This window comes from Giesbergeria sp. (assembly GCF_028686475.1).
Classification (GTDB): Bacteria; Pseudomonadota; Gammaproteobacteria; order Burkholderiales; family Burkholderiaceae_C; genus Simplicispira.
Map to the genome: position 1 here is coordinate 1 of NZ_JAQUCA010000001.1, position 57,147 is coordinate 57,147.

Genomic DNA, 57,147 nt, shown 5'->3' on the forward strand with positions numbered 1-57,147 from the left:
GCCTGTGGAGAGGAAGGCACTGGCTTGGGTCGTAAGACCCGAGTGAAACCAGCCTCTGTGAAGCAGGAAGCAATCGGTAGATTTAATCAGAAATGATTAGATTTGCGTAGGTATTGCAGAACGGTAGAACTCGGCCTTCTTTTGCGCGATGCGGCTGCCCAGCGCTTGGGCGCGCAGGCGCGCGGCCACCACGTCGGGGCGGCGGCCCAGCAGGTCGGCAGAAATATCGGCGGGCAGGCCAAAGGCCCGGTCCAGCTTTAAGGTGGGCGCAGCCAACGACAGCGCGCGGTCTGGCCCTGCGCCCAGCAACACGGCCAGGCGGTTGCGTTGCAGCGCGATTTGCTCGTCCAGCGCCTCCATTAATTAAACTGGTCGGTTTAGTTTAGCTTTGGTTTTGGGCCAAATCAAGCTAAACTGAACCCATTGGTTCAAAAATAAAGGAGTTGACATGCGCGCAAAAACCGAGACAAGACGCCAAGCCATCTTGGATGCCGCCGCTGTGGTTTTTCAGGAAATGGGGTTTGAGCGCACCACGATGGCCGCTATCTGCGCGCGCTTGGGGTACTCCAAGGCCACGCTGTACAACTACTTTGCCTCGAAAGAGGAGCTGTTTTCGGTGATGGTGTTCGAGGCCACCGAAGCCGAATTTCAGGCCACGCTGGCAGCGCTGGATGCCACGCTGCCCGACATCACCGCAGCGCTGCAACAGTTTGGCCAGCGGCTGCTGGCGCTGCTGTATTCGCCCCCAGTGCAGGCCGTGCGCCGCCTGACCGTGGCCGAGGCCGGGCGCTCTGCGCTGGGCCGCCAGTGCTACGAACTCGGCCCAGTCCGCAGCGAGGCCGCCACCGCTGTGTTTTTGCAGCGCGCGATGGACGCAGGCCAATTGCGCCAAGCCAATGCCCGCGTGGCCGCACTGCACCTGCGCGGCCTATTGGAAGCCGAATGGCTAGACCGCTTTTTGTGCCAAATGCTCGAGAGCGTCAGCCCGGCAGAAATTGAGGCCAGCGTGCGCCGCGCTGTGGCGGCGTTCATGGCGGCCTATGGGCCGCTGGAGAATCAGGCTGGCAAAAAGCCTTCGACCGACAAATAGCGCTCGCCGGTATCGTAGCTAAAGCCCAACACTTTGGCCCCAGCGGGCAGCTCGGGCAGTTTTTGGGCAATCGCTGCCAAGGTAGCCCCAGACGAGATACCCACCAGCAGCCCCTCTTCGCGGGCAGCGCGGCGTGCGTATTCGCGCGCGGGTTCAGCATCGACTTGGATCACGCCATCGAGCAAACTGGTGTCTAAATTCTTCGGCACAAAACCAGCGCCAATCCCTTGAATCGGGTGGGGCGCGGGTGCGCCACCGCTGATGACCGGCGAGGCGCTAGGCTCCACCGCAAACACCTTGATCTGTGGAAACTGCGCCTTGAGTACCTTGGCCACGCCCGTCAAGTGGCCGCCCGTGCCTACGCCGGTAATTAGTGCATCCAGACCATCGGGGAAATCGGCCAAAATTTCTTGTGCCGTGGTGCGGACGTGTACCTCCACATTGGCCGGGTTCTCGAACTGCTGCGGCACCCAAGCGCCGGGGATTTGCGCCTTCAGCTCTTCAGCGCGGGCAATAGCCCCCTTCATGCCTTTTTCGCGTGGGGTCAGGTCAAACTGGGCACCATAGGCCAGCATCAGGCGGCGGCGCTCGATGCTCATGCTATCGGGCATCACCAAAATGAGTTTGTACCCTTTAACAGCGGCCACCAAGGCCAAGCCAATGCCGGTATTGCCGCTGGTAGGCTCGATGATGGTGCCACCCGGTTGCAGTGCGCCCGATTGTTCCGCCTCTTCGACCATCGCCAGCGCGATGCGGTCTTTGATGGAACCACCGGGGTTGCCGCGCTCGGACTTGACCCAAACGTTAGCCCCCGCGCCAAACAAGCGGTTGATGCGGATATGGGGGGTGTTGCCAATGGTCTGCAAAACGTTGTCGAATTTCACGGTACTGGTCTCCGGTATAAAAACGGCACATTTTGGCCCAGTCTATTGGTACCTATGCAGATAAGGATATGCCAATATCGGTAGCAGCAGCCACCAACACCGTACCCACCAACGCACCATGCTGGCGCAGCAGGCGTTTACGCAGGCTGAGTACCGCTTTGTCTTTGCTGAGCAGCAGGGCGTGGTGGGCGGCGGCCAAATCAATAAACTTTTGGTCGTCGGTGTCTTTGCAGATGGCCAAAGCCCGCGCGGGCACCTCCACCCATTGCACCTGTTGGCCATAGGCTTGCAGCACCTGTGCAGGCGTGAGGCCATAAAAGGCGACGCGCTGGGCAATTTGCGGATAGGCCAACACGCGCTCTAGCTCGTCGTGCATGGCTTGGGTGGCCAAGCAGCGCAGGCTCCCCTGTTGCAGGCACTGGCGCACCAAAGCAATGGCCGGGTCATTGAACACCAGCAAGTCCAGCACGATGTTGGTGTCCAACACCAGCGCGCGCGGCAGTGCGGGTGCCGCTCCATCCTCGGCCAAAGGCCAGCGCAGTTCAACCCGCATGGTCACTGGCTCCGGGGGTAGTTGCTGGGGTGCGACGTGGCTTGGTCGAGCCTTGCACCAAATCAAAGCGGAACAGACGGCATTCAATCGGGCCATTCCACATCGGCACGCGGCGCGATTCTTTCAGGCGCATTTTGCCGGGCAGTTTCAAATCTGGGGTCAGCATCCAAGCCTGCCAGCCGGTGTAGTGCTTCTTCCAGTGCGCGGCCAGTTGCAAGAAGAACTCGCCACCGTCTTCGGTCTGGGCCACTTCGCGCCCCACGGCGGCACCGCTGGCGCGTTCAGCTGCCCGGTCGTGGGCATTGCGCCCGGCACTACCGGCAGCGGCAATGCGTTCGCCATAGGGCGGATTGAGCAGCATGATGCCCGGCGACTCGCAAGGGGGCATACGCTGCAAGGCATCGCCACCACGCAATTGCACGGTAGTACCCACACCAGCGCGCTCGGCGTTGCGCTGGGCAAAATCCACCATGCGGTGCGAGACATCGCTGCCAAAAATCGGCACTGGGCTGGCTTGTTCGGCGCTGGCGGCTTGTTGTTTCAGTGCCTGCCACACATGGGCTTGGAAGGGCAGCAGCTTTTCAAACGCAAAACGGCGGCGCATACCGGGGGCAATGCGGCAGGCGATTTGTGCGGCCTCGATCAGTACCGTACCACTGCCACAGCAGGGGTCGTACAGGGGCAAGGGCGCTTCACTATGCGGATCCCAACCGGTGGCGGCAATCATGGCGGCGGCCAGGGTTTCTTTCAAAGGGGCATCGCCTTTGTCTTCGCGCCAACCGCGTTTGAACAAGGACTCGCCCGAGGTGTCGATATACACGGTGGCTTGGTCGGTGGTCAGGTGCAGGTGGATACGCACATCCGGCCATTGGGTATTCACATCCGGACGCACCCCGGTTTTGGCCCGAAAGCGATCCGCCACCGCATCTTTGACGCGCAAGGCGGCAAAATTAAGACTGTTCAGCGGGCTGTGCTGGGCAGTCACTTCGATTTTGAAACTCTGGCGTGGTGTAAACCAAATCTCCCAGGCCACACTGCTGGCCAGCTCGTACAGCTCATTTTCGGAGCGATAGGGCTGGTGCGCCAGTTGCACCAGCACGCGCTGGGCCAAGCGGCAGTGCAAATTGAGCAGCAGCGCATCACGCCAAGAGGCACGCAGTAGCACGCCACCGCGCCCCATGAGCAAATCATGGCCGGTCAGGCCGGTAAGCTGATGCACTTCATCAGCCAAAAAGCCCTCTACGCCAGCGGCGCAGGGCAGAAAAATTTGCAGCTGATTCATCAGTTTTGTCCTAATTTCACCAGCAGTGCCGCAGGCAATGGACGCACTTTGTGGTCTTGCGGGTCGGTAAACACCAGCCCTTGCTTGCCCTTGGCTACCGCCCGGCCTTGGCAGGTATCGGTGATACGAAACACCAAATCAAAGCCGTACTTGTTAAAGTCTGCTGGGCTCATGTCAATGCGCAGGGTCTCGCCATACAGCGCTTCCGACTGGTATTGCACCACCACATCGCCCACTACCAAGGCCAGCCCTTCGGCATCGCGGTCGGTGTAGCCTAAAGCAGTAAAAAAGCGCGTGCGCGCCTCGCCCACCAGCGCCAGCAGCTGGGCATTGTCCAAATGTTGGCCGTGGTTGATGTGGCTGATGTAAATCGGTAGTTCGGTAGAAAAAGTAAACTGCGCTGGCAGTTCAAAAACAACACGGGCCATCGCCCCTCCTGTGAAACTTCTGGGAAGAAAAAAGCGGCTCGGCTTGCACCTCCTGCACCGGGACTGACAGCGGCAGAGATGCCCCAAGGATGAGAACCGGCTACAAAATTTTGCGTAACGTAGCGGTAGGAATTTTCAGGCCTTCGCGGTATTTGGCCACGGTGCGGCGCGCGCATTCAATGCCTTGCTCTTTCAGCATTTCGGCCAATTGGCTATCGGACAGCGGTTTGGCCGGATTTTCAGCCGCAATAAACTGCTTGATGAGCGCGCGCACGGCAGTGCTAGAGGCATTGCCCCCGCTGTCGGTGCCCAAACCCGAGCCAAAAAAGTATTTCAACTCGTAAGTGCCCTGCGGCGTGGCCATGTATTTGGCCGTGGTCACGCGCGAGATGGTGGACTCGTGCAGACCGAGTGCATCGGCAATATCGCGCAGCACCAGCGGGCGCATGGCCAACTCACCATGCACAAAGAAGTTTTTTTGCCGCTCTACGATGGCTTGCGAAACACGCAAAATGGTGTCAAAACGCTGTTGGATGTTCTTAATGAACCAACGCGCTTCTTGCAAGCGCTGTTGCAAGGCTTGGTGGCCTTCGTCTTGGCGACGGCCACGCAAGGCTCCGGCATAAATATCGTGGACGCGCAGGCGCGGCATGACTTCGGGGTTGAGCTGCACGCTAAATTGGTGCCCGCCTTGTCCATGCCCCATGCGGCGCACCAAAACATCGGGGATGATGGCATTGCGCTCTACTGAGACAAAAGGCCGCCCCGGACGCGGCTCTAAACGGGCAATCAAAGCCATCGCGGCACGGGTTTGCTCTTCGGTGGCGGCGCAAGTTTGCGCCAAGCGGCGCACATCGCGGCGCGCCAGCCCGTCTAAGGGTTGTTGGCACAGTTGCAGCGCCAGCGCAATCGTTTCGGGCGCTTGGCCGGATTGGGGCTGGGCGGCCAAAGCGGTCAATTGCAGCCGCAGGCATTCGGCCAAGTCGCGCGCACCCACGCCCACCGGCTCTAGGGTTTGCAACAAATGCAGCGCTACCGTGAAATGGTGCAGCAACTGCTCAATTTGCTCTGGATGCTCATCTCCGGCCAGCTCTTGGGCCAAGGCTTCGAGTGAATCTTCTAAATAGCCGTTTTCGTTCAGTGACTCAATGAGGAAATACAGCGCGGCCTTGTCCTCTGGCGCTAGGCGCAGGCCCAGCGTTTGCCGGTGCAAAAAAGCAGCTAAGGATTCGTGGCCATGCGCCAAATCGGCGGCACTGACTTCGGCCTCGTCGTCGTTGTTGCGGCCAGAGGCTGGGGCATCGCCGCCCCATTCGCTATCGTCGGGGGCCATATCGACGCTGCCATCACCCTCCCAATCCAGGGTTTCGGTGCTGCTGTCACTGCTGCTGTCACTGCTACTGGTATCGGTGGTGCTGGTATCGGTGGTGCTGCTAGAAGCCGTGCTGAGCGGCGGTGCCCACTCGGCCACTGGCTCCTCGGACGGTGCAGGGGTGTCGGCTTGGGCCAAACCGAACTCCTCGCGCGGGGCTTCGTCGGGGTTGCGCTCTAAAAAGGGGTTGTCGGCCAGCATCTGCTCGACTTCTTGGCCCAACTCCAGCGTGGACAGCTGCAACAGCCGAATCGACTGCTGCAACTGCGGCGTCAGGGTCAGGTGCTGCGATACGCGCAGAGACAGGCCGGGCTTCATCTCACATACGGAAATGTTCGCCCAGGTACACCCGGCGCACCTCGGCGTTGTTGACAATCTCCGACGGCGTGCCTTGGGCCAGCACGCGGCCATCGCTGATGATGCAGGCGTGGTCGCAAATGCCCAGCGTCTCGCGCACGTTGTGGTCGGTAATCAGCACGCCAATACCGCGCGCCTTCAAAAAACCAATGATGCGCTGGATTTCAATCACCGCAATCGGGTCAATGCCGGCAAAAGGCTCATCCAACAAAATAAAGCGCGGTTGCGTGGCCAAAGCGCGGGCAATTTCTACCCGGCGGCGCTCGCCACCCGATAGCGCCAGCGCGGGCGAGTCGCGCAGATGGTCCACGCGCAATTCTTCTAGCAAAGTGTGCAAGCGCTGCTCTACCTCGGCCTTGGACAAGGCTTGGCCGTGGCTGTCTTGTTGCAGCTCTAATACGGCGCGCACATTTTCTTGCACCGTGAGTTTGCGAAAAATAGAGGCTTCTTGCGGCAGATACGATAGCCCTAAGCGCGAGCGTTTGTGAATCGGCATCCGCACCACCGATTGGCCATCAATACGAATATCACCGCCATCGCTGGGCAGCAGGCCCACAATCATGTAAAACGAAGTGGTTTTGCCCGCACCATTGGGGCCGAGCAGCCCCACCACTTCGCCCTTTTCTACCACCAACGAGACATCTTTGACCACCTTGCGGCTGCCATAGGATTTGGCCAGATGCAGCACCTCTAAGCGGCTGCCGCTGGATGTTGCTGGCGCGGCGACGGGTGCATTCATGGCTTGGGGCTGCCCAACGCCGGACTGGCGCGCAAGGGCGTGGCAGAAGCTGCATTTGCTGCACCTGCCGCCGGTGGCGTTGGTGCTGCCGCTGCGGTCGGTTTGGGGGCCAAAATTGCCCGCACCCGGCCACCGGGGGCAGCGCTGCCATCGGGCTTGGTGGCTTGGCCATCCACGCTGAACACATCGGTCAGGTTGTTATAGACAATCACGGCACCGGAAAGCTCGTCTTGTACCCGGCTGCCTTGGTAGCGGCGCAACTCGGCGCGGCGCAGTAGGCGCACGGTGTCGGTGCGGCCGTTGTATTCGATGCGTTCGCTTTCGCCTTCGACAAATTCTTCTGGGGCACCGGGGGCAGTGTCACGTTTTTGTCGGAAAAAAGCGCGCTGGCCACTGGCCGCCGTGACAGTGCCCGATTGGTGGCCTTCGGCATCTTGGCGCACCTCTAGGCGCTCGCCACGCAATACGATAGAACCTTTGGTGAGTACCACGCGCCCGGTAAAGACGCTGGTTTGTTGCAATTCATCGTGGCGCAGGGCATCGGCCTCGATGTTCATGGGCTGTTGGCGGTCGGCTTTTTCGGCGTGCGCCAACGTGAACGGGGCGACAGCCAGACAAGCAAGGAAGGGGAGGGTGAAGAGGCGGTTCATCAAAAAGGGCATGAATCTTGCAGCGATTGTAGCCCTGCCCGCAAGCGGAGGTGGTGTCGGTTTAGGCTGGGGCAAAGTGGTCAAACGAGGCATAGTGGGCGCAAGACAAAGGCTGGCCTTGTGCATCCAACAAACGCACACCCGGTTCCACTTCAATCGTGCCAATGCGCGTGACTGGCGTGGCGCTGGCTTGGGCGGCGGCTTGCACCGCTTGGCGCTGGGTGGGTGCAGCGGTAAACAGCAGTTCGTAATCATCCCCCCCGGCCAAGGTGCATTGGCGCACCAGTTCCTCGGCCAAAGGCTGACCGCTGGCATTGGCACTGGCTTGTGCGGCCAGCAGAGCGCTGGTGCGGGCGCTATCCATACAAGCACCAACCCCCGAGGCACGCAGCAAATGGCCCAAATCGCCCAACAGGCCATCGCTGATGTCCAAAGCTGCCGTGGCGATGCCGCGCAAGGCTTGCCCCAAAGCGACGCGCGGGGTCGGGGCCTCTAACCGTTGCTGTGCCGGTGCCAGCAGCGCAGCAGGCAGGGCGATATGGCCCCACAGGTGTTCTAGCGCCAAACGGGCATCGCCCACCTGGCCACTCACATAAATATCATCGCCCACGCCAGCACCCCGGCGCAAGAGTGCCTGACCAGCAGGCACTTCGCCCAACACGGTAATGCAGATAGTGAGCGGCCCTTGGGTGGTGTCGCCACCAATCAGCTCGCAGCCGTGGGCATCGGCCAGCGCCAGCAAGCCACCCGAGAAGCCTTGCAGCCACGCTGCATCCACAGCGGGCAGCGCCAGCGCCAGCGTAAAGGCCAGCGGCTTGGCACCACAGGCGGCCAAGTCGCTCAAGTTGACGGCCAGCGCTTTGTGCCCCAAGCGGGTGGGGTCGGTGCCCGCAAAAAAATGCCGCCCTTCTACCAGCATATCGCTGGAAATGGCCAGTTGCATCCCGGCACTCGGTTGCAGCAAAGCGCAATCGTCGCCCACGCCCAACACCGCCCGGCGCGTGGGGCGGGTGAAGTAGCGCGCAATCACATCAAATTCACCCATCGTGCTTCTCAAAACGCTGTGCAAAAAAAACCTAGAAAATCTGCTGTCTCAAGCCAAAGCCGAAGGCGGATACATTAGGGCCATTATCAGCCCGCAGACAAGTTGGGCAAGGAGATTTTTGATGGGTTTACTCGATTCGGTACTCGGTGCGGTGCTCAATGGCGCGGCACAAAACGGCAGCGCTGGCAGCCCGTTGGGCGGCGGCGGTCTGGGCAATTTGATAAGTATGGCCGCTAACAATCCGCAGTTGGTGCAAATAGTGCTGGAGCTGCTCGACCCGCAAAAAAGCCCCGTAGGCGGTCTGCCGGGGTTGTTGGAGCGGTTTCAGCAAGCCGGATTGGGCAATTTAGTGGCTTCGTGGTTGGGCAGTGGCCCCAATGCGGCCCTATCGGGCGATCAACTGGGCCAGGTGTTGGGCGAGGGGCCATTGGCCCAGATAGCGGCACAGCTGGGTTTAGGCCAAAGCGATACCGCCAACCAGCTATCGCAACTGCTGCCCGGCTTGATTGACCAGCTCACGCCCAATGGCCAACTGCCAGCCAGCGTGCAAAGTGCGGCGCCAGAACTACTGGCGGTGCTGGGCAATTTGCTCAAGCCGCGCGGCTGATAACGGTTACAAAAACTCCAATCCGTGGGCGGCCAAGGCCACCAAGTGGATGTGGTCTTGATTTGCGGGCATGGTGGCCACTGCCGTTAAAAGTGCGGCTTGGGTGTAAGCGCCACTGTCCATCAGCCCTGTCCATTGACCGATGATGGCATTGTCCAGCGGGGCATCGGTCACATTGCGGTACAGCCACTCGGCCAAGGCCCGATTGGAAGCGCCCCCGGCAAAGTCGCGCATGATTCCGGCATCCACCAGCACCGATGCGGCATCCGCCAAACTGTGCCCGGCATCCAAGTAATCCAGCAACACGCCCAGCAGAGGACGGTTGTCCAGCCATTCTGGCCCCAGCGCAGCCCCCACCAGCAGGGCGGCTTGGCCTCCGGCTTGGCGGACATCCATGTCCAAAGCCAGGTTCACATCCGCAAAACTGAGCCGCTCCACCGAGACCAAGGTGTCGATACCATCCAAGGCCAGCTGGTCGGTCAGCGTCCAGCGGTTATTGCTGCCGGTCAGGCTGTATTCACTGAGTGCACCGGCATACCAAGCCCAATCCACGCCAGCACCGCCATCGATCAGGTCATTGCCCGCACCACCTTCGATCCAATCGTTGCCCTCTAAGCCATAGATTTGCGAGCTGGCCGCCTCATCAATCAACACATCAGCCTGTGCCGTGCCTTGCAGCACGCCATAACCGCCTATGGTGGCACGCAAGGTGTAACTGCCGATGCCTGCATCGTAGTCCAGCGCCCCCAAGTAATAAGTGCCATTGCTCTGGGCGGTGAAGGTGATTTGGGCATTGCGATTGCCACCACTTTCATCGTCAACACTGAGTTTGGTTAAATCTGGCCCATACAGCAGCAGATAAGGATCGTTCAGGCCCGTGCTGCCCGAGCGCGACAGCGCAAAGGTGTAAGTCGTACCGGCTTGGAGTGCTACCTTGAATAAATCGGCATCATCCACGGTCTCGATGGTGCCTGCACTGGACTCCCCATTCACCAGCACCACACCCGTGGTGCTGGCAGACCAAGGGTAATCGTCGGGTCGGAGGTGGGCGCTAAGCCGATAAGCGCCGGTGCCGGTGTCGTAGTCCACCGCCCCCAAATAATAGGTACCGCTGGTGCTGGCCGAGAAGGTAATTTTGGCATTGCCATCGCCGCCACTTTCGTCGTCAAAGTCCAACTCGGTCAGGTCAGGCCCGTACAGGAGCAGGTAAGGATCGCTCAAACCAGCATTGTCCGAGCGCGACAACGCAAAGGTGTAGGTACGCCCCGCCGTGAGGGTGACTTTGAACAAATCGGCATCCCCCACGGTGTTGATTTGGCCCACGGTAGCGCTACCACCGACCACCACTTGGCCGGTGGTGGCGGCAGACCAAGGGTAATCGTCTGGTGCTGTGACGGCGCTGAGCTGGTAAGCCCCCGTGCCAGTGTGGTAATCCCACGCGGCCAGATAGTACAGGCCGCTGTTGCTGGCGGTATAGGTAATGGCAGCGTTGCCATCCCCAGCGCTGTCATCGTCATAGGTAATCAGCTCCACCCCGGCGCTGTAAAGTTGCAAATAGGGGTCCGTCAGCCCACCAGCGGTGCGCGCCAGTGTGAAGGTGTAACTGGTACCTGCGGTCAGATAGACCTTGAACAAATCGGCATCGTCTTGGTAGTTGATATTGCCTGTGGTAGCGGCTCCATTGGCTGTCACCAACCCAACGGTATTGGTCGAGTTGCTGTAATCGTCATTCAGCACCGGGGTGGCGGTGCTGAAGTTCCAGCTGCTACTGCCGACCACACCGGCAAAGGCATTGCCCGCCAAGTCTTTCAGCGCCCCCGGTGCTATTTGCACGTAGTAACTGCCACCAGCGGCCAAATCAGCCGCTGGGTTGATGGTCACGCGGTTTCCCGACACCGAGACTTGCGTGGCATCACTAACCGCTATCACCCGTGCCACACTGCCGTTGGCGTTGTAAATTACCACCTCACCGCTGCCCACCTGTACGGCTTCTGAAAAGGTCAACACCAAATTAGCCCCGGCGTCCACGGCGGTAGCATTGTCCGCCGGGGTTTGGCTGAGCAAGGTCGGGGCGGTACGGTCTTCGGTGTTGAGCAACTGTTCAGCCGGGCGCAGCACATCGCTAAACTGAAAATATTCGACATTTGAAAAAACGTTGGAATCGGTGGCCGCAGCAGCAATCGTGTACAGATTACGCAGCGCATCGTAGTGGAAGCTGTAACTTTCCAAGGGGCCTGCCAACACGGCAATGTCATTGCCCGGCCCACCATCAATGCTGTCATTGCCCAAACCACCAATCAACACATCGTCGCCCTCGCCCCCCAGAATAACATCATCTCCAGCACCGGCATCAATGCGGTTGGCAACAGCATTGCCGGTAATACGATCTGCACCGCTGCCGGTGACCGCGTTTTCGATGACACAATCGTAGGCGATAGCCAAGTTGTAACTCATGTCATTGCACGAGGAGTAGCTACCCTCCAGCAACGATAAATTGGAAGCACTGGCAAAGCCACCCAAGTTGATGGTATCTTGCCCAGCAGAATCAAAAATGGTCAGAATCGGGTATCGATTCAGCGTGAAATCGTACAAATTGGCCGAGGTGCCGCTGATATTGCTGGCAAAGCCATACACGGTGTCCTCGGTGCGGGTGGTGCTGGAAGCACCATAGATGCGCTGAATCACTGCCACATCATGGAGCATCGGGGTTTGGGGCGAGTAATACTCCCCGTTCGCCGCTTGCCAATCGGCCTGCATCACCTCATTCGAGCGCTGCGACGAAGAACCACGAGGCCCAAAATACGACATGACCGACAAAACGCTGGAGTCTTGAAACGACGAGGGCGCAAAGGCCCCCTCTCCGTTGTAATCGCCCATATGGTCTAGCCCGAGTGCATGGCCAATCTCATGGACCAGGGTGAAAAAACCATAGCTACCAATGTTTGGCGAAGTCAGGCTGGGTTCCGCCCCATTGAACCAGACGCTGCCTGCCGTGGGGTAATAGGCGTGCGCGTAGCCAATGTTCGAGCGCGTATAGGCAAACTCAATATTGGAGCCTGCGGTCGTGGTCTGCCGGACATTCGGGGCGATTAAATCGTCCCAAGTTTGCAGCGCTTGCGCCATCAGAAGCTGTTGGTTCGCATTGGCCGCCCTGAACAAAGCCGCCTCGCCCTGCCCATAGGTTCCGCTGGGGCTGGCCGGAAACGCATAGGTAATGACACTGCCCGGCCATTGGCGGCCTGAGTTCAGTTGGGCATAGACCTGATCCAATGTCCAATAAGGAGTAGCCATAAAAATCGCTCCGTATCTGCCCAATCTGGCAAGCTGTGTGCAACGATTCTAGCGCTGCACCACCGCTGCGGATACGCTTGCATCGTGCTGGGCAGGGGCAAAAAAATAGCGGGAGGTTCACTCCCGCTAAATTAGCGCTGCCACGGCACTACCGGCAGGCACCAGCAGTGCGCCCTCTGGATTAAAGGGCGGCCAAACGTTGCTCCAGTGCGTTCTTGGTGTCAATCAACGCTTGTGGCATGTGGTACGACAGCAGCTCAAAGTGCGCGTCGTGTGACTTGAATTCTTGCTCCCAAGCGGCCTTGTCGATGCTGGTCACGGTGTTGAACTGCTCGGCGCTGAACTCCAAGCCGGTCCAGGTGATTTCGGCATACTGGGGTGCAATCCCGAACATGGTCTCTTGGCCTTGGGCTTGACCTTCGATGCGGTCGAGCATCCACTTGAGTACGCGCATGTTGTCGCCATAGCCGGGCCAAACAAACTTGCCAGCCTCGTCCTTGCGGAACCAGTTGACGCAGAAAATCTTGGGCAGGGTGTGGCCCGATTCTTCCAGCTTGTGTTCCATATCCAGCCAGTGCTGGAAGTAGTCGCTCATGTTGTAGCCGCAGAAGGGCAGCATGGCGAACGGGTCACGGCGCACCACGCCTTGGGCGCCAAAGGCGGCGGCGGTGGTTTCCGAACCCATCGTGGCGGCCATATAGACACCTTCCATCCAAGTGCGCGCTTCGGTCACCAGCGGCACGGTGGTGGAGCGGCGGCCACCGAAGATGAAAGCGTCAATCGGCACACCAGCGGGGTCGTCCCATTGGGCATCCAAGGCGGGGTTGTTGGTGGCAGCCACGGTAAAGCGGGCGTTGGGGTGGGCCGCCTTAGCGCCGGTTTCTTTGGCAATGGCGGGTGTCCAGTCTTTGCCTTGCCAGTCGATCAGATGCTCAGGGGTCTTGCCAGCATCTTTTTCCATGCCTTCCCACCACACATCGCCATCGTCGGTCAGGGCCACGTTGGTGAAGATGACGTTCTTGTCCAAACTGGCCATGCAGTTGGGGTTGGTCAGAGTGTTGGTGCCGGGGGCCACGCCAAAGTAACCGGCTTCGGGGTTGATGGCGTACATCTTGCCGTCGGCATGGGGCTTAATCCAGGCGATGTCGTCACCAATGGTGGTGACTTTCCAGCCGTCAAAACCCGCTGGGGGCACCAGCATGGAGAAGTTAGTCTTGCCGCAGGCGCTAGGGAAGGCGGCAGCGATATGGTATTTTTTTCCTTGGGGGTTGGTCACGCCCAAAATCAGCATGTGTTCGGCCAGCCAGCCTTGGTCGCGGCCCATGTTCGAGGCGATACGCAGCGCCAAGCACTTTTTGCCCAGCAGCGCATTGCCGCCGTAGCCAGAGCCGTAAGACCAGATTTCGCGTGTTTCGGGGTAATGCACGATGTACTTGACCTTGGGGTTGCAAGGCCAAGAGGTTTCGTCTTTTTGGCCTTCGGCCAAGGGTGCGCCTACGGTGTGCATGCAAGGCACAAACTCGCCATCCACGCCCAGCACGTCATAGACGGCCTTGCCCATGCGCGTCATGAGCTTTTGGTTCACGGCCACGTAGGCGCTATCGGTCAGCTCGACACCAATGTGGGCAATGTGGCTGCCCAGTGGGCCCATGCTAAACGGCACCACGTACATGGTGCGGCCTTGCATACAACCGTCAAACAAGGGGTTGAGGGTGGCGCGCATCTCTGCGGGCTCCATCCAGTTGTTGGTCGGGCCAGCGTCTTCTTTTTTGGCCGAGCAGATGTAGGTACGGTCTTCGACACGGGCTACGTCAGACGGGTCCGACCAGGCCAAAAAGCTGCCGGGGCGCTTGGCAGGGTTGAGCTTTTTGAAGGTGCCAGCGTCCACCAGTTGTTGGCACAGGCGGTCGTATTCTTCTTGCGAGCCATCGCACCAAACGATGTTGGCGGGCTTGCACAGGGCGACCATATCGGCCACCCAAGCCAATAGGCGGGCATTTTTGACGTAACTGGGGGCGTTGATATTCAAGCCCTGCATGGTAGGTGCGTTCATCGGGGAGAGTCCTTCAATTAAAAAACGGTTTTTCAAAAAAAGCAAACCCATCAGTGCTGCGCTGTCTTTGAAAAAACGGCTTGAAAGGCACCAGCCGCCACGCTAGGCAAAGGTAAACCTAGCCCGGCGGCTGGGAGTGACGATTTTATGAAGTCGCCCGAATTTTGTCTTTGCCTTATCGGCTATATTTATGCAAAAAAAGCATCACTTTATGCAAATGGACAAGCACCCGGCCCGCCGGGGCTATGGCAACTGCCACAAGGATTGCTGGGCAGGGGCACGGTGCGGGCGGCCTCGTTGGTGGTAGCAAACACCGACAATTGCTTGGCTAACTGTTGCGAATGGCACTGCGGGCATTCGGGCGCGCTGCCTGAGCGCACCAGGGTTTCAAAGGCGTGGCCACAGTCTTGGCAGGCGTATTCGTAGATGGGCATAGATGTATTTTGCTAGTGGAGAAAAGCGCTATTTTTCCGCAATAAGGGCCGCAGCGCACAATAGCGCGATGGTTTGCCACCGCTGCACCACTTTCCCCTGCACTTTCCTATAAAGGCCCTTGCTGTGTCCGCTGCTCTTTCGGTTTTGAACCACACTTTTGGCTATCCGCAGTTTCGTGGCTCGCAACAGGCGATTGTGGAGCATGTAATTGCTGGCGGCGATGCCTTGGTGTTGATGCCCACCGGCGGCGGCAAATCATTGTGCTACCAAATACCGGCCATTGTGCGCCAGCAGCAGGGCCAAGGCGTGGCGATTGTGGTCTCGCCCTTGATTGCCCTGATGCAAGACCAAGTGGGTGCGCTGCACGAGGCCGGGGTGGAGGCCGCCTTCCTCAATTCAACACTCGATTGGCAGCAAGCCCAAGACGTAGAACAGCGCCTGCGTAGCGGTACCATCACCCTGCTGTATGCCGCCCCCGAGCGCGTGAATACGCCGCGCTTTTTAGCGCTGCTGGATGCACTGCACCAACAAGGCGGCTTGGGCCTGTTTGCGATTGACGAAGCCCATTGCGTGAGCCAATGGGGCCATGACTTCCGCCCCGAATACCGCGCCCTGAGCGTACTGCACGAGCGCTACCCCAGCGTGCCGCGCATCGCCCTGACGGCCACCGCTGATGCCCTGACGCGCGCCGACATCATCGAGCGCTTGCAGCTGGAAGAGGCGCGCTTGTTCGTGAGCAGTTTTGACCGGCCCAATATCCGCTACACCATTGCCGAAAAGGGCAAAGATGTGACCGGCCAGTTGCTGCGCTTCATCAAAGAAGAGCATCTGGGCGATGCTGGGGTGGTGTATTGCCAATCGCGCAAACGGGTCGAAGAGCTGGCCGCCGTGCTGGCCCATGCGGGCATCAACGCCCTGCCCTACCATGCCGGTTTGCCTGCTGAATTGCGTCAACAACACCAAAACCGCTTTTTGCGCGAAGATGGCATCGTCATGGTGGCCACCATCGCCTTTGGCATGGGCATTGATAAGCCCGATGTGCGCTTTGTCGGCCATGTGGATATGCCCAAAAACATCGAGGGCTATTACCAAGAAACGGGCCGTGCGGGCCGTGATGGCTTGGCGGCCCATGCGTGGATGGCCTATGGTCTGAGCGATGTAGTCAACCAACGGCGCATGATTGACGAAAGCCCGGCCGCAGAGGAGTTTAAGCAGGCGTTGCGCGGCAAATTAGAAGCCCTGCTGGCGCTGGCCGAAGCCACCGATTGCCGCCGCGTGCGCCTGCTGGCCTATTTTGACGAAGCCTCCGCGCCCTGCGGCAATTGTGATAACTGCCTGCACCCACCCGAAGTGTGGGATGCCACCGATTGCGCGCGCAAGTTGCTATCGACCATCTACCGCATCCAGCAGGCCAGCGGCCTCAATTTTGGTACCCAGCACACGCTGGATGTGTTGCGTGGCAAAAGCACCGAAAAAATCGTGCAACACGGCCACGACAAGCTCTCTACCTTTGGCATGGGGCCAGAATTTACCGAACTGCAATTGCGCGCCGTGCTGCGCCAGTTGCTGGCCACCGGCGCGGTAGGCTTGCACAAAGTGCAATTGGACAACGGCCACAGCTTTGATACCCTGTGCCTGACCGATGCCTCGCGCGCCGTGCTGCGCGGCGAGCGACAGGTGCGTCTGCGTGCCTCGGTGGTGGCCCCGACCAGCGGACGCGAACGCACACAGCGCCAGCGCCGTCCAGCCGCCAGCCTGCCCCCAGTGGCCGAGGGCCTAGACCAAGCCGCTTTGGCGCGTTTTATCAACCTCAAGGCGTGGCGCGCGGAAGTGGCACGTGAGCATGGCTTACCCGCCTATGTCATTTTTCATGATGCCACGCTGGCCGCGATTGCCCAGCAGCAGCCGCGCACGCTGGCCGATTTACAAGGCATCAGCGGCATGGGGGCTAAAAAGTTGCAAGCCTATGGGGGCGAGGTATTGCGGGTGTGTGGGGGGTAGGCAGCGCCAGCAGGTTGCCTTGCTGTGCAGCGCAATCACGGTGGCACCGGTGCATTTTTCCAATGAAAAACCCCGCCAACTGGTTTCAGCTGGCGGGGTTTGTTCGGGTGTGTGGTGGTGATAGGTGGATTTGAACCACCGACATCAGCATTATGAATGCTGCGCTCTAACCAACTGAGCTATATCACCGAACGACCAAGATTATAGCGCAAAAATTATTGGTGTGTGAAGACGGCCTTGCGCTTGTTGACAAAAGCGTCCATGCCTTCTTTTTGGTCAGAAGTGGCAAACAAAGAGTGGAACAAGCGGCGCTCGAACGTGATGCCATCGGCCAAGCTGCCTTCAAAAGCGCGGTTGACCGATTCTTTGGCTGCCATGACAGCAATTTGTGAGAAGTCGCTGATGATGAGGGCGGCACCCAAGGCTTCTTCTTGCAGTTTGTCCGCTGCGACGACGCGGCTGACCAAGCCAGCGCGTTCGGCTTCTTCGGCGTTCATCATGCGGCCGGTCAGGGCCATGTCCATCGCTTTGGCTTTGCCCACAGCGCGCGGCAGGCGTTGCGTACCGCCAGCACCGGGAATCACGCCCAGCTTGATTTCTGGTTGGCCAAACTTGGCGTTGTCGGCAGCAATGATGAAATCGCACATCATGGCCAATTCGCAGCCACCGCCCAAGGCAAAACCACTGACAGCGGCAATTACGGGCTTGCGAATGGTGCGGATGGTTTCCCAGTTGCGCGTGATGTATTCGCCCTTATAGACATCGGCAAAGCTGTAAGTGGCCATCGCGCCAATGTCTGCGCCTGCGGCAAAGGCTTTTTCGCTGCCCGTGATGATCATGCAGCCGATTTTTTCGTCGGCATCAAAGGCTTTGAGGGCTGCGCCCAGCTCGTCCATCAGTTGGTCGTTCAGGGCGTTGAGTTGCTTGGGGCGGTTCAGGGTGATGATGCCGACTTTTTCGGCTTCGACGCGCACTTCAATCATTTCGTAGCTCATGGTATCTCCTAGGGTTTATGGGGAATGCAGCCCGCCAATATAACCAAGCTGCAAGACAGCTCGGTTTCAGCGGCCAGATAACCACTGGCTGGCGCGTGTGGCATCGGTTATTTTCCAGTGGCCTACGGTGGTAGCCGCATCTGCGGCGGGCAGTTCTAGTGCCAACCGCAATAGCCGGTCGCCCCGGCCCACCAAGGCCGTGACTTGTGTGGCATGGCCAGCATACAGGGGCACATCGGCCAGCTGCTGCAAGCGCCAGCCTTGGCCTTGCACTTCCAGGCCCAACCATTCATCGCCTGCGGCCAAGCCAGCACGTTCGGCCAAGCTACCGCGCAACACCCCTTGCACCCGGATACCGTTTTTATCCGTGGCGCGCAGGCCCAAAGCTTGGGCGATAGGTGCTGGCTCGGTGCTGGCCTCCATGCCGTGGGCCGCCAACAGCGCTGCTACGGGCAATTCTGCGGTGCTGTGTACCCAAGCGTCTAGTTCCGCATCCAAACTGCGTCCGGCCAGCTGCAATAACACGGCACGCACATCGGCCTCGGTCATGGGGCCACCGGCGCAGCGTTGCCACAGCGCCTGCATCACAGCATCCAAACTGGTTTGGCCTTCTTGGCGCAGCGTTAAATCTAGGCACAAGGCCACCAGTGCGCCCTTGGTGTAGTAGCTGATGGTCGCGTTGGGGGTGTTTTCGTCTTGGCGGTAGTATTTGACCCAGGCATCAAAGCTGGCTTGGGCCACGGTTTGCAGCAGCCGTCCGGGGGTTTGTTGCACCTGGGCAATGGTTTTGCCTAGCAGCTTGAGGTAGCTGGCATCGTCGATGAGGCCAGCGCGGTGCAGCAGCAGGTCATCGTAATAGCTGGTAAACCCTTCAAAAAACCACAGCAGCTGGGTGTAGTTTTCTTGGTGGTAGTCGTAACGGGCAAACTCGGCAGGGCGCAGGCGTTTCACGTTCCAAGTGTGGAAGTATTCGTGGCTGATGAGGCCCAGCAGCGTGGTATAGCCCTCGCTGGTGGACGCTTGGCCTAGACGGGGCAAATCTTTGCGCGCGCAAATCAGCGCGGTGGAGTGGCGATGCTCTAGCCCACCATAGCCGTCTGCCGTGGCGTTTAGCAGAAAAACATAGTTTTGAAACGGTGGCGGCTCGGTGCCATGCCAAAAGGCAATCACTGTTTCGCAGATGCGCTGGGTATCTTGCAACAAACGTTGGCCGTCAAACGCTGGCGTGGCCCCAGCAACTACCAACCGATGGGGCACGCCCGCCGCCATGAAGTTGGCACTCCAGAAAGCGCCCATTTCTACCGGGCTGTCGGCCAGTTCGTCGTAATCGGCGGCTTGGTAGCAGCCAAAGCCGTGGGCATCGATTTGTACCGGGGTCAATGCCGTGGCACATTGCCAAGCGGCTTGCTCGGTAAGCTGGCCGGGCGCGACGATGTCCAGCAGGCAAGCCTGCTCGGTCAAGCCTTCGGCACGCAGGCAAAGGCTGGTGCCATTGAAAAAGCCACGCTGTGCATCCAAACTGGCGGTGCGTACCGAGGGGTCATTGGCATAGACCTGGTACTCCAGCACCAATGGCTGGCCGGTTTGGCAGGCCGCCTGCCAGCGTTGTTTGCTCTGCTGCTGCAAGGCCACCGGCCGACCGGCTTGGTGGGCGCGCAGGTTTTGCAGGTTTTTGGCAAATTCACGCACCAAGTAGCTGCCCGGAATCCACACGGGCAATGACAACACTTGTTCTGCCAACGGCTCGGCAATCGTCAGTCTGACATGGAACAAATGCGCGTGTACATCGGCAATGGTGATGCGGTAATGGCAGGCTGGCGCTGGGGCAGTCAAGATGGTGCTGGACATAAAACGCGCGGCTCGGCTTATGGGGCTTTGCTGGCCGTGTTTTCTATTTCGGTCAGGCGTTTTTCAATCTCGGCACTGCCAACGGCACCGGGAATGCGTACACCATTGGTAAACAACAACGTGGGCGTGCCGGTGATTTTGTGTTTTTTGCCAAAGGCCAAATTGCGTTGCAGTGCGGCGGTATCGCAGCTGGCGGCAGGCGGGGTTTTATCGCGCAGCATCCAGTCGTTCCAAGCGACGAGGCGGTCTTTGGCGCACCAGATATTGCGCGATTTTTCTGCCGAGTCGGGGCTAAGAATAGGGTACAAAAAGGTGTGGATGGTGATGTTGTCCACATTCAGCAAATCGCGTTCAAAGCGTTTGCAATAACCGCAGTTGGGGTCGGCAAACACCACCAAGCGGCGCTTGCCATTGCCGCGCACGGTCACAAACGCATCTTGTAAAGGCAGGGCATTGAAATCTACCGCCGTGAGTTGTTTGATGCGGTCTTCGGTCAGGTTGCGCCGCGCTTGGGTGTCAATCAACTCGCCTTGGATGAGAAAGTTACCCTTGGCATCGGTGTAGAACAGATCCGTGCCCACACGCACTTCGTACAAGCCCTTCATGGGGGTGGGGCGGATTTCGTCGATTTTTTCCAGTTGTGGAATGCGCTCGACCAAGGTGGTGCGAATGGCAGATTCTTGGGCTGTAGCACTCAAAGCTACGCCCAAGCTGGCAGCGGCCAGCAAGGTGCGAATGAAGGTCATATCAAGCAAACAAAAAAGTGGTGGGTTCAATGGCTACCCATCGCACGGCGAGCCATCCAGTGTTTCAGCGGGCCGCTGCGTTCAAAGCTGTTCATGCCCCAGTTGCGCAGGGCTTGCAACGGCGCTTCGGGGCGCGAGAACAGCTGTTGTAGGCCATCCATCAATAAACCCACCGGCAGTAGGGCTGCTTTGCGCTCGCGTTCGTAGCGGCGCAGCAGGCGCACATCGGCCACACTGCGCCAGTCTTCGCGCTGGCTCAGGGTGCGCGCCAAGGCTTGGGCATCGCCTAAGCCTAGGTTCAAACCTTGCCCGGCCAGTGGGTGAACATTGTGCGCGGCATCGCCTGCCAATACCCAACTTTCGGCGCTGGGCTGGCCGTGGTGCAACACTGGGCCGCACCAGCGCTCGGCTTGGGCTTGTTGCAAGGGCCAAGCGCTGCGTGCTGCGTGCAGGGTCAGTGTGCCTAATGCGCCTTGGCTGGCTTCGGTGATAGCTTGGCTGAAGGCATCGTCGTTGAGTGCCAGCAAGGGGGCTGCCTGCTCTGCGGGCACCGACCACACCACCGCGACTTCATGGCCGTTGTGGCCCTCTAGCGGCAACAAGGCCAAGATGCTGCCTTGGGCAAACCATTGCCGGGCGGTGTAGCCGTGGGGCTGCTCGCATACCAAGCGGGTGGCGATGGCATGTTGGGCATAAGGCATGACCTCAAAATCAACCCCCAACTCGGCACGGGTTTGGCTGGCGCGGCCTTCGCAAATGATGGTCAGAGGGGCCGCCACCGGAGCTGTTACGCGCTCTACTTGGGGTTGGTAGCGCACGGCCTCGGACAGCCGGGTCTCTAGGGCGGGCACATCGACAATCCACGCCAGTGCTTCGGTCCCTTGGCTGGCGGCATCAAAGTCCAAAGCACCATCTTGATCGCCACGCACTTGCATTTGCAGTACCGGGCAGGCGTGGATGGCATCGGGCCAAGTGCGTAAGGATTCGAGCAACTGGCGCGAGGCGGCGTTGAGCGCATAAGCGCGCACATCGGGGCCAGACGCTGGCGCACTGCTGCCCACCAGCGCTACGCGCAGCCTCTCGCGCGCCAATAAAAGCGCCAAGGTGTGGCCAACCACACCGGCACCACGGATACAGACATCAAAGGTTTGCGGCATGGGGCGATTGTAGAAGCCTACTGCGGGTAATAACTGCACCGCGATGGTGCATCTTCGGTTAATCTTGCCGCTACGAGGAGGGCTATCTCGTGGTCCATTTTGGTTTCGGTGTTACTGCGGCAAGCAATGCCGCTTGCGTCTTGCCAGACCCAGTGCCGGTGCATCCTTTACTCGATGGCAAAGAAGAGATTGGGCGTGGCCAGTATTCCATCGTCTTAGACAAGGGCGATGGCGAGCGTGTCTATAAAGTGGTCAGTTCGCCCGCAGACTATTGGCTGCACACGGCTAAAGACCGGCCCCAAGGCAAGCATTTTCCGATTATTTATGCCGACCACGGCGATATTGGCCAAGCGCAATCGGGCTACCGCTTTTATCTGCTAGAGATGGAGCGCCTTTACCCGCTGATGCCCGAATCGCAGGCCGCGATTGTGGCAGCCCAACTGGGCAAAGCCTATTGGGAAGGTTGTAGGCGCTGGAGCCAGTTGGGGCGCAGTATGGGGCGCGTGGCCATGTACCATCTGGCCAAGGGCGAAGCCCCCTCATGGGATACCCAGCTGCAATCGGCGATCAAGGCACTGTCGGTGTTTATTGAAGAATACCAACTGCTGCCCGACATCCTCAAGTCCGACAACCTGATGGTGCGTAAAGATGGCACCTTGGTGTTTTCTGACCCGGTGTTTGTCTCTTAAAGCCCTGCCTCTGCTGGTGTCGCTGGGGTGCTGCTCAATTGCGTGCGCAGCAGCGCAAACAGTTCGCGGTAAGCCCGGCCTTTGCGTGGTGCCAGTCCGTGGGCCTCGGCCACGTTGGCATCGTGGGCGGCGGGGGCATCTTTGCGTGCCTGCCGAATCAAAGCACGCAGCTGTTGTGCATCGGTGTCGGGGTATTGGGCCATCCATTCGGCTTGTGCGCCATCTTGGGCAATTAATATATCGCGCCAATGTTCGGCTTGGTGCAGTTGCAGTTTTTCGGTGGCCGAGCCATTGCGTTGCTCTTCTAAAGCCGCACGGGCAGCGGCTACGCTGTCTTCATCCAATTTACGCATCAACTTGCCAACAAATTGCATCTGGCGGCGCTTGCCTTCAAAATTGGTGATGCGCCGCGCCTCGGCCAAGGCTTCGAGCAGTTTGTCGGGCAAGCCAATGCGCTGCAATAAATCGGCGCGCAGGTCTAACAACTCTTTACCCAAGTCTTGCAGTTCATCGCTTTCGCGTTTCAATTCGGTGCGGCTGGCATCATGGGTGCCTTTGAGTTCGGCCTTGAGCTCCAAGTCGCGCTCGCTGCCTTCGGCAACAAACTGACCGCGAACAAAATAGCCTTTTTTGGGTTTACGTGACATGTTGAAATCTGGGGGAGAAAGAGAGGCCAAGGCCGGGCGCAAGTATCATAGCCTTGTCATGAAGAAACCCACACGCTCTGCCACCGCCTCTGCGCGCCGCGCCCCCTCCGCCGCCCCCACCGATACCCCCGACACGGGCTTTAGTTACAGCCGGGCCTTTTTTGAAGGTTTGGTCGATAGCGCTTTGGCCCATGCCAAAAAACTAGGTGCCACCGATGCCGGTGCCGAAGCCTCTGAGGGCTGCGGCCTGTCGGTCAATGTCCGCAAGGGCGAATTAGAGACAGTGGAGCGCAACCGCGATAAATCTTTAGGCATCACCGTCTATGTTGGCCACCGGCGCGGCAATGCCAGCACCTCTGATTTTTCTGCTGCCGCTATCGAGCGCACCGTGCAGGCGGCTTACGACATTGCCCGCTTTACCGCCGCAGACCCAGTAGCCGGTCTGCCCGATGCGGCCGATATTGCCCCCGCTGACAACCAGCGCGATTTAGACCTGTTCCATCCTTGGGTATTGGGCAGCGAAGAAGCCGCCCGCATCGCGATGGAATGTGAAGCAGCGGCCTTTGCCACCCACAAACGCATCACCAACAGCGAAGGGGCGGGTGTTTCGGCACAGCAAAGCCATTTCTTCAGCGCCCATACGCATGGCTTTCGGGGGGGTTATGCCACTTCGCGCCATAGCATTTCGGTGGCCCCGATTGCCTCGTTGCCCGGGCGCAATGCCGAAATGCAGCGCGATGCCTGGTACAGCTCGATGCGCGATGCCGCCGATTTGGCCTCGCCCGCCGCCGTGGGCCGCTATGCCGCCGAGCGTGCCTTAAGCCGCTTGGGTAGCCGCAAAATCGCTACCACCGAATGCCCGGTGCTGTTTGAATCCACTTTGGCCGCTGGCTTGTTGGGTGGCTTTGTGCAGGCTATCAGCGGTGGAGCCTTGTACCGCAAAAGCACCTTTTTGCTCGATTCCTTGGGCAAAAAGGTGTTCCCGAAGCACATTGATATTTTGGAAGACCCATTTATTCTGCGCGGCAAGGGCAGCTCGCCGTTTGACGAAGAAGGCGTGCGTGTCGCACCGCGCAAAGTAGTAGATGCTGGGCGGGTGGAGGGTTATTTTCTGTCCAGCTATTCAGCACGCAAATTGGGCATGAAAACCACGGGCAACGCCGGGGGTTCGCACAATTTGGTCCTCAGCTCGCGCCACACCCAAGCGGGCGACAATCTCAGCGCCATGCTGCAAAAGTTAGGCACAGGCCTGTTTGTGATTGAACTGATGGGCCAAGGCGTGAACTATGTCACGGGCGATTATTCGCGTGGTGCCAGCGGTTTTTGGGTCGAAAACGGCAAAATTGCCTTCCCAGTGCATGAAATCACCATCGCGGGCAACCTCAAAGATATGTTCAAAGGCATCGAAGCGATTGGTGCCGATGCCTACAACCACGGCGCGAAAACCGTGGGGTCTTTGCTGATTAACCGGATGAAAGTGGCTGGCAGTTGAACCCGTCTTGAGCAGCGTTTAGCCCACGCACAAGCGCTGCAAATGAGGCCGCAGCGTGCCCAGCGTGACAAAGCTCATGTCGTACATGGCATTGAGGCTGGCCGCTTGCTCTTCATTCAAGTCCAAGGCACAGATGATAAAGCGCTCGCGTGGGATGTCTAAGCGCTTACGCAAGCGCAGCAATTTGTCCAAATCACGGCGAAACTCCCCGGTTTTGCACTCGATACACAAAGGCGCTTGGTTGCTCGGCAGCGCCAGCACATCCAACTCTTGCAAGTCTTCATTGGCAAAGGTAACACGCGCACCGCGTGCCACCGACAAGGAAAAACGCAGAGGTTGTTCTTGCCAAACCGCCAATACTTCTAGCAGTGCAAACCACTCTAGCCAACCGCCCTCAAAAAAGCGGCGCACGGCGGGGGCCGATTGCAGACTCAAGCGGACAATTTTTTCTGGCTTCTGGTAGTGGTAGCGGGAGAAAAAGGTGTGTTCGTACAGATTACGGCACAGTTGGTTAATCGCCTGTGCATCTTTTTGCGGCACGCGCGCCAACTCTAAGTTCAAGCCGGTGTGTGCCTTGCGATAGCCCCAGCATACCCGGCCAATCAGCTCACCAAACAAATCATAACGTTCGCCAAAAGCGCGCGCTGCTTCATCAAAATAACCAGCGGTATTCACCGCCTCTATATCAAATTCAACCTGAATTTGGCGCGCCTGAAACCAATTTTGCAGCGGGGCATGTTGGGCCACGGTAGCTAAGTTGGTGTCGTTTGGTGTTTTTGCTACCGCCGCCACGGGTGCGGGTGCGGGTGCGGGTGCGGGTGCGGGTGCGGGTGCGGGTGCAGGCGGGCTGGGGGCCGGAGCAGCTTGTGGTGCTGTCTCTAGCGCACGCAATGCCTGCAACTCGCGCCGGATGTCGGTGTAACGCTCCAGTAGCTTTTCGACATAAAACACCGTACCAAACACCGTGACCGGCTGGGCGCAGCGGTTGCAGGGCATAGACTTGCCCACCGGGGTGATGTTTTCTTCGGCAACATAGCCGCAGGCATTGCAGCGGTACAAGGGCATGGTAAAAATGTGCGTGCAAGGGGCGCGCAAAGTTGGTGACAGGAGTCAGTGTAAATGCGGCACCACTTTGGGCTGTTATCAAATGTTGGTCAAAGCTGCCTTCACGGCGGCAGACACTTGGCCCATGTCAGCCTTGCCCGCCAGTTGGGTTTTCACCGCGCCCATCACCTTGCCCATATCGCCGGGGCCTTTGGCACCCAACTCGGCCACAATGGCTTGCACGGCGGCGGTGATTTCTTCCGGCGACATACGCTGGGGCAGATAGGCTTGCAACACCAGCAGTTCGGCCTTTTCTTTATCGGCCAAGTCTTGGCGCGCAGCCTGCTCAAAGGCGGCGATGCTGTCTTTGCGCTGCTTGACCAGCTTGTCCACGATGGCCACCACGGCAGCATCGTCTAGCACGACGCGCTCATCGACCTCTTTTTGCTTCATGGCCGCCAGCAGTAGGCGGATGGTGCCTAAGCGCTCGCTGTCTTTGGCGCGCATGGCGGTTTTCATGTCTTCGGTGATTTGGTCTTTGAGGCTCATGGTTATCTCCTAAAGGTAAGCGGCAGGATTTGCACAAAGTCATGCCAGCTAGGCGCGTCGCCGCAGACAGTAGTGGGCTACGGCAAGGCGGCGCAACGACGCTGGGGTGGCTTTGTGCGAATCATGAAAACAAAAAACCCGCGCTTGGCGTCCCTAGCGCGGGTTGAAATTCCAAGCAAACTTGGAGTTTGTCGATCAGTACAGCTTTTTAGGCAACTGCATAGAACGCACGCGCTTGTAGTGGCGCTTGACGGCAGCAGCTTTTTTGCGCTTGCGCTCGGCAGTGGGCTTTTCGTAGAACTCGCGCGCGCGCAGGTCGGTCAGCAGGCCCAGCTTTTCGATGGTGCGCTTAAAGCGGCGCAGGGCAACGTCAAAGGGTTCGTTTTCTTTTACACGGATGGTGGTCATTAGCTAATGTTTTCCAAAATATGCCCGCAGAGGGCTTTGGGGAGATCGGGCCTCAAAGCCGTGCGTGGCGGGTTCCCCGTCTCGTAACTAGTATGGGCCGACGGGGTGATGCCAGCAAAGCCGGACATTATAACGATTGCGCCCAAAGGTTCAAGGGCTATCAGTAGCGCGTTTGCCCCAATTCGGCAAACAAATCGCCATAAATGCGGTAGCGGTTGGCGCTGATGTGGCCCGCTTGCCAAGCGGCCAGCACGCCACAGCCGGGTTCGTGCAGGTGCGTGCAGTTGTAAAACTTGCAGTTGCTGGCGTGGGTGGCGATGTCGGGCATACAGGCGGCCAGTTGCATTGGGGCAATATGCTGCAAGCCAAATTCTTGAAAACCGGGCGAGTCAATCAAGGCGGTGCGGCGCTGCCCATCCACCCAATACAGCGCAGTGCTGGTGGTGGTGTGCTTGCCCGAATTGAGTGCCTGCGAGATTTCATTGGTCAGCACCGTAGCGCCGGGCACCAGCAGGTTGATGAGCGTGCTTTTGCCCGCGCCCGATGGCCCCAACACCAGCGTGGTTTTACCTTCTAAATAGGGCAATAACTCGGCGCGCTGGGCTGCTGGGTCGGCATTGAGGGATAGGCCCAGCACTTGGTAGTGTGGCTGGCCTTCTTTGCCGGGGATGCGGCAGTAGGGTTGCAGGCGCTCCCAGGCGGCAGCAAACGGCACGGCCAAATCGCGCTTGTTCAGGGCAATGAGGGGCCGGATATGCGCGGCTTCCGCCGCTACCAAAGCGCGTACCAATTGGCTTTCGGAAAACACCGGCTCGGCGGCCATCAAAATCAGCACCTGGTCTAAATTGGCGGCAAACGATTTGGTGCGGATTTCGTCTTGGCGGTAAAACAGGTTGCGCCGCTCTTGCACCTTCTCTATCGTGCCCTCTTCGCCTTGGCCGGGCGGGGCAGCTTGCCACAGCACCGCATCACCCACCACGGCTTGGCTTTTTTTGCCGCGTGGGTGACAAATTCGGCGCTGGCCGTCGGGGGTTTCTACCACGCAATGGCGACCATAACTGGCCACCACCAGCCCTTGTTGCAGCGCATCGGCGGCACTGGCCGCAGCGGCTTTTTTGGCTTTAGAAAAATGGCTCATGCGGCGGCGGCTACCGAAGGCATCCGCGCCAGCCGTTCACTGGCCGGGGGATGGGAATAATAAAAGCGCACATAGAGTGGGTCCGGCGTGAGTGTGGAGGCGTTGTCTTTGTAGAGTTTGAGCAAAGCGCTGGCCAAATCAGCACCGTGGGCTTGCTGCATGGCGTAGGCATCGGCTTGGAACTCATCGCGGCGCGAAATCTGCGCCAGCAAAGGGCTTAAAAAGACCGTAAACACCGGAACCACCAACAAAAACAGCAACAAGGCCAAAGCATCATTGGGCGCGTTGGAGGCACTGGGCACCAGCAAGGCCAAACTAGGCTGTACGCCCAAGCCGGTATAAAACCAAGCCTGCGTCGCCAGCCAACCCAGCAGGGCCAAGCCCAGCAAGCTCAAACCAAACAGCAACACCATGCGCTTGGCAATATGGCGGTGGTGAAAATGCCCCAGCTCATGGGCCAGCACGGCTTCGACCTCGCCGGGGGTGAGTTGCTTGAGCAGGGTATCGTAAAACACCACGCGCTTGGCGGCACCAAAGCCGGTAAAGTAGGCATTGGCGTGGGCGCTGCGTCGGCTGCCATCCATCACAAACAGCCCTTGCGCTTGGAAGCCACAACGCTCCATCAGCGCCGTAACGCGGGCTTTGAGTGCCTCATCGGCCAGCGGCTGAAATTTATTGAACAGAGGGGCAATCCACATCGGATAGGCCACCATCAGCAACAGGTTAAAGCCCATCCACAAGCCCCACACCCACAGCCACCACCAAGCACCCGCCGCGCCCATCAGCCACAGCACTGCCGCTGCCAAGGGCAAACCCAACACCACCCCCACCAGCGCAGATTTGAGCGCATCGGCCAGCCATAAGCGCCACGTCATTTGGTTAAAGCCAAAGCGCTGCTCAATCACAAAGGTTTGGTACAAGGTGAGCGGCAATTCAATCAGGCTACCCAGCAAGACAAAACTGGCCAGCAGGGCCAATTGCTGCACCATGCCACCGCCGAGCCACTCTAGCAAGGCTTGATTGAGCGCATTGAGGCCCCCGAGCAGCGTCCAGCCCAACAATACGGCTGCCCCCAACACCATCTCTATCAGCCCGAGTTGGGCTTTGGCCAAGGTATAGCGCGCAGCTTTTTGGTGCGCTGCCAAGGTGATATGGCCCACAAAAGCGGGCGGCACTTCGTGGCGATGGTGAAACACATGGCGAATCTGGCGCGAGGCCAGCCAAAACTTGAGCAACAGGCCCAACACCAGCACAGCGGCAAAGGCCATGCTCAAAGCCATAGCAGGCGTGAAAAAAGCAGAAGGAGCAGCAGGCATGGGGCGCAAGTGTAGGGCATGGGGGACAATCGCGCCCCATGTCAGAAACTCCGCACCTTCCCCCTCCCACCTTGGCCAAATCCGACCAAAATTTGGTCTGGCTAGACTGCGAAATGACCGGCCTGAACCCGCAGGTCGAGCGCATCATTGAGATTGCCGTGGTCATTACCGATGCCCAATTGACCGTGCGCGTCGAAGGCCCGGTGCTGGTGATTCACCAATCTGATGAATTGCTGGGCAAGATGGATGCTTGGAACCGAGGCACGCATGGCCGCAGCGGCCTGACCGAGAAAGTCAAAGCCTCCACCACCACCGAAGCCCAAGCCGAAGAGGTGCTGCTGCACTTCTTGAAAAAGTATGTGCCCAAAGGCAAAGTGCCGCTGTGCGGCAACAGCATCGGCCAAGACCGGCGCTTTATGGCCCTGTATATGCCCCAGTTAGAAGCGTATTTCCATTACCGCAATGTGGATGTCAGCACCTTCAAGGAGTTGGCCAAGCGCTGGAAGCCCGCCGCTTACAGCAGTTTTAAGAAGGCGCAAAAACACACCGCACTGGCCGATGTGCATGAATCTATCGACGAATTATTTCACTACCGACGACATTTTTTGGCGTTGTAATCTCTCTTGGTCGGGGTGACATCCTCTCCGGGCTGAACCCCTTGTCTTTACCCACATCTTTGCAATCACTTGATTTGTATTCGCTTTTTCAGTGAAAAAAGTGCCTTCGCGAGGCTTTACATCCAGCTTTCGCCCAGAGTTTCGACCTGTTGCAGCACCAACTCCACCGCTTGCTCGGATTGGTCAGGCGGGTATTTGTACTTGCGTAGCACCCGTTTGACCATCAAGCGCAAGGTAGCCCGGACGCTTTCGCGCTGTGCCCAGTCCACACTGATGTTCTTTTTGAGGTTCTCGGTCAGTTCGCTGGCAATCTTCTTTAAGGTTTCATCGGTCAGTTGCAGCACCGCAGACTCGTTGTTGGCCAGCGCGTCGTAGAACTTGACCTCGTCGTCTGACAAGCCTAGTTGCTCACCCCGGCTGGCGGCCTGCTGGAACTTTTTGGCCATCGCCACCAGCTCTTCCATCACCTGTGCGGTTTCAATGCTACGGTTTTGGTAACGGCTGATAACGTTGCTCAGCAGGTCAGAGAATTTGCGCTGTTGCACCACGTTGGTGGCAAACTTGGACTTGATTTCACCCTCTAGCAGGCGCTCTAGCAGCTCTACAGCGAGATTTTTTTCTGGTAGCTGCTGTACCTGCTGCAAAAATCCCTCATCCAATAGCCCGATATTGGGCTTTTCTAGGCCCACGGCATCAAAGATGTCCACCACCGAGTCGCTCACCACGGCTTGGTTGATGATTTGCCGGATGGCCAAGTCACGCTGTTCGTCGGTTTTCTTTTGTTGGCTCAGGTCGCGTTTGGTCAGTATGACCTTCACGGCTTGCAAAAAGGCCACCTCATCGCGCACCGCTTTGGCTTCATCCAGGGTGCAGCACAGGCTAAAGGCGCGGCTCATGGCCAGCGCAACATCGCCAAAGCGTTTTTTGCCATCGCGCACCGAGGTATCGCTCTTGCCCTTAGGGTTCGATTGCAAGCCCAAAATATGGTTAGCAGCACCGGCCAAGATTTTATGGCCCCCGGTTTGGAAGCTGCTGTAATCAAAACCGTGCAGCAGGGCGCGCAGGATGTCGAGCTTTTCCAGTAGCACCGATAGGGCTTCATGGGCATCGACTGTCGGGCGGCCACGGCCTTTGCTGGCGGTGTATTCGCGCATCGCGGCTTTAAGCTCGTTGCCGATGCCGATGTAATCCACCACCAAACCACCCTGCTTGTCCTTAAACACCCGATTCACGCGTGCGATGGCCTGCATCAGGTTGTGGCCCTTCATCGGCTTATCGACGTACATGGTATGCACGCACGGGGCATCAAAGCCGGTGAGCCACATATCGCGCACAATCACCAGTTGCAGCGGGTCTGCGGGGTCTTTGAAGCGTTTTTCCAGCCGTTTCTTGGTTTGGCTGGGGTAAATGTGCGGGCGCAACAGGGCTTTGTCGCTTGCACTGCCGGTCATGATGATTTTGATGCGGCCTTGCTCTGGGTCATCGCTGTGCCAATCGGGGCGCAGTTGCACGATTTCGTTGTATAGGTGCACGCAAATATCGCGGCTCATGCCCACCACCATCGCTTTACCATCTTGGCTGGCATTGCGCTGCTCAAAGTGGGCTACCAGGTCGGCAGCAACGCTGGCAATGCGTGGTTCAGTACCCACCACCTTCTCTAAGGCGGCCCAACGGCTTTTGAGCTGCGCTTGGATGGCTTCTTCTTCATCCTCGGCCAGTTCGTCCACTTCTTCATCCAATTCGGACAGGTCGGCTTCCTTGAGTTTGAGCTTGGCCAAGCGGCTTTCGTAGTAGATAGCCACCGTAGCGCCGTCTTCCTTCGCCTGCTGCATGTCATAGACATGGATGTAATCGCCAAACACGGCCCGGGTATCGCGGTCGGTGCTAGAGACCGGCGTGCCAGTAAAGGCGACAAAAGTAGCGTGCGGCAAAGCATCGCGCAGGTGCTGGGCGTAGCCTGCTTGGTAGCGGGTGCTGTAGGCGGGCGGGGCAAATTCGGCGCTGGCAGCAGGGTGGATGTAGTCACCATCGCTGGCGGTGACCGCCCCCGTGCTGGCCGTGGCCAGCTTGCGCGTTTTGAGCTTAGCCTGAAAGCCATATTGGGTGCGGTGGGCCTCATCGGCAATGACAACGATATTGCGCCGCTCCGACAGCACCGGGAAGCTGTCTTCATCCTCCCCCGGCATAAATTTTTGGATGGTGGCAAAGATGATGCCGCCCGAGGGCCGGTTGCCCAGCAGTTGGCGCAGCTCCTGCCGCGTATGGGCTTGCACCGGGGTTTGGCGCAACAGGTCTTGCGCCAGGCTAAATACACCAAACAGTTGGCCATCGAGGTCGTTACGGTCGGTAATCACCACAATGGTCGGGTTCTGCATCGCTGGCTCTTGCATCACACGGGCAGCAAAACAGGTCATGGTGATGCTTTTGCCGCTACCTTGCGTGTGCCAAACGACCCCACCCTTACCCTGCGTCTGGGCTGGGGTGTCGGTGCGCGATGCCGCCACCACCTGCTCAATAGCGGCCCGCACGGCGTGGTACTGGTGGTAACCAGCGACCTTTTTGACTAGCTGGCCATCTTCCTCGAACAGCACAAAATAGCGCAGGTAGTCCAGCAGGTACGCTGGGGCCAGTGCGCCACGCACCACAGTTTCCAGCTCGTTGAACTGGCCCAGCGGGTCAAGGTTCACCCCGTCGATGGTGCGCCACTGCAAAAAGCGTTCGGCATTGGCCGACAGAGAGCCCATGCGCGCCTCGGTGCCGTCGGAAATCACCAACACCTCGTTGTACTGGAACAGGTCAGGGATTTGTTCCTTATAGGTCTGGATTTGGTCGTAAGCCTTCCAGATATCGGCGGCCTCATCGGCAGGGTTCTTCAGCTCCATCAGCACCAGCGGTAGGCCATTGATGAACAGGATGATGTCCGGGCGGCGGGTGTGGTGTGCGCCCTTGATGCTGAATTGATTGACGGCCCAGAACTCATTGCGCGCAGCATCCATCCAATCCACCAAGCGCACAAAGTCGCCAATGGTGTGGTCGTCCTTTTGGTACTGCACCGGCACGCCAGCCACGAGCAGCTTATGAAAAGCACGGTTGGCCGAGAGCAGGGCTGGAATGGCTAAATCCAGCACCCTTTGCAGTGCATCTTCGCGCGTTGGTGCCGGAATGCCGGGATTGAGCCGAGCGATGGCCTGGCGCAGGCGGCCTGCCAGCACCACCTCACGGTAGTTGGCACGTTGCGGGTTGGGGCCATCGTGGGCGATGTCGTAGCCGCTATGCACTGTGTAACCCAACTCGGACAGCCAGGCTAAGGTTTCTTGTTCGAGTTGGTCTTCGGTCACAGCGCAGCCTTTCTTAGGTTGATGCTATCCAAATTAAAGCCTTCTTTCATATGTTTGTTGGTTATGAAAGCATCGTTGCACACAACCCAAGCTACGAGGCTTGGGCGATGAAGTTTTCCAGCTCTTTGGCGCGGTCGGCTGTCATGGTCATCAGGCAGCTATTGGCGTTGACGCGGGCGATGCTGCCCCCATAGGGGTCGTGGTAAAAATTGCAGTTCAAGTCGCGAAACTTTATCCAAGCCCGTTGGGCCTCTTGCAGTTGCTTTTTGCGCTCAGGGGTCAGGTTGGTCATCAGGGACTTGTAGGCCTTGTTCAAGCGGACATCCTGACGTTCGATTTCTGCGCCGATGCAATCAATCATGTCCATCGTGACACCACCCGACTTGTCCATGCAAGCGTCGAACTTTTTGGACAGATGGCTGTCTTGGGCACTGGCCACCAAAGGCATGGCGGCGGCAAAAGCCAGGGCGATTTGGAGGAGCGGGAGTTTCATGGGTGTGCTTCTTCAAGGCTAGATGGGACTTCAGGCAGGCGCAAAGTGCCGGAAATTAGGCGCGGGAGCAAGGTGTCGCGGAGGGTGGAGAGGTTTTGGGCCTGCTTCTCATTTTCAATAAGCCGCTCAAACAATGCCTCAGCCACATCCATAAACGCCTGTACCACGTCTGGTGACGGCACCAATGCCGGAATAGGCCGAAACGCCTTTTTGCTAATCTCCATAAAGGTCGAACCATTGGCCCGGCCTTTAATGCTTTCCATGTTTTCACGACACCAAAACAGCAGGTACAGCGGAGGCAATAAGCCACCGGGAGGCATAGCGATGTAGCCTTGGTTGATAGCCAGCGGCACTTGGGCCAGTGCTAAATAGCCAATCGGGGCGCGAGAAGACAACAACAATGTTCCAATGGGCAACAATCCAGAACCAATTTTTGCCAAGCCTTTATCGCTGAGTTTGCGTTCAGTGCCTAACAGTACCGGTGCGGCAATGCCAGAAAGGTCTTTTGGCGTTGTCCAGCAGTGAATGGCTGGCTCCCAATAGGCAGCAGTTTTGGTGTCTGGTGTTGCACCACCTACAGCGTCAACTGCATCACCAATGGGCATCACCCGCCACCCCTTCGGCACCAGCCCCAACTCCGTTTCCTCGAAGCTATCGGGGAACAGCGCCGCCGTGGCCTCGTCCATGCCTTCGGTGACTCGGCCTTCCATTTTGGCGCGCACGGGGTCGAAATCGACAAACCATGACTTAAACAATGCTTGGGCGATGGCTTCCAGTGTGGCGTTGGTTTCGCGTAGGAGGGTGATTCGGTCGTCGAGTATTCGTGCAATTTTACCGATTGCAAGTTGCTCAGACTCAGTAAGCTGAGGAATTTTGACGGAGCCTATACCTGCTGCGCTAATGTTTGCTTGAGCGCTCCCCGCAGAAGCCCCTTCAATAAATTCATCAAATCCAGGCTGCGAAACCACTGCATAAATGAAATCGTCAAATTTCTTTCCATTCTGCGCTGTAATTCTTGCGACTCGCTGATTCAAGTAAGCAGGTTCAGTTTCTTTGAATCGACCGACTTTGCCAACAGTGGCCCCAGTCATCGCCATAAGAATATCACCATCCCGTAACCTGAAACGTTCTAATTCGGTTACCTTTTCCGGCGCAACCCTATCAACACTAACCAGTGACACAACAGGCGGTTGAATGTTTGCAATCTTGATAACTGCGATGCCTTCGTTTCCAAAATCTGCACTCTTAAAAGCGTAACCTCCTTGGACATTTGCAATATCAGACAGTCTGTAGGTTTTAGAAATCATCCTCCCGCCCCCGCGTTTACCTTGAGCCCCCACCTGCACCACAACCTTATCCAGCTCAATAATCTTGCAAAATGATGCACTGGTAGTCGCCCAATCGACCAAATCTACCTTGTAGGGCAAATCGGATTCATCCAAGGCTTCCTCCATCAAACCCAGCGTAGCAAAACCCAGTGGCATTTCACCCAGAATGCACAAATCCAAATCAGAATACTCCTTGGCCGTCCACTTAGCCCGCGAGCCAAAGGCCCAGACTTCGCGCTCTGGCACATACTTTTTTAAAATATCCTGAACGATTTTCAGGTGGTCTTCTCGCATATCAAGCAACATGGGCAGGCAGCCTTTGCAGAAGGTGGCGTACATGGGCCAAAAATTCAGGAATTTGCGCAAATACGTTGGCGGCGATTTCTGCATCGTAGGTGTGTGAAGTGCGGTCGCGTGCAGATAAAAAACCAAACCAGCTTTCGGCATCGGCAATCATGCCCAGCTTGGCCGCTTCGCGTATCCAGCCTCTTTTGGCGCTGGCCTCATCCATCGCATATTTTTCTTTCAATACCCGAATCACCATTTGCCGGGTCAAATCCATTGCCACCTCGAAGCGCTGAATCGCACCATCGCGGGCAATTAATACCAAGCGTGATGCCGATTCTTTGGCATAACTATAATCATTCAACCCATCTTCCACAGCGTTCACGGCAAGCTGCAAGGCTTCAAGACTAATGTCGGACATGGTTACATTCTTTTATATAGGGTTTATGCTCAAAAGATGGCGAGGTGGTGGCCCCACGGGATGGACAGCATTTGCGCAACAGGCTGTTTCGCAATTGCCGCCTCACGCAAGGCGCTATTGACGACTACCGCCGCCTTGAGCTGCACTTGCCGAAAGCGGGTTTTGAGTTCGCCTAGCCAAGCGTGGTACTCGGGCTGGTGGGGTAAAAGGTTAGCACGCATCGCCTAGCCTTCTCGGTCTTTGCACCAGTTTGGAGCCAGTGGAATTTCGTTCAGACGCACACCACACAGGGCAGTATCGCCTGAGGGTGCTTCGTCGATGAACGTCACCAACACTCGGCGCGGCAGCTGGAGCGCATCGCTTGGCAAGTCAAAAAATTGCAGTTGCCCATTGGGATGCAAAACGGCTTCGTAGGTGTCCAGCATGGTCAATGGCCTTCCAAGCATACAAAGGTGACGTACTCATTTTGCACGTCCAGCGCCAAAGTTTTGCCTGCCTGCAAGGCGGCCAGATGTTCGGCGGTGAGGGTAAACACTTCGCCGCCCCAGCGTTGGCCGAAGGGGGTTTCGTGGTCTTCTACGGCAAATGGTTCGTTCACGATGGCGATATTGGAGGGTGCGTCGAATGGGTTCAATCTAACCACCTATCAAAACTCATACCCCAGCCCGCCCAGCTTTTGCCGAATCAGCGCATCCAACTCCGCACCTTTGGCCATTTGTTCGCCCAGTTTTTCAGTGAGTTTGCGCATTTTGTCGTCAAAGGCTTCGTCGTCGTCCTCTACCGCTTCAGCGCCCACATAGCGGCCGGGGGTCAGCACATGGCCGTGTTGAGCGATTTCAGCCAGCGGCACGCTGCGGCAAAAGCCCGGTTGATCTTGGTACTCAGTGATGCTAGCCCCGGCTTCCACCTCGCCGCGCCATGCGGCCACAGTCTCGGCAATGCGGGTGATGGTGGCATCGTCTAACTCTGCTTGCACACGGCTAATCATCTTGCCCAGTTTGCGTGCGTCTATAAACAGCACCTCGCCCTTACGCCGTTTCTGCTTGGCCAAGAACCACAGGCAGGCGGGAATTTGGGTGTTAAAGAACAGTTGCCCCGGCAGCGCCACCATCACTTCCACCACGTCAGCGTCCACCATCGCGGCGCGAATCACGCCTTCGTTGTTCTGGCTAGAACTCATGGAACCATTGGCCAACACGATGCCCGCACGGCCCGTGGGCTTGAGGTGGTACAGCATGTGCTGCAACCATGCATAGTTGGCATTGCCTTGGGGTGGGTCGCCAAACTCCCAGCGCGGGTCACCTTCGAGGCTGCCATGCCACCAGTCGGAGATGTTGAAGGGTGGGTTGGCGAGGATGAAATCGGCGCGCAGGTCGGGGTGCTGGTTCTTGGTGAAAGTGTCGCCCGGCTCACGGCCTAAGTTGAAGTCGATGCCCCGGATGGCCAAGTTCATGGCTGCCAAACGCCAAGTAGTAGGGTTGGCTTCCTGGCCGTAGATGGACACATCGCCAATCTTGCCGCCGTGGGCTTCGATGAACTTTTCCGACTGCACAAACATACCGCCCGAGCCACAGCAGGGGTCATAGACCTTGCCAGAGTGGGGGCTGAGAATAGAAACTAAGGTTTTGACGATGCTGGCTGGCGTATAGAACTGGCCACCGCGCTTGCCCTCGGCACTGGCAAACATTCCCAAAAAGTATTCGTACACTTGGCCCAGCACATCCCGCGCGGTACTAGGGTTGTCACCAAAGCCAATGGTAGAAATTAAATCGACCAACTCACCCAACTTGCCATCGGGCAATTGGGCACGGGCATAGCGTTTGTCCAAAATGCCCTTGAGTTTCGGGTTCTCAATTTCGATGGTGGTCAAGGCACCGTCGATGAACTTGCCAATCTCGGGGTGCTTGGCCAGCGTGCGCAGCGTCTCCCAACGTGCGCCCTCGGGCACCCAAAAGACGTTGGCGCTGGTGTAGTAGTCGCGGTCTTCCAGCTCGGCATCGATGTCTTCCTGGCTCGCTTCGCCGTAGTAAAACTCATCGTTCGGGTCTTGTAAGCGGGCGGCCATTTCAGCGCGCCGGGCGGTAAAGGTGTCCGAGACGTACTTCAGAAAAATCAGGCCAAGCACCAAGTGTTTGTACTCGGCAGCGTCCATGTTGGCGCGTAGTTTGTCGGCGGTGGCCCAAAGGGTTTTTTTGATGTCGTCGAGCATGTCAGTAGAGTGGCCGAAGAGGTAACAGATATGCTGCACATTATGGCTACCTGCACCCAGTTCTAACCTTGGATATCTACTGGCACTTTTTTGGGGCTGGCAGCCTGAAAAAACTGCCTTCTCCCTAGGGGAAACTTGGTCGGGGTGAGAGGATTCGAACCTCCGGCCTCTACGTCCCGAACGTAGCGCTCTACCAGGCTAAGCTACACCCCGATACTTTGGCGCCGCCAACGATGCGTTTTCAGGTGCGGCGCTCTAAAAGCTGAGCCGCCAATTGTAGCAAACAGGCAGAATATCCATTGACGGGCAAGCACGCTAATGCGGCTATCGCACGTTGTGCTTCAGCAGCAGCAGCGGCCCGCGCTGCCGACAAAGCACCCGTTTGGCGCACAATCGCCACAATGCTTTCGAGTTGGTCCGCGCTGCCTTGCTCAATCGCGTGGCGCACCACAGCGGCTTGCTCTGGCGTGCCACGCTGCATGGCCACAATCAGCGGCAGGGTGGCCTTGCCCTCGCGCAAATCATCGCCCAAATTTTTACCCAATTCGGCTGGGTCGCCATCGTAGTCCAGCACGTCGTCAATGATTTGGAAGGCGGTGCCCAAGGCTTGGCCATAAGTGGCGCAGGCTTGTTCCACCTCGGTGCTGCTGCCTGCCAGCACCGCTGCCAGCCGTGCGCTGGCCTCGAACAGTTTGGCCGTTTTGGAGCGAATCACCAGCAGATAGCCCTCCTCGCTCAGCGAAGCATCGTGCATATTCATCAGCTGCAACACTTCACCTTCGGAGATGATGTTAGTGGCATCGGCCAAAATCTCCATAATTCGCATTTGGCCCACTTCGACCATCATTTGGAAGGCGCGCGAATACAAAAAGTCCCCCACCAACACACTGGCGGGGTTGCCAAAAGTCTCGTTGGCCGTGGGGCGGCCCCGGCGCAGGGTAGAGTCATCCACCACATCATCGTGCAGCAGCGTGGCGGTATGGATAAATTCCACCACGGCAGCCAAAGAGAAGCGATGCGCCTGCTGGTAGCCCAACGCTCCACTGAGCAGCAGCAGCAACGCTGGGCGCAGGCGCTTGCCACCAGCGGCAATAATGTATTGTGAAATCTGGCCCACCAAGGGCACGCCAGAGGCAAGGCGGTCGGCAATGACCTGGTCAACCGCACGCATATCGTCCTGAATCAGGGCAAGCGGCGAGGCGGCAGTAGCAGAGGGTGGGGGGGCAAAGGCTGTCAAGGTGGTGGTCGCTAACGGTGGGCCAAATTATAGGAAGTTGCACGCCCCTGCTGGCAGGGCCAGTAAACTTGGTGCGCCGTGACCTCTTCCAATCCCTTCTTTGAACGCCCTATTCTCAATTCCCCCTACGACTGCCCACAGCGTCACTGGGAACTGGATACCGACGGGCAACCCACCCAGCAAATTTTGCCTACCCGCAGGCGTGCTGAATTCATCACCCCCATCCCCAAGCCGAAGAAACGCAAAAAGGCGGCCACACAAAACGAGATGGTGTTTCAGGAGGGCAAAGACCTCTCCACTGCGGCGCAGCAGTACGACACCACCTCCATCATCAACCAAGTGCGCCAAGCCGTGGACACTTGGCGCAGCCTGCCCAACCCAGCGCAGTGGCAAGTCACGCCAGAGACGGCACGCCTGCTGCAACATTGGCGACACCACCACTTCAGCGGCGTGCGCCCGTTCTTTTGCCAGGTCGAAGCCGCCGAAACCGCTATCTGGCTAACCGAAGTTGCGCCACAGAGCAAAAACGGCAAGTTCTTGCTGGAGCATCTGGCCAGTGCCAACCAAGGGGCGAACCCCGGACTGATGCGTTTGGCCCTCAAACTGGCCACCGGTGCTGGCAAAACCACCGTCATGGCCATGCTGATTGCCTGGCAAACCATCAACGCGGTGCGCCACCCCAACAGCAAACATTTCACACGCGGTTTTCTGATTTGCGCCCCCGGCCTGACCATCAAAGACCGCCTGCGCGTCTTGCAACCCAACGACCCCAACAGCTACTACAAAGACCGCGAACTGCTGCCCACGGACCTACTGGGCGACATCAGCAAGGCCAAAATCACCATCACCAACTACCACGCCTTTAAACTGCGCGAGCGCATCGAGCTGTCCAAGGGTGGCCGCCAGTTGCTGCAAGGCCGCACGGGCGACACCCCACTGACGCTGGAAACCGAAGGCCAGATGATTCAGCGCGTCATGCCCGACCTGATGGGCCTGAAAAACATCATGATTCTCAATGACGAGGCCCACCACTGCTACCGCGAAAAGCCCCAAACGGACAATGACGAAGCCCTGAAAGGCGACGAAAAGAAAGAGGCCGAAAAGAACAACGAGGCCGCGCGCCTGTGGATTTCTGGCATTGAAGCCGTCAACCGTAAGCTGGGCGTTACCCGCGTCATGGACCTGTCGGCCACGCCGTTCTTTTTGAGCGGATCGGGCTACGCCGAAGGCACACTGTTCCCTTGGACGATGAGCGACTTCTCGCTGATGGATGCCATTGAATGCGGCATCGTCAAACTGCCGCGCGTGCCGGTGGCCGAGAACATCCCCGGCGAAGAAATGCCGGTGTTTCGCAACCTGTGGGAGCACATCGGCAAAGACATGCCCAAAAAGGGCCGTGGCACTGGTGGCGAACTAGACCCCCTCAAGCTGCCCCTGCGCCTGCAAACGGCGCTGCTGGCGCTGTATGGCCACTACGAAAAAACCTACAAGGTGTGGCAAGAGCGCGGCATCAAGGTGCCGCCCTGCTTCATCATCGTCTGCCAAAATTGCGCCATCTCCAAGCTGGTGTATGACTTTGTTTCCGGCTTTCAGCGCCAGAACGACAACGGCACCACAACGCTAGAAAATGGCCGCTTGGCCTTGTTCCGCAACTTTAACGACACCACCGGCCACCCACTGCCGCGCCCCAACACCCTGCTGATTGACAGCGAACAACTCGAAGCCGGTGATGCGCTAGATGCCAGCTTTCGCAACATGGCCGCCGATGAAATCGAGCGCTTCCGCCGCGAAATCGTCGAGCGCAGTGGCGATGCCCGTGCTGGCGACAACATCACCGACCAAGAACTGCTGCGCGAGGTCATGAACACCGTGGGCAAGGCTGGTCAGTTGGGTAGTGGCATCCGCTGCGTGGTGTCGGTTTCCATGCTGACCGAAGGCTGGGATGCCAACACCGTCACCCATGTGCTGGGTATTCGCGCCTTTGGCACCCAGTTGCTGTGCGAGCAAGTGATTGGCCGTGCGTTGCGCCGCCAGTCCTACGAGTTGAACGAGCAAGGGCTGTTTAACGTCGAATATGCCGATGTGTTTGGCATTCCGTTCAACTTTACCGCCAAGCCGGTGATTGCACCGCCCCAGCCGCCACGCGAGACGGTGCAGGTCAAAGCCATGCGCCCAGAGCGCGATGCCTTAGAAATCCGCTTTCCGCGCGTCGAAGGCTACCGCGTCGAGCTACCCCAAGAGCGCCTAAGCGCCAGCTTCAACGACGAATCCGTCCTCACCCTCAGCCCGGCACTGGTTGGCCCGTCCATCACCCGGGTTTCGGGCATCATCGGCGAAGGTGTCGATATGAGCCTCCAGCACTTGGGCGATATGCGCTCCAGCACGCTGCTGTTTCACCTGACCCAGCGCCTGCTTTACACCAAGTGGCGCGACCCCGGCGAAGCCCCCAAGCTGCACCTGTTTGGCCAGCTCAAACGCATCGTTAAGCAGTGGCTGGAGGCAGTGGACGACAACGGCCATCCCAAATACTTGGTTTGCAAGGGCGACACCTACCCCGCGCTGCTGATGTACCAAGAGCTGGCCGACATGGCCTGCAACAAAATCACTGCCGCCATCACGCGCCAGTTTGAGGGCCAGCGCCCCATCAAAGTGCTGCTCGATGCCTACAACCCCACCGGCTCCAGCGCCCATGTGCGCTTTAACACCAGCAAGCTAGACCGCTGGCAGACCAGCTCCAAGCACTGCCAGCTCAATTGGGTGATTTTGGACAGCGACTGGGAGGCCGAATTCTGCCGCGTGGCCGAAGCGCACCCCAAGGTGCTGGCCTACGTCAAAAACCACAACCTCGGGCTAGAAGTGCCCTACCGCTTTGGCTCCAGCCTGCGCCACTACCGGCCAGATTTCATTGTGCTGGTGGACGATGGCCACGGCATGGCCGACCCGCTGCATTTGGTGGTCGAAATCAAAGGCTACCGGGGCGAGGATGCCATCGAGAAAAAATCCACGATGGACACCTACTGGGTGCCGGGCGTAAACCACTTGGGGCACTATGGCCGCTGGGCCTTTGCCGAGTTCACCGAGGTGTTTCAGATGCAGGCCGATTTCAAAGCCAAACTCGATGCCCAATTTAACCAACTGCTAGACACCGCTGCCAGCAAGGCCGCCACCGGGAACGCATAAGCATGGCTACCAAAATCAGCACCAAAAACGTCGAAACCCTCACCCACGACGAGGCCAAACGCAAAAACATTCCTTCGGTAGAGCAGCAATCCATTGCCGCCCAAGAACATATTGCCCCCCAGCAAGTGCGCTACCCGCGCAACACCGACCTGGACCCGCAACTGGTCTGGCGCGGCAAGGACGAGCAAGACTGGAGCGACTTGGTAGTCAACGCGCCGCCGCTTTATATTCAGGAAAAAGTCCACCCCAAAGCGCTGATTGACGACCTGCTACGCAGCAGCAAAGAGCGCGAGCATCAAGCTGGGCAGTCCACCGCCGACTTGTTCTCAGACTTTAACGGCATCCCCAAGGGCGCGGACAAAACCGAGTTTTACCAGCACGACCAGAACTGGACAAACCGCATGATTCTGGGCGACAGCCTGCAAGTGATGGCCAGCTTGGCCGAACGCGAAGGCTTGCGCGGCAAGGTGCAGTGCATCTACTTTGACCCACCCTACGGCATCAAATTTAACAGCAATTTTCAGTGGAGTACCACCAGCCGCGATGTGAAGGACGGCAACGCGCAGCACATTACCCGCGAGCCGGAGCAGGTGAAGGCGTTTCGGGACACTTGGCGCGATGGCATCCACAGCTACCTGACCTATTTGCGCGACCGGCTGACCGTGGCACGGGATTTGTTGACCGAATCCGGCTCCATTTTTGTGCAGATTGGGGATGAAAACGTCCACCGGGTGCGGGCGGTGATGGATGAGGTGTTTGGGGAAGATAATTTTGTCTCGACGATTGCGTATGCGAAAACCACCGGTTTTTCAAGCGATACGTTATCGAACGTCGCTGACTACATGGTTTGGTTTGCCAAAAAAAAGCCTTTGCTGAAGTATCGTGATTTATTAACAGCCAAGCAGGCTGGTGAAGCTGGCGCGACAAAGTATCGGGAGACTTCCACTATTCAGGCGTTAAGGAATTCCGCTCACGAACTGACTCGCCTTGCGACGTCAGATCAGCTGACGTCGCAAGGCGAGTCAGGTTCTGAGCAGGTGTTCCCTTACCTTGGGAAACAATGGGCGGCGCCAAAAGGCTTGCACTGGAAGACAACTGTTGATGGCTTAGTTCGGACAGCAAAGGCCGAACGAGTAATGCTTGAAGGCGCAACTCCTCGTTATGTTCGCTTCCTGGATGATTTTGCTGCAAACCCGCGCACAAACATTTGGCTCGATATCGGTGGGGTTCAAAGTCGCTCTGACCCAAAGGTTTACGTTGTTCAGACCGCGACGGAAGCAGTAGCTCGCTGCATTCTCATGGCCACCGACCCCGGTGATTTAGTCCTTGACCCGACCTGCGGCAGCGGCACCACCGCCACCGTGGCCGAGCAATGGGGCCGCCGCTGGATTACCATCGACACCTCGCGCGTGGCCTTGGCTTTGGCCCGCGCCCGCATCATGGGCGCACGCTACCCGTTCTACCTGCTGGCCGACTCGCGCGAAGGCCAGCAAAAAGAAGCCGAAATCACCCGCACGGCCCCCAGCACGCAGCCGGTGCAGGGCAATATCCGCCACGGCTTTGTTTATGAGCGCGTGCCGCACATCACCCTCAAATCCATCGCCAACAACGCCGAGATTGACGTGATTTGGGACCAATGGCAAGCCACGCTGGAGCCACTGCGCGAACAGCTCAACGCCGCGCTGGGCAAAAATTGGCAAGAATGGGAAATTCCGCGCCAGTTGCCCGAGCAGCCCGAACATCCCACCCAGCTGCACGCCCAATGGTGGCAAGCCCGCATCGCCCGGCAAAAAGAAATAGATGCCTCGATTGCCGCCAAGGCCGAGTTTGAATACCTCTACGACAAACCCTATGACAACAAAAAGGCGGTGCGCGTCGCTGGCCCCTTCACTGTCGAATCCCTCAGCCCGCACCGTATGCTGGCCGTGGACGAAAACGACGAGCTAATAGACGCGGCCCAAGAGCAGAGTGCCGACTACCACGCCCGCCAGTCGTTCCCGCAGATGATTCTGGACAACCTCAAAACCGCTGGCGTGCAGCAAGCCGACAAGGCCGACCGCATCAGCTTCACCTCCCTGACCCCTTGGCCGGGCGAGGGTGCAGTGTGTGCCGAAGGCCGCTACATGGAAGGCGAAGTGGAAAAACGCGCCGGTATCTTTATTGGCCCCGAGTTTGGCACTGTGCAGCGCAGCGACTTGGTAGAAGCCGCCCGCGAGTGTGGCGATGCCGGTTTTGACGTGCTGATAGCCTGCGCCTTCAACTACGAAGCCCACGCCACCGAGTTTTCCAAGCTGGGCCGCATTCCGGTACTCAAGGCGCGCATGAATGCCGACCTGCACATGGCCGAAGACCTGAAGAACACCGGCAAGGGCAATTTGTTTGTCATTTTTGGCGAGCCAGACATCACCTTACTGCCCCAGCCCAACGGCCAGATGTGCATCAAAGTCAACGGCGTGGACGTGTTCAAGCCCCAAACCGGCGAAGTGGTCAGCCACGGAGCCGACGGCATCGCCTGCTGGTTTATTGATACCGATTACGACCAAGAAAGCTTCTTCGTGCGCCACGCCTACTTTTTGGGGGCCAATGACCCGTATAGCGCCCTGAAAACCACGCTCAAGGCCGAGATTGACCGGGAAGCCTGGGACACGCTCAACAGTGACACCTCGCGCCCATTTGACAAGCCCAAGTCAGGCCGCGTGGCGGTGAAGGTCATCAACCACTTGGGCGATGAGGTGATGAAGGTTTTTAAGGTATAAGCAGAGCCAAAGCTATCTGGTATAATTTTTGGTTCCGTGAAAATTCTTTTTCGGAAACTCACAAACCAAGAGGTTCACATGTACGCGGTCATAAAAACCGGCGGCAAGCAGTATCGCGTTGCTTCCGGCGAAAAAATTAAAGTAGAACAGATTGCTGCGGACGTAGGCCAGGAAATCGTGATTGACCAAGTTTTGGCTGTCGGCAACGGCGCTGAAATCAAGGTTGGCACACCCCTGGTGTCCGGCGCTACTGTCAAGGCAACTGTGGTTGCCCACGGCAAGCACGACAAGGTGCATATCTTCAAGATGCGCCGTCGCAAGCACTATCAAAAACGCCAAGGTCACCGTCAACAGTTCACCGAACTGCAAATCGGCGACATCGCTGCTTAAACAGGAGCTTTAGTCATGGCACAGAAAAAAGGCGGCGGCTCTACGCGAAACGGGCGCGATTCCAAGCCCAAAATGCTCGGCGTGAAAGCCTTCGGCGGTGAACTCATCAGCGCTGGCTCTATCATCGTGCGCCAACGTGGCACCAAGTTCCACCCCGGCACCAACGTCGGCGTGGGCAAAGACCACACCCTGTTTGCTCTGGTAGATGGCCACGTGTCGTTTGCTACCAAGGGCGCATTGTCTAAGCACACAGTCAACGTGACTGCTGCAGCCTAAGACCTTACGCGCTGATGGCATCCTAAGCCCCGCCTGGTCGGGGCTTTGCTTTTTCAAGCACCCAGTGCAGTACAGATATCGCTGGTCATGCGCTTCAAAATTGCATCCCCACATGCTCATTGCCCATCGTATCGCTCTCGACCCCAACAACGCACAGGCTACCTATTTAGCCCGTGCTGCGGGCGTGGCACGCTTTGCTTACAACTGGGCACTGGCACAGTGGACGCAGCAGTACGAGAGGCACAAAGCCGATAACAGTTTACCCAAGCCCTCCCAAGGAGCACTACGACGGCAACTCAATGCCATTAAGCGTGAGCAGTTTCCGTGGATGTTGGAAGTGACCAAAAATGCACCTCAAATGGCGATCATGCAGTTAGGTGATGCTTTCAAGAATTTTTTTACTGGACGGGCTAAATACCCACAGTTTCGCAAGAAGGGGCGGCATGACGGATTTAGCCTCACCAACGATCAATTCGGTATTGACGCTTTTCGCATACGTATCCCTCACTTAGGCTGGGTGCGTATGCGTGAGGCGTTGCGTTTTGTCGGAAAAATCATGTCGGCGACAATCTCTCGTGTGGCGGATTGCTGGTTTGTCAGCGTCACCGTAGATATCCCAGATAATGTACATTTGCCCACAGCCGATAACCAAGGCGCGGTAGGTGTCGATTTGGGTGTCTCTGCGCTGGCAACGCTCTCAACTGGAGAAAGCATCGCTGGCCCTAAGCCGCATAAGGTTTTGCTAAGGCGGCTGCAACGCTTGTCGCGCAGCTTGAGCCGCAAGCAAAAAGGCTCTAACAACCGCAACAAAACCAAAACCAAGCTGGCCAAACTGCACGCACGTGCCGCCAACATCCGCTCAGATGCTTTGCACCAGCTTACCACCAACTTGACGCGCCAATTTCATACCATCGGTATTGAAGACCTCAACGTCAAAGGTATGCTGAAAAATCGTTGCTTGGCACGTTCAATCGCCGATATGGGGTTCTTTGAATTTCGGCGGCAATTGCACTACAAGGCAGCGATGCGCGGTGGGCAAGTAGTAGTGGCTGATCGATTTTTTGCCAGCAGCAAGACCTGTTCAGCCTGTGGGCACAAGCTAGAGAGCTTGCCTCTATCAGTACGCCAGTGGACATGCCCCGAATGTGGTGCCAACCATGATCGGGATGTGAACGCGGCAATCAATTTGAAACAAGTGGCCGAGAGTTCGGCTGGCGACTGCCAGCGCATACAGTCTATGGCTGTATGTTCGGTGACAGCCTGTGGAGAGGAAGGCTCTGGCCGCGCTCGCAAGAGCGCGGTGAAACCGGCCTCTATGAAGCAGGAAATCAGCAACAGATTGCCTCAGCAATGAGTAAGTTTGCATAAGTCTGATGGAACGGCTTTGTGCTTTTTGGCTGATAAAAATCGCCATGCAAGCTGCTGTTTTGTACACTTGGAGTTCTGATGAAATTCGTTGACGAAGCCTACATAGACATTGCCGCCGGTGATGGTGGCAATGGTTGCGTGTCGTTCCGGCACGAAAAATACAAGGAATTCGGTGGCCCCAACGGCGGCGATGGCGGTCGTGGCGGCCATGTGTTTGCCGTGGCAGACCCCAACCTGAACACGCTGGTAGATTACCGCTACTCGCGCCGCCACGAAGCCAAGCGCGGCGAGCATGGCATGGGCTCAGACATGTTCGGTGCTGCGGGCGATGACATCACCCTGAAGATGCCCGTCGGTACCATCATCACCGATGCCGAAACCGGTGAAGTGCTGTACGAATTATTGGAGCCGGGCGAGGTCATCACCATTGCCAAAGGCGGCGATGGCGGTTTTGGCAATTTACGCTTCAAGAGCGCGATTAACCGCGCCCCCCGACAGAAAACCCCCGGCTGGCCCGGCGAGCGCAAAAACCTCAAGTTAGAACTGAAAGTGCTGGCCGATGTCGGTTTGCTGGGAATGCCCAACGCCGGTAAATCCACTTTTATCGCCGCAGTCTCTAACGCCCGCCCCAAAATTGCCGATTACCCTTTCACCACCTTGCACCCCAATTTGGGCGTGGTGCGCGTCGGGCCAGAGCAAAGTTTTGTCATTGCCGATATTCCCGGCCTGATTGAAGGTGCTTCCGAGGGTGCGGGCTTAGGGCACCAGTTTTTGCGCCATTTGCAACGCACGCGCCTGCTGCTGCACATCATCGACATGGCCCCGTTTGACGATGCCGTGGACCCGGTGGCGCAAGCCAAAGCGATTGTGGGCGAGTTAAAAAAATACGACAAAGCCCTGCACGACAAACCGCGCTGGTTGGTACTCAATAAACTGGACATGGTGCCGCAAGACGAGCGCGCCGCTTTGGTGGCCGATTTTGTCAAGCGCTTCAAGTGGAAAGGGCCGGTGTTTGAAATCTCCGCCCTGACGCGCGAAGGCTGCGAGGGCCTGATTCACGCCATTTACCGCCACGTCAAGGCACAACAAATCGCCGAACAAGCCCCAGTGGCCGAGGTGGACCCGCGCTTTAAGGACAAGGGCGAAGAAGTCGATCCGCGCTTTGCTGAGCCTACCTGAAACCCTTTTTCTGCCCAATAATCCACATGGATCAAAATCAAGTGTCAGATGTGTTGCGCCATGCGCGCCGTTTGGTGGTCAAAGTCGGTTCCAGTTTGGTCACCAACGAAGGCCGGGGCTTGGACGAAGTGGCCATTGGTGAATGGAGTCGCCAGCTGGCCGCGCTGGTGCGTGGCAGTGCCGATGGCGTGCCGCGCGAGGTGATTATGGTCTCTAGCGGGGCGATTGCCGAAGGCATGAAGCGCCTAGGCTGGACAAGCCGCCCGAAAGAAATCCACGAGCTGCAAGCGGCAGCGGCGGTGGGTCAAATGGGGCTGGCGCAGATGTACGAAACCAAACTGCGCGAAAACGGCATTGGCAGCGCCCAAGTGCTGCTCACCCATGCGGATTTGGCCGACCGCGAGCGCTACCTGAACGCGCGTAGCACGCTCCTGACCCTGCTGGGCTTGGGCGTGGTGCCGGTGATTAACGAAAACGACACCGTCGTCAACGACGAAATCAAGTTTGGCGACAACGACACGCTAGGCGCTTTGGTGGCCAATTTGGTCGAGGCCGATGCCTTGGTCATCCTGACGGACCAAAAGGGTCTCTACACCGCCGACCCGCGCCGCGACCCAGCAGCACAGTTTGTCCACGAAGCCAAAGCCGGAGACCCGGCTTTAGAAGCGATGGCCGGTGGCGCAGGCTCCAGCATTGGCCGGGGCGGCATGATTACCAAAATTTTGGCGGCCAAACGCGCGGCCGGTTCTGGCGCTTCTAGCGTGATTGCCTGGGGCCGAGAACCCGATGTGCTGCTGCGCCTCGTGCAGGGCCAAAGCATAGGCACACTGTTGGTGGCCCAAACCGCCAAAACCCAAGCACGCAAGCAATGGATGGCCGACCACCTGCAACTGCGCGGTGCCGTGGTGGTGGACGATGGTGCAGCTGCCAAACTGCGCCACGAAGGCAAAAGCCTGCTGCCCATCGGTATGACGGCAGTAGAGGGCGAGTTCGCCCGTGGCGATGTCATTGCCATCCGCGATAGCAGCGGCGCAGAAATCGCCCGTGGCTTGGCCAATTACGCCAGCGCCGAGGCACGTCTGCTGTGCCGCAAGCCCTCTTTAGAGTTTGAAAGCCTGCTCGGCTATGCCGCAGAACCCGAAATGGTACACCGCGACAATTTAGTGCTGAGCAGCCACTAAGCGGGCTTGAGCTGCACCACCGGCTCTGGGGGGGCCACAAAGTTGGTGCGGGGGTCTGGGTCAAAGGTCGCGCCCGGCGGCAGTTCCATATCCCGGTGCAACAGCAAATGGCCGTGGCGCAACAACATGCCGCCGCCATAGCCCGGCTCCGCATCGCGCCCACGAAACCCACCGCTACCGCGCAAATAGCGGTTGCGTTGCTCGTGGCGCGGTAAAAAGCGCGCCAATTCGGTCAGCGCCATGCGATAAACACTGCGCTTAAAATCGACCACCACATCCAGCGGCACCCAATAATCGTTCCAGCGCCAAGCGTCAAACTCGGGGTGGCTGCTGGCCCGTAGATTCAAATCGGTGTCGTAACCGATCAGTTGTAGCAAGTACCAAATTTGTTTTTGGCCTCTGTAGTGGCCGCGTATATCGCGGCGAACGTACCTCTCAGGCACCTCGTAGCGCAACCAGTCCCGGGTGCGGGCAACCACGCGCACATGGCTAGGCTGTAAGCCTACCTCTTCGTGGAGTTCGCGGAACATGGCTTGCTCGGGGGTTTCACCCCGGTCAATGCCACCTTGCGGAAACTGCCAACTGTGGGTGCGTATGCGTTTGCCCCAGAACACTTGGTTTCTCTGGTTGAGCAGGATGATGCCGACGTTGGGCCGAAAGCCGTCCCGGTCAAGCATAATCAAACCCCAATTTTTTTTAAACTGAGTCCATTATGCACGGCCCTTTGCACGCCACAAGGGGAGCTTGTCCTATGGGCCAGCCGCATTCCAATGAAAGCCTCCCAGTTCCTGATTTCCACCCTCAAAGAAGCCCCTGCTGATGCCGAAGTAGTCAGCCACCAGCTCATGACCCGCGCTGGCATGATTAAAAAATTGGGTGCTGGCATTTACAGCTATATGCCAATGGGCCTGCGCGTGATTCGCAAGGTAGAAGCTATTGTGCGCGAAGAAATGGACCGCGCTGGCGCCATCGAGTTGACCATGCCGGTGGTACAACCGGCAGAGCTGTGGCAAGAAACCGGCCGCTTCGACAAAATGGGGCCAGAGATGATGCGTATCCGCGACCGGCATGGGCGCGATTTTGTCATCCAGCCCACCAGCGAAGAAGTGGTGACAGATATTGCGCGCCAAGAGTTCAAGAGCTACAAGCAGCTGCCCAAAAACCTGTACCAAATCCAAACCAAGTTCCGCGATGAGCGCCGCCCACGCTTTGGCCTGATGCGCGGACGCGAGTTTGTCATGAAGGATGCTTACAGCTTTGACCGCGACCAAGCCAGCGCCAAAGCCAGCTACCAAATCATGGCAACGGCCTATCGGCGCATTTTTGACCGCTTTGGCCTGACCTACCGCGCAGTGGCCGCCGACAGTGGTGCGATTGGTGGCGACTTGAGCGAAGAATTCCAAGTGATTGCCGCCACGGGTGAAGATGCGATTGTCTATTGCCCCAACAGCAACTACGCCGCCAACCTAGAAAAAGCCGAGGCCCTGCCCCCCAGCCAAGCCCGCCCCGCCGCCAGCCAGCCGCTGGCCCAAGCCCCCACCCCCGGCAAAACCACCTGTGCCGATGTGGCCGCTTTGCTGGGCGTACCGCTGCAACAGACCGTCAAATCTATGGTGTTGGCCACTGACCAGCTCAACGAGCAAGGCGAAATCATCCAAAGCCAAATTTGGCTGCTGCTGCTGCGTGGCGACCACGAAATGAACGAAATCAAAGTGGCCAAGGTGCCGGGGCTAGACCAAGGCTTCCGTTTTGCCTCGACCGCAGAAATCGTAGAACACTTTGGCTGTGAACCGGGCTATTTGGGGCCACTGAAGCTGCAAAAGCCGGTGCAGTTGGTGGTCGATCGGGAAGTGGCGGTGCTGGCCGATTGGATTTGCGGGGCCAACGCGCCCGACTTCCACACCACGGGGGTCAACTGGGGCCGGGATTTGCCCGAGCCTGAACGGGTGGCAGACTTGCGGAATGTCGTCGCTGGGGACCCATCTCCCGATGGTCAGGGCGCATTGGCGATTGAGCGCGGCATTGAAGTCGGCCATGTGTTCTATCTGGGTACTAAATACTCGCAGGCCATGAATGCTACCTTCTTGGCCGAAGATGGCAAACCCGCCTTTTTTGAAATGGGTTGCTACGGCATCGGCATCACCCGCCTGCCCGCTGCCGCAATTGAACAGAACCATGATGAGCGCGGCATCATCTGGCCGGATGCGATTGCGCCCTTCACCGTGGTGCTGTGCCCCATCACACCCGAGCGCTTCCCGGCGGTGAAAGAGGCCGCCGAGGCCCTGTATGCCCAATTGCTGGCCGAAGGTATCGACGTGATACTAGACGACCGTGGCGAGCGTCCCGGTGCCATGTTTGCCGATTGGGAGCTGATTGGCGTGCCACACCGCATCACGATTGGCGACCGGGGCCTGAAAGAGGGCGTGGTGGAATACCAGCATCGCCGCGATGCCGCTGCCACCAAAATGGCCACTGCGGATATTTTGGCCCACCTCAAGGGCCAACTGGGCGTATGAGCGCGCACCGCAACGCTGCGGGTGCTGGGGTGTCGCGCCGCGCCAGCTTGGCCTCTTTGGCTTCGCTGGTGGCCGCACCGGCCTGGTACTTGGGCAGCCCCTCGGTGGCCCATGCGGGTGGACAATTAGAAGAGCCACTGATGGATTCGGTGCGTACTGCGCTGAGTTCGGCGGTACTCAATCAGGCTCCACCCGAGCCAGAATTTGCCTCGACCGAAGCGCGCATTGCCTATATCCACTGGCTGACGGCCATGAGCGAGCGCCTGTACAAACGCAAACCCGATTTAGACGTGCGCCGCGATTTTTTGCAAACGGCTTGGTACGAAAGCAAACGCGCTGGGTTGGATGTATCGCTGGTGCTGGGGCTGATTCAGGTGGAAAGCGCGTTTCGCAAATTTGCCATCTCTAGCGTCGGAGCGCGTGGCTATATGCAGGTGATGCCGTTTTGGACGCGCGTGATTGGCGATGGCGACCCCGGAAAATTGTTCCATATGCAAACCAACTTGCGTTTTGGTTGTGTGATTTTGCGCCACTATTTAGAGCGCGAGCGCGGCGATTTGTTTATGGCCTTGGGGCGCTACAACGGCAGCCGGGGCCGTGACCCTTACCCGAATGCAGTGTTTACAGCCCAGCGCAATTGGATTTTCAATGGCGCGGGCAGTGTGGGGGCTTAAAAAAGCGTTTAGAAACTACCAATCAGGCCGATAGTGAGGCCTGAGGTAGTGTCTCTGGAGTCATGTTTACCACCATTGGATGTTTCATGGGTTTTGTTGGCTGTTAATTTTTGAAAACGGTATCCTACAGTAGCAGTTAATCCTTTAACAAAGCTTGGTTTTTTATCAAAAGAATAGGCCAATCCTACTTCACCAAGCTCGTAGTTGGTGTTGTATTTTTGAGAAATTGTTTTTGTTTCAAGCCATCCAATACCAAGGCTACCATATATTCCAAAATTATCATTCATCGGAGCAAAGCCTGACAAGCCGATAACAGGGCCATTGATTTTTGTATTTTGAAAAAATTTAAGATTTTTGTAGCCAATAGATGCAGACAAATTAGGGTGTAAAAAATAAGAAAAATTAACATCCCACTCCGAGCGATCACTTGGGAAAATCGTAGTATTATTTTGATAATCGATAGATAAATCATAAGTAGTCTTTGCGAGACTACTTAATGATAAAGAAAAATCTTTATAGCGCCCAGCAATTGTATAAATAGCTACTGGCTTTGTGTTGGAATTATATGGATAGGGGCCGTAGCTTGCTTGCCATTGACTGTTCCATAGTTTGACACCAGCAGAAAATGACAAATCGCTAGGAGATACTTCTTCATCAGCAGCATAGGCAGCCAAACCAAAAGTGGAGATTAACAAGATAGTGATTGATTTTTTGATTAAGTTTTTCATTGGAAATTTATAAATTAAGTTAATTGTTTAAAAACACAGTAAAAATAAGTAGTTTTTTGATAGACAACCTCTCTATTCTAAAAAAATTTAAAGTGCAGGTGGAATGTGAAAGTTCCTTGATCGTGTTGGTGCTGCTTGCGGTACATCTTCCGAAGCACGCTTTTTAGTCCGTTCCATCTCTAGCAACCGCTCTTTTTCAGCTTTTTCACGTTCTAACTGTGACAAACGCTGGCTCATGGCCTCATTCTCAGCCACCTTCTGCTCTAGCTCTTTGCGCTGAGCATCTAACCTCTTAATTTCTTCCTGTTGCCGTCGCTGAGCTTCTGGCTTTTTTAGGCGCTCGGCTTGCAAAATTTCTAGCTTTTTCTTAACCGATGCTAATTCATGGTTGGCTTGGGCTTGACCGGTCGAGGATTGACGCGAAGCTGCTTCGAGTTGCTTCATTTGGGCTTCTAAGGCTTGTTGTTTGGCCTTAAATTGTGCTTCTTGTTCTGCCAGCATTTTTTGTTTTTCTTGGCTTTCTTGTTGTGCGCGGCGGGTCGTGGCTTCGAGTTGCTCTTTTTCTTTGCGAATCCGCTCTAATTCTTGGGCTTGGGCTGGGTCATGGCAGCCAGCAAAACAAAACTTTCCGGTAAAAGAAGAGTTCCACCACGGGGTTTGGTTGATGCCCAATTGGCTTGATTCTTGTATCACCCCTCGGCTGACCTGCTTGATCATTTCTTCTAAAGAAAGGCTGGGGGTAGGCAGCACATTGAGCAAATGTTTGGTAAAGAGACCATTGCGCCCTTTGCCATCAAAAGCTTCTTTGCCTGGTGCCGTAGAAAATAAAATAACACTCCCTGTGGGGGCATCTATGGGGGCCAAGCCACGGCTTACACTGCGCCAGCTACGCGACACAGGGTTATTGCGACAGGCATCTAAAATAATAATATTGAATGGATTTTTTGAATAATCGAGCTGGGCCATTAAATAATTGACATTCAAGGTTTCATCTTCAATATCGGCCTCGGTTCTTAGTTCCGCCTCGGTAGGAATCAAATAATTTTCACCTTTGACTTGCATTCCATGTCCGGCATAGAAAAAAAGTGCTGTCCCATGCTGAGAAGACAATTTTTCAGAAAATCGAATCACGGCTTCCTTCATTTCGCGTTTAGTTTTTTGATTTTGATAGCAAAAAACTTCAAAACCTAATTTTTCCAATGCAACGCACATGTCACGCGCGTCATTTTTAGGGTTTTCAAGAGAAGGCGCGAATTTATAATTAGAATTTCCAATAATCAAGGCCATGCGTTTTTCTTTGTTTTTATCTGTGGCAGATGAAACAGAGGCCATCTGTGCAAAAGAAAAATGATGCACTGTCAGAAAACTGAAAACAATAATTATAATTTTTCTGAACATTATTTGCAGAAAGAAATGGGGAAAATAATCATGGCAAAGCCATCCCCAATGATGCCCGAGTGTTTTTAAGGGCGCAAGAGAGGCACTGGATTGCGGTCTGTGGTGTTGCAATTTCACCACAAGCCCCACGCCCAAGCCGCACCACACCAGCACCTATCCGATGTGGTGTATTTGCCAACATCGGTGCAAAAAATGCAAAAACTTGCTGCAAGTTGTAGCAAAATTCAACCGCTTTGTGCATCAGCACATTGAGCTACCAATTTAATAGCAATGTAAACAAGGGAGAGTAGGGATGCGTAAAAATATTGCAGCAATGGTGGTGGTTGCCACCGGTGGTGTGTTCATGGCGGGGAGTGCGGCGGCCACTTGCCTGAATTTTGACAGTGTGAAAACAGAGCGCCCTTATAGCTTGAGCATCACCGATGTCACTTTGAATGGTACTTGCCAGTTCGTCACAGAGTCCACGGCACAAGGCTTTATTGATACCCTCAGAACTACCAGCTTAAGCCGCTGGTTTACTGGGGCCAACACCAACACTGACCAGATTACTGCCGAAGCCAGTTTTAACAGTCTGTTTGTCACGCTGAAATTTGATACACAGGGTGGCACACATCTGAAATTTCAGATCCCCAGCCTGAACATTGCGAAGGACTTTACCGGTCAAACACGTGATGAGAGCATAGACATGCTCGAAGACTACCTGAAGAAAGAGAACGTGATCGGCGATATCATGAACTATCAGGCCAAAAACTCCCCCTTCAGCCCCATTACGGGCGAAGGTGGCCTGATTCCCAGCGCGCTGGGCTCAGACTTTGGCAGCAGCATCACCGATGTGGCCACCAACGTTGCAGCCCCAGCGGCCTTGGCCAAAGAGGCCAGCCTAGACGGCAAAACCAGCAATTTAATGGGTGTAGGTGCCAGCTATAGCTCCACCAAAATCAATAGCACCACCGTCAAGTCCATCAACCTGCCACTGTCCTACACCTTCCGCAACGATATCGACCCACGCCGCCAATTGGTATTGCAATTGCCTATCACTTATATTGATACCGGTGGTGCCAAGACGGTACATGCGGGCTTTGGTGTCGCGTACCGCTTCCCGATGTCGGATAACTGGACTTTGACCCCTAACGTGAAATACTCGGTCGTGGGTTCGGAAGACTTGGCTTCGGTGGCCAGCTTGTACTCCGCCTCCATCGGTAGCGCCTACATCATTCCGTTCCAAGGCTTTGATTTGGCCATTGGCAACATGTTGGGCATTTACAAAACAGGCAAATTTTCTGCCGGTGATTACTCTTTTAACCCCAGCGTAACCACCACCGGTATGCGTAACGGCATCATGCTGCTGCAACCCGTGACGGTCAAGGGCACGAAGATGTCCCTAGAGTATTCTCTGATTGACACGCGTTATTTTGGTGATAAACCCTTTGCCGACAATAGCCAAGAAATCGGCATTACGCTGGGCACCAACAAGAGCGCCTTCTCGGCGCGTAGCTTCTTGCGTGCCGGTTTGGGTTATGCCACTTCTAAAAATGGCGACACCTGGAAGATTAACTTCGGTTACTGGTTCTAAATTGTCTTGAAGGGCTAAGCTTATGCCTGCACTGCGCCATGCCATCGTTGCTTTGTCTCTGGTGGCCTGGGCAGGCCATGCGGCGGCAGGCATAGACTTAGAGACGGTTAAATTGGCCGCCACTGGCCAATTTACCGAGTTAGAAACCCTGCTCGAAACCGAGGCCGCCCGGCGGCCTTTAGGCTCGCGTGACCAGCACGCGCTGTGTTTTGCCTATTCCAAAACCAAACGCTACGACCGCCTGTTTACTTGCCTAGACCAACTAGAGCAGCAAGTGGCACGCGGCGATAAGCGCACCCGCTTGTTTGGTTTGGACGATGCCACCCCATCGATTGGCCTGATGCGCGCCGAGGCCCAATTAGAGTTGGGCTTGTATGCCCAAGCCTCGGCCCAAGCCCAAGCGGTGATGGATTGGATTAAGCAAGAAGGCTCGGACGACCGCGACTTTGAGCTGCAAGCCCTGTCCACGCGCATTGTGGCCGCCGTGATGAACGGCCAGCGCGCCGAGGCCGAAAAATTGCTGCCACAGCTAGAAAAAATGTCGGTGGCTTTTCCGCTGTTTGACGATTATGCCCCCACGCGGGTGTTTGCCATCGCGCGCAGCCAAGTTGCCTTGGGGCGTTTTGCCGAAGCGGCCACCTTGTTGGAGGGTGACCGTTACTTCAAACTGCGCCGCTTTTTAGACAATTTGTTCAGCGGGGCCACCTTCCAAGGTCTCAATTATTGGATGTGGGCCGATTTGCCGCGTGGCTATCTGTTGGCCAAATGCCGCCTAGAAACTGGGCGTATCCCAGAAGCCAAGGCTGATTTAGACAAGCTGTTGGCCATTCCAGCCGCCAGTGCCAATGGCGAAATCTATTGGCTGATGCTTTATGACCGGGGCCGCATTGCCGAGCAAGAAGGGCAATGGCCCGAGGCGATGGATTATTACCGCCGTGCTATTGACATCATCGAGCGCCAACGCTCCACCATCCACACCGAAATCAACAAAATTGGCTTTGTGGCCGATAAACAATCGGTTTATATGCGGCTGGTGGCGGTCAGTCTGCGCGTCGGCCAGCAAGCCCAAGCCTTAGAAGTGGCCGAACGGGCCAAATCGCGTGCCTTGGTCGATTTGCTGGCCAGCAAAAAAGCGTTTGGCCCCGACACCAGCAGTGCGTTGGGTGAATTAGAAACCGTCGAGC

Annotated in this window: 51 protein-coding genes and 2 tRNA genes (1 of these 53 only partly in view); 17 read left to right on the plus strand and 36 right to left on the minus strand. The window is 57.2% G+C overall.

What is annotated here, in order from left to right:
• Window positions 1–96 precede the first annotated feature (96 nt).
• Window positions 97–360 (minus strand): hypothetical protein, encoded by a 264-nt coding sequence (locus PHX60_RS00005; RefSeq protein ID WP_300072842.1) that lies wholly within the window; start codon window positions 358–360, stop codon window positions 97–99.
• 88 nt (window positions 361–448) lie between these two features.
• On the opposite strand from PHX60_RS00005, the gene PHX60_RS00010 reads away from it, so the two are divergent.
• Complete coding sequence (locus PHX60_RS00010; RefSeq protein ID WP_300072845.1) at window positions 449–1,090, plus strand: TetR/AcrR family transcriptional regulator; 642 nt, start codon at window positions 449–451, stop codon at window positions 1,088–1,090.
• Here the strand turns inward: PHX60_RS00010 and cysK are convergent.
• The 8 genes from cysK to thiL all read right to left on the minus strand — a co-directional run bounded on the left by cysK (window position 1,057) and on the right by thiL (window position 8,400).
• Entirely contained in the window at window positions 1,057–1,974 is a 918-nt protein-coding gene (gene cysK, locus PHX60_RS00015; RefSeq protein ID WP_300072848.1) for a cysteine synthase A, read from the minus strand. The two genes, PHX60_RS00010 and cysK, sit on opposite strands and share 34 nt — an antisense overlap.
• A gap of 52 nt (window positions 1,975–2,026) precedes the next feature.
• The gene (locus tag PHX60_RS00020) at window positions 2,027–2,527 is read right to left on the minus strand and encodes a putative toxin-antitoxin system toxin component, PIN family (protein WP_300072851.1); all 501 of its coding nucleotides are present in this window, start codon (window positions 2,525–2,527) and stop codon (window positions 2,027–2,029) included.
• On the minus strand, window positions 2,517–3,809 hold the full coding sequence (locus PHX60_RS00025) for a THUMP domain-containing protein (RefSeq protein ID WP_300072854.1): 1,293 nt from the start codon (window positions 3,807–3,809) through the stop codon (window positions 2,517–2,519). Before PHX60_RS00025 ends, PHX60_RS00020 begins: the two co-directional genes overlap by 11 nt.
• A complete protein-coding gene (locus tag PHX60_RS00030) occupies window positions 3,809–4,237 on the minus strand; it encodes a thioesterase family protein (protein WP_300072857.1) in 429 nt (142 codons plus the stop codon). Before PHX60_RS00030 ends, PHX60_RS00025 begins: the two co-directional genes overlap by 1 nt.
• 100 nt (window positions 4,238–4,337) lie before the next feature.
• Entirely contained in the window at window positions 4,338–5,927 is a 1,590-nt protein-coding gene (locus PHX60_RS00035) for an RNA polymerase factor sigma-54 (RefSeq protein WP_300072859.1), read from the minus strand.
• Between the two features lies 1 nt (window position 5,928).
• The gene (gene lptB, locus PHX60_RS00040) at window positions 5,929–6,705 is read right to left on the minus strand and encodes an LPS export ABC transporter ATP-binding protein (RefSeq protein ID WP_300072861.1); all 777 of its coding nucleotides are present in this window, start codon (window positions 6,703–6,705) and stop codon (window positions 5,929–5,931) included.
• Window positions 6,702–7,358: a lipopolysaccharide transport periplasmic protein LptA gene (gene lptA, locus PHX60_RS00045; RefSeq protein ID WP_300073600.1), complete on the minus strand. Its 657-nt coding sequence runs from the start codon at window positions 7,356–7,358 to the stop codon at window positions 6,702–6,704. Before lptA ends, lptB begins: the two co-directional genes overlap by 4 nt.
• A gap of 58 nt (window positions 7,359–7,416) precedes the next feature.
• Window positions 7,417–8,400, minus strand: a complete 984-nt coding sequence (gene thiL / locus PHX60_RS00050) for a thiamine-phosphate kinase (RefSeq protein WP_300072863.1) — start codon at window positions 8,398–8,400, stop codon at window positions 7,417–7,419.
• Window positions 8,401–8,521: 121 nt separating this feature from the next.
• Between thiL and PHX60_RS00055 the strand changes: the two genes are divergently transcribed.
• A complete protein-coding gene (locus PHX60_RS00055; RefSeq protein ID WP_300072866.1) occupies window positions 8,522–9,007 on the plus strand; it encodes a YidB family protein in 486 nt (161 codons plus the stop codon).
• A 6-nt stretch (window positions 9,008–9,013) separates the two neighbouring features.
• Here PHX60_RS00055 and PHX60_RS00060 read toward each other — a convergent pair whose 3' ends face one another.
• The 3 genes from PHX60_RS00060 to PHX60_RS00070 form a co-directional block, all read right to left on the minus strand.
• Entirely contained in the window at window positions 9,014–12,298 is a 3,285-nt protein-coding gene (locus PHX60_RS00060; RefSeq protein ID WP_300072867.1) for an Ig-like domain-containing protein, read from the minus strand.
• Between the two features lie 181 nt (window positions 12,299–12,479).
• Window positions 12,480–14,351 (minus strand): phosphoenolpyruvate carboxykinase (GTP), encoded by a 1,872-nt coding sequence (locus tag PHX60_RS00065; RefSeq protein ID WP_300072870.1) that lies wholly within the window; start codon window positions 14,349–14,351, stop codon window positions 12,480–12,482.
• 209 nt (window positions 14,352–14,560) lie between these two features.
• Window positions 14,561–14,785 carry a zinc ribbon domain-containing protein gene (locus tag PHX60_RS00070; protein ID WP_300072873.1) on the minus strand — a complete coding sequence of 75 codons (225 nt, stop codon included), beginning with the start codon at window positions 14,783–14,785 and terminating at the stop codon, window positions 14,561–14,563.
• A 124-nt stretch (window positions 14,786–14,909) separates the two neighbouring features.
• Here PHX60_RS00070 and recQ point away from each other — a divergent pair, with 124 nt between their 5' ends.
• A complete protein-coding gene (recQ, locus tag PHX60_RS00075) occupies window positions 14,910–16,787 on the plus strand; it encodes a DNA helicase RecQ (RefSeq protein ID WP_300072876.1) in 1,878 nt (625 codons plus the stop codon).
• 112 nt (window positions 16,788–16,899) lie between these two features.
• Here recQ and PHX60_RS00080 read toward each other — a convergent pair.
• The 5 genes from PHX60_RS00080 to PHX60_RS00100 all read right to left on the minus strand — a co-directional run bounded on the left by PHX60_RS00080 (window position 16,900) and on the right by PHX60_RS00100 (window position 21,533).
• Window positions 16,900–16,976, minus strand: a tRNA-Met gene (locus PHX60_RS00080).
• Between the two features lie 26 nt (window positions 16,977–17,002).
• On the minus strand, window positions 17,003–17,782 hold the full coding sequence (locus PHX60_RS00085; protein WP_300072879.1) for an enoyl-CoA hydratase: 780 nt from the start codon (window positions 17,780–17,782) through the stop codon (window positions 17,003–17,005).
• Window positions 17,783–17,848: 66 nt separating this feature from the next.
• Window positions 17,849–19,630 (minus strand): peptidase M61, encoded by a 1,782-nt coding sequence (locus tag PHX60_RS00090; protein WP_300072881.1) that lies wholly within the window; start codon window positions 19,628–19,630, stop codon window positions 17,849–17,851.
• A gap of 17 nt (window positions 19,631–19,647) precedes the next feature.
• Complete coding sequence (locus tag PHX60_RS00095; RefSeq protein ID WP_300072883.1) at window positions 19,648–20,376, minus strand: DsbC family protein; 729 nt, start codon at window positions 20,374–20,376, stop codon at window positions 19,648–19,650.
• Between the two features lie 26 nt (window positions 20,377–20,402).
• Complete coding sequence (locus PHX60_RS00100) at window positions 20,403–21,533, minus strand: FAD-dependent monooxygenase (RefSeq protein ID WP_300072884.1); 1,131 nt, start codon at window positions 21,531–21,533, stop codon at window positions 20,403–20,405.
• 89 nt (window positions 21,534–21,622) lie between these two features.
• On the opposite strand from PHX60_RS00100, the gene PHX60_RS00105 reads away from it, so the two are divergent.
• Entirely contained in the window at window positions 21,623–22,222 is a 600-nt protein-coding gene (locus PHX60_RS00105; RefSeq protein ID WP_300072886.1) for a hypothetical protein, read from the plus strand.
• Here PHX60_RS00105 and yjgA read toward each other — a convergent pair.
• Complete coding sequence (gene yjgA, locus PHX60_RS00110) at window positions 22,219–22,869, minus strand: ribosome biogenesis factor YjgA (protein WP_300072888.1); 651 nt, start codon at window positions 22,867–22,869, stop codon at window positions 22,219–22,221. The genes PHX60_RS00105 and yjgA overlap by 4 nt on opposite strands.
• Before the next feature lie 58 nt (window positions 22,870–22,927).
• Here yjgA and pmbA point away from each other — a divergent pair, with 58 nt between their 5' ends.
• The gene (gene pmbA, locus PHX60_RS00115; RefSeq protein WP_300072891.1) at window positions 22,928–24,361 is read left to right on the plus strand and encodes a metalloprotease PmbA; all 1,434 of its coding nucleotides are present in this window, start codon (window positions 22,928–22,930) and stop codon (window positions 24,359–24,361) included.
• Between the two features lie 18 nt (window positions 24,362–24,379).
• Here the strand turns inward: pmbA and PHX60_RS00120 are convergent, their stop codons facing one another.
• From PHX60_RS00120 to PHX60_RS00140, 5 genes are all read right to left on the minus strand, one after another.
• Complete coding sequence (locus tag PHX60_RS00120; RefSeq protein WP_300072894.1) at window positions 24,380–25,426, minus strand: hypothetical protein; 1,047 nt, start codon at window positions 25,424–25,426, stop codon at window positions 24,380–24,382.
• A gap of 78 nt (window positions 25,427–25,504) precedes the next feature.
• On the minus strand, window positions 25,505–25,954 hold the full coding sequence (locus tag PHX60_RS00125; RefSeq protein ID WP_300072897.1) for a GatB/YqeY domain-containing protein: 450 nt from the start codon (window positions 25,952–25,954) through the stop codon (window positions 25,505–25,507).
• Between the two features lie 195 nt (window positions 25,955–26,149).
• The gene (gene rpsU, locus PHX60_RS00130) at window positions 26,150–26,362 is read right to left on the minus strand and encodes a 30S ribosomal protein S21 (protein ID WP_007833691.1); all 213 of its coding nucleotides are present in this window, start codon (window positions 26,360–26,362) and stop codon (window positions 26,150–26,152) included.
• Between the two features lie 160 nt (window positions 26,363–26,522).
• Window positions 26,523–27,500, minus strand: a complete 978-nt coding sequence (gene rsgA / locus PHX60_RS00135) for a ribosome small subunit-dependent GTPase A (RefSeq protein ID WP_300072900.1) — start codon at window positions 27,498–27,500, stop codon at window positions 26,523–26,525.
• On the minus strand, window positions 27,497–28,816 hold the full coding sequence (locus PHX60_RS00140; protein ID WP_300072903.1) for a M48 family metallopeptidase: 1,320 nt from the start codon (window positions 28,814–28,816) through the stop codon (window positions 27,497–27,499). The genes rsgA and PHX60_RS00140 overlap by 4 nt, the downstream gene beginning before the upstream one ends.
• Before the next feature lie 38 nt (window positions 28,817–28,854).
• Between PHX60_RS00140 and orn the strand changes: the two genes are divergently transcribed.
• On the plus strand, window positions 28,855–29,433 hold the full coding sequence (orn, locus tag PHX60_RS00145) for an oligoribonuclease (RefSeq protein WP_300072906.1): 579 nt from the start codon (window positions 28,855–28,857) through the stop codon (window positions 29,431–29,433).
• Between the two features lie 116 nt (window positions 29,434–29,549).
• Here orn and PHX60_RS00150 read toward each other — a convergent pair whose 3' ends face one another.
• The 10 genes from PHX60_RS00150 to PHX60_RS00195 all read right to left on the minus strand — a co-directional run bounded on the left by PHX60_RS00150 (window position 29,550) and on the right by PHX60_RS00195 (window position 38,678).
• The gene (locus tag PHX60_RS00150) at window positions 29,550–32,771 is read right to left on the minus strand and encodes an HsdR family type I site-specific deoxyribonuclease (protein ID WP_300072908.1); all 3,222 of its coding nucleotides are present in this window, start codon (window positions 32,769–32,771) and stop codon (window positions 29,550–29,552) included.
• Window positions 32,772–32,862: 91 nt separating this feature from the next.
• Entirely contained in the window at window positions 32,863–33,264 is a 402-nt protein-coding gene (locus PHX60_RS00155) for a lysozyme inhibitor LprI family protein (protein WP_300072911.1), read from the minus strand.
• Window positions 33,261–34,931, minus strand: coding sequence for a restriction endonuclease subunit S (locus PHX60_RS00160; protein WP_300072914.1), 1,671 nt, complete (start codon window positions 34,929–34,931; stop codon window positions 33,261–33,263). Before PHX60_RS00160 ends, PHX60_RS00155 begins: the two co-directional genes overlap by 4 nt.
• Window positions 34,888–35,298: an HI0074 family nucleotidyltransferase substrate-binding subunit gene (locus PHX60_RS00165; protein WP_300072916.1), complete on the minus strand. Its 411-nt coding sequence runs from the start codon at window positions 35,296–35,298 to the stop codon at window positions 34,888–34,890. The genes PHX60_RS00160 and PHX60_RS00165 overlap by 44 nt, the downstream gene beginning before the upstream one ends.
• Window positions 35,299–35,327: 29 nt before the next feature.
• A complete protein-coding gene (locus PHX60_RS00170) occupies window positions 35,328–35,519 on the minus strand; it encodes a hypothetical protein (protein ID WP_300072919.1) in 192 nt (63 codons plus the stop codon).
• A 3-nt stretch (window positions 35,520–35,522) separates the two neighbouring features.
• Complete coding sequence (locus PHX60_RS00175; RefSeq protein WP_300072922.1) at window positions 35,523–35,723, minus strand: hypothetical protein; 201 nt, start codon at window positions 35,721–35,723, stop codon at window positions 35,523–35,525.
• Window positions 35,724–35,725: 2 nt separating this feature from the next.
• Window positions 35,726–35,896 carry a hypothetical protein gene (locus PHX60_RS00180; protein WP_300072925.1) on the minus strand — a complete coding sequence of 57 codons (171 nt, stop codon included), beginning with the start codon at window positions 35,894–35,896 and terminating at the stop codon, window positions 35,726–35,728.
• 48 nt (window positions 35,897–35,944) lie between these two features.
• Window positions 35,945–37,507, minus strand: a complete 1,563-nt coding sequence (locus PHX60_RS00185) for a class I SAM-dependent DNA methyltransferase (protein ID WP_300072928.1) — start codon at window positions 37,505–37,507, stop codon at window positions 35,945–35,947.
• 136 nt (window positions 37,508–37,643) lie between these two features.
• A tRNA-Pro gene (locus PHX60_RS00190) sits at window positions 37,644–37,720 on the minus strand.
• A gap of 28 nt (window positions 37,721–37,748) precedes the next feature.
• Window positions 37,749–38,678 (minus strand): polyprenyl synthetase family protein, encoded by a 930-nt coding sequence (locus tag PHX60_RS00195; protein WP_300073603.1) that lies wholly within the window; start codon window positions 38,676–38,678, stop codon window positions 37,749–37,751.
• 144 nt (window positions 38,679–38,822) lie between these two features.
• Between PHX60_RS00195 and PHX60_RS00200 the strand changes: the two genes are divergently transcribed.
• The 7 genes from PHX60_RS00200 to proB all read left to right on the plus strand — a co-directional run bounded on the left by PHX60_RS00200 (window position 38,823) and on the right by proB (window position 49,074).
• A complete protein-coding gene (locus PHX60_RS00200) occupies window positions 38,823–41,924 on the plus strand; it encodes a BPTD_3080 family restriction endonuclease (RefSeq protein ID WP_366144323.1) in 3,102 nt (1,033 codons plus the stop codon).
• 2 nt (window positions 41,925–41,926) lie between these two features.
• Window positions 41,927–44,680, plus strand: a complete 2,754-nt coding sequence (locus tag PHX60_RS00205; RefSeq protein WP_300072931.1) for a site-specific DNA-methyltransferase — start codon at window positions 41,927–41,929, stop codon at window positions 44,678–44,680.
• A gap of 78 nt (window positions 44,681–44,758) precedes the next feature.
• Window positions 44,759–45,070: a 50S ribosomal protein L21 gene (gene rplU / locus PHX60_RS00210; RefSeq protein ID WP_091459059.1), complete on the plus strand. Its 312-nt coding sequence runs from the start codon at window positions 44,759–44,761 to the stop codon at window positions 45,068–45,070.
• Between the two features lie 15 nt (window positions 45,071–45,085).
• Window positions 45,086–45,346, plus strand: coding sequence for a 50S ribosomal protein L27 (gene rpmA, locus PHX60_RS00215; protein WP_300072933.1), 261 nt, complete (start codon window positions 45,086–45,088; stop codon window positions 45,344–45,346).
• A 112-nt stretch (window positions 45,347–45,458) separates the two neighbouring features.
• Window positions 45,459–46,700: an RNA-guided endonuclease TnpB family protein gene (locus PHX60_RS00220; RefSeq protein ID WP_300072935.1), complete on the plus strand. Its 1,242-nt coding sequence runs from the start codon at window positions 45,459–45,461 to the stop codon at window positions 46,698–46,700.
• A 92-nt stretch (window positions 46,701–46,792) separates the two neighbouring features.
• Window positions 46,793–47,893, plus strand: coding sequence for an Obg family GTPase CgtA (cgtA, locus tag PHX60_RS00225; protein WP_300072937.1), 1,101 nt, complete (start codon window positions 46,793–46,795; stop codon window positions 47,891–47,893).
• A 26-nt stretch (window positions 47,894–47,919) separates the two neighbouring features.
• Window positions 47,920–49,074 carry a glutamate 5-kinase gene (proB, locus tag PHX60_RS00230; protein WP_300072940.1) on the plus strand — a complete coding sequence of 385 codons (1,155 nt, stop codon included), beginning with the start codon at window positions 47,920–47,922 and terminating at the stop codon, window positions 49,072–49,074.
• Here the strand turns inward: proB and PHX60_RS00235 are convergent.
• Complete coding sequence (locus tag PHX60_RS00235) at window positions 49,071–49,751, minus strand: RNA pyrophosphohydrolase (protein ID WP_300072943.1); 681 nt, start codon at window positions 49,749–49,751, stop codon at window positions 49,071–49,073. The two genes, proB and PHX60_RS00235, sit on opposite strands and share 4 nt — an antisense overlap.
• Window positions 49,752–49,844: 93 nt before the next feature.
• Between PHX60_RS00235 and PHX60_RS00240 the strand changes: the two genes are divergently transcribed.
• Both PHX60_RS00240 and PHX60_RS00245 read left to right on the plus strand, forming a co-directional pair.
• Window positions 49,845–51,590, plus strand: a complete 1,746-nt coding sequence (locus PHX60_RS00240) for a proline--tRNA ligase (RefSeq protein WP_300072946.1) — start codon at window positions 49,845–49,847, stop codon at window positions 51,588–51,590.
• Complete coding sequence (locus tag PHX60_RS00245) at window positions 51,587–52,264, plus strand: lytic transglycosylase domain-containing protein (RefSeq protein ID WP_300072949.1); 678 nt, start codon at window positions 51,587–51,589, stop codon at window positions 52,262–52,264. The genes PHX60_RS00240 and PHX60_RS00245 overlap by 4 nt, the downstream gene beginning before the upstream one ends.
• Window positions 52,265–52,272: 8 nt before the next feature.
• On the opposite strand, the gene PHX60_RS00250 is transcribed toward PHX60_RS00245, so the two are convergent.
• Both PHX60_RS00250 and PHX60_RS00255 read right to left on the minus strand, forming a co-directional pair.
• On the minus strand, window positions 52,273–52,992 hold the full coding sequence (locus PHX60_RS00250) for a hypothetical protein (RefSeq protein ID WP_300072950.1): 720 nt from the start codon (window positions 52,990–52,992) through the stop codon (window positions 52,273–52,275).
• Between the two features lie 87 nt (window positions 52,993–53,079).
• Window positions 53,080–54,507 carry a caspase family protein gene (locus tag PHX60_RS00255; RefSeq protein ID WP_300072953.1) on the minus strand — a complete coding sequence of 476 codons (1,428 nt, stop codon included), beginning with the start codon at window positions 54,505–54,507 and terminating at the stop codon, window positions 53,080–53,082.
• Window positions 54,508–54,682: 175 nt separating this feature from the next.
• On the opposite strand from PHX60_RS00255, the gene PHX60_RS00260 reads away from it, so the two are divergent.
• Entirely contained in the window at window positions 54,683–55,963 is a 1,281-nt protein-coding gene (locus PHX60_RS00260) for a hypothetical protein (RefSeq protein ID WP_300072956.1), read from the plus strand.
• A 22-nt stretch (window positions 55,964–55,985) separates the two neighbouring features.
• Window positions 55,986–57,147: the 5' portion of a CHAT domain-containing protein gene (locus PHX60_RS00265; protein WP_300072959.1), read on the plus strand. The gene runs 1,139 nt beyond the window's last position; only the first 1,162 of its 2,301 coding nucleotides appear in the window; the start codon lies at window positions 55,986–55,988; its stop codon lies beyond the right edge, outside the window.

What these genes read in the sequence shown, in the direction of transcription:
- PHX60_RS00005 (WP_300072842.1), bottom strand. Translation starts at nt 360, where the DNA reads ATGGAGGCGCTGGACGAGCAAATCGCGCTGCAACGCAACCGCCTGGCC.
- PHX60_RS00010 (WP_300072845.1), top strand. Translation starts at nt 449, where the DNA reads ATGCGCGCAAAAACCGAGACAAGACGCCAAGCCATCTTGGATGCCGCC.
- PHX60_RS00020 (WP_300072851.1), bottom strand. Translation starts at nt 2,527, where the DNA reads ATGCGGGTTGAACTGCGCTGGCCTTTGGCCGAGGATGGAGCGGCACCC.
- PHX60_RS00025 (WP_300072854.1), bottom strand. Translation starts at nt 3,809, where the DNA reads ATGAATCAGCTGCAAATTTTTCTGCCCTGCGCCGCTGGCGTAGAGGGC.
- PHX60_RS00030 (WP_300072857.1), bottom strand. Translation starts at nt 4,237, where the DNA reads ATGGCCCGTGTTGTTTTTGAACTGCCAGCGCAGTTTACTTTTTCTACC.
- PHX60_RS00035 (WP_300072859.1), bottom strand. Translation starts at nt 5,927, where the DNA reads ATGAAGCCCGGCCTGTCTCTGCGCGTATCGCAGCACCTGACCCTGACG.
- lptB (WP_300072861.1), bottom strand. Translation starts at nt 6,705, where the DNA reads ATGAATGCACCCGTCGCCGCGCCAGCAACATCCAGCGGCAGCCGCTTA.
- thiL (WP_300072863.1), bottom strand. Translation starts at nt 8,400, where the DNA reads ATGGGTGAATTTGATGTGATTGCGCGCTACTTCACCCGCCCCACGCGC.
- PHX60_RS00055 (WP_300072866.1), top strand. Translation starts at nt 8,522, where the DNA reads ATGGGTTTACTCGATTCGGTACTCGGTGCGGTGCTCAATGGCGCGGCA.
- PHX60_RS00060 (WP_300072867.1), bottom strand. Translation starts at nt 12,298, where the DNA reads ATGGCTACTCCTTATTGGACATTGGATCAGGTCTATGCCCAACTGAAC.
- PHX60_RS00065 (WP_300072870.1), bottom strand. Translation starts at nt 14,351, where the DNA reads ATGAACGCACCTACCATGCAGGGCTTGAATATCAACGCCCCCAGTTAC.
- PHX60_RS00070 (WP_300072873.1), bottom strand. Translation starts at nt 14,785, where the DNA reads ATGCCCATCTACGAATACGCCTGCCAAGACTGTGGCCACGCCTTTGAA.
- PHX60_RS00085 (WP_300072879.1), bottom strand. Translation starts at nt 17,782, where the DNA reads ATGAGCTACGAAATGATTGAAGTGCGCGTCGAAGCCGAAAAAGTCGGC.
- PHX60_RS00090 (WP_300072881.1), bottom strand. Translation starts at nt 19,630, where the DNA reads ATGTCCAGCACCATCTTGACTGCCCCAGCGCCAGCCTGCCATTACCGC.
- PHX60_RS00095 (WP_300072883.1), bottom strand. Translation starts at nt 20,376, where the DNA reads ATGACCTTCATTCGCACCTTGCTGGCCGCTGCCAGCTTGGGCGTAGCT.
- PHX60_RS00100 (WP_300072884.1), bottom strand. Translation starts at nt 21,533, where the DNA reads ATGCCGCAAACCTTTGATGTCTGTATCCGTGGTGCCGGTGTGGTTGGC.
- yjgA (WP_300072888.1), bottom strand. Translation starts at nt 22,869, where the DNA reads ATGTCACGTAAACCCAAAAAAGGCTATTTTGTTCGCGGTCAGTTTGTT.
- pmbA (WP_300072891.1), top strand. Translation starts at nt 22,928, where the DNA reads ATGAAGAAACCCACACGCTCTGCCACCGCCTCTGCGCGCCGCGCCCCC.
- PHX60_RS00120 (WP_300072894.1), bottom strand. Translation starts at nt 25,426, where the DNA reads ATGCCCTTGTACCGCTGCAATGCCTGCGGCTATGTTGCCGAAGAAAAC.
- PHX60_RS00125 (WP_300072897.1), bottom strand. Translation starts at nt 25,954, where the DNA reads ATGAGCCTCAAAGACCAAATCACCGAAGACATGAAAACCGCCATGCGC.
- rpsU (WP_007833691.1), bottom strand. Translation starts at nt 26,362, where the DNA reads ATGACCACCATCCGTGTAAAAGAAAACGAACCCTTTGACGTTGCCCTG.
- rsgA (WP_300072900.1), bottom strand. Translation starts at nt 27,500, where the DNA reads ATGAGCCATTTTTCTAAAGCCAAAAAAGCCGCTGCGGCCAGTGCCGCC.
- PHX60_RS00140 (WP_300072903.1), bottom strand. Translation starts at nt 28,816, where the DNA reads ATGCCTGCTGCTCCTTCTGCTTTTTTCACGCCTGCTATGGCTTTGAGC.
- orn (WP_300072906.1), top strand. Translation starts at nt 28,855, where the DNA reads ATGTCAGAAACTCCGCACCTTCCCCCTCCCACCTTGGCCAAATCCGAC.
- PHX60_RS00155 (WP_300072911.1), bottom strand. Translation starts at nt 33,264, where the DNA reads ATGAAACTCCCGCTCCTCCAAATCGCCCTGGCTTTTGCCGCCGCCATG.
- PHX60_RS00160 (WP_300072914.1), bottom strand. Translation starts at nt 34,931, where the DNA reads ATGTACGCCACCTTCTGCAAAGGCTGCCTGCCCATGTTGCTTGATATG.
- PHX60_RS00165 (WP_300072916.1), bottom strand. Translation starts at nt 35,298, where the DNA reads ATGTCCGACATTAGTCTTGAAGCCTTGCAGCTTGCCGTGAACGCTGTG.
- PHX60_RS00170 (WP_300072919.1), bottom strand. Translation starts at nt 35,519, where the DNA reads ATGCGTGCTAACCTTTTACCCCACCAGCCCGAGTACCACGCTTGGCTA.
- PHX60_RS00175 (WP_300072922.1), bottom strand. Translation starts at nt 35,723, where the DNA reads ATGCTGGACACCTACGAAGCCGTTTTGCATCCCAATGGGCAACTGCAA.
- PHX60_RS00185 (WP_300072928.1), bottom strand. Translation starts at nt 37,507, where the DNA reads ATGCTCGACGACATCAAAAAAACCCTTTGGGCCACCGCCGACAAACTA.
- PHX60_RS00195 (WP_300073603.1), bottom strand. Translation starts at nt 38,678, where the DNA reads ATGCGTGCGGTTGACCAGGTCATTGCCGACCGCCTTGCCTCTGGCGTG.
- PHX60_RS00205 (WP_300072931.1), top strand. Translation starts at nt 41,927, where the DNA reads ATGGCTACCAAAATCAGCACCAAAAACGTCGAAACCCTCACCCACGAC.
- rplU (WP_091459059.1), top strand. Translation starts at nt 44,759, where the DNA reads ATGTACGCGGTCATAAAAACCGGCGGCAAGCAGTATCGCGTTGCTTCC.
- rpmA (WP_300072933.1), top strand. Translation starts at nt 45,086, where the DNA reads ATGGCACAGAAAAAAGGCGGCGGCTCTACGCGAAACGGGCGCGATTCC.
- PHX60_RS00220 (WP_300072935.1), top strand. Translation starts at nt 45,459, where the DNA reads ATGCTCATTGCCCATCGTATCGCTCTCGACCCCAACAACGCACAGGCT.
- cgtA (WP_300072937.1), top strand. Translation starts at nt 46,793, where the DNA reads ATGAAATTCGTTGACGAAGCCTACATAGACATTGCCGCCGGTGATGGT.
- proB (WP_300072940.1), top strand. Translation starts at nt 47,920, where the DNA reads ATGGATCAAAATCAAGTGTCAGATGTGTTGCGCCATGCGCGCCGTTTG.
- PHX60_RS00235 (WP_300072943.1), bottom strand. Translation starts at nt 49,751, where the DNA reads ATGCTTGACCGGGACGGCTTTCGGCCCAACGTCGGCATCATCCTGCTC.
- PHX60_RS00240 (WP_300072946.1), top strand. Translation starts at nt 49,845, where the DNA reads ATGAAAGCCTCCCAGTTCCTGATTTCCACCCTCAAAGAAGCCCCTGCT.
- PHX60_RS00245 (WP_300072949.1), top strand. Translation starts at nt 51,587, where the DNA reads ATGAGCGCGCACCGCAACGCTGCGGGTGCTGGGGTGTCGCGCCGCGCC.
- PHX60_RS00250 (WP_300072950.1), bottom strand. Translation starts at nt 52,992, where the DNA reads ATGAAAAACTTAATCAAAAAATCAATCACTATCTTGTTAATCTCCACT.
- PHX60_RS00260 (WP_300072956.1), top strand. Translation starts at nt 54,683, where the DNA reads ATGCGTAAAAATATTGCAGCAATGGTGGTGGTTGCCACCGGTGGTGTG.